This is a genomic window from Haemophilus parainfluenzae, assembly GCF_900450995.1.
Lineage (GTDB): Bacteria > Pseudomonadota > Gammaproteobacteria > Enterobacterales > Pasteurellaceae > Haemophilus_D > Haemophilus_D parainfluenzae_O.
On record NZ_UGHY01000002.1, the window covers coordinates 2,157,743 to 2,211,386 of the forward strand.

The window sequence follows — 53,644 nt, forward strand, 5'->3', positions numbered from 1 at the left end:
TATTCTTCTCAAACACGTTGTGCGCAATACCGCAGCACCGGTTTTAGTATTTGCAACCGTAATGGTGGCAGATGCTATTGTGTTTGAAGCCTCGCTTTCTTTCTTAGGCGCAGGTGTACAACCACCGCATCCTTCATGGGGTAACATCCTTTCTGAAGGTCGTAACATCGTATTAAACGGTGCATGGTGGGCGACAACCTTTGCGGGTGTCATGATTCTTTTAACTGTATTAGCCTTAAATATTTTGGCAGAAGGACTTACCGATGCATTGGTTAACCCACGCTTGAAAGGCGGTAAAAAACCAGAAGGCAAATCAGATGAACGTCTCTCTACCGACGTACAAGAAGCACTTGCTGAAGGTCTTGCATTAAAACGTTACTTACTCAAATTACATGAAAAAGAAATCACCCGTACGAATCGTATGCAATTAAATCCAAATGCAAAACCGATTTTACAAGTGAAAAACTTATCAATCCGTTTCCCGAATCGTTATGGTGAAATTCCATTGGTTGATAACATCAGCTTCACCGTAAATGAAGGAGAAACCATGGGGTTAGTAGGTGAGTCTGGTTGTGGTAAATCTATTACTGCGTTCTCTATCATGGGCTTGTTACCAAAAACAGCAAAAATCACTGGGGAAGTACTTTTCACCGACCGCAGTGGCAAACAACATAGCTTGCTTAACTCTAACAATCTAAGTGAATTACGTGGTTCTGAAATTGCGATGATTTACCAAGACTCTTTAAGTGCATTAAACCCATCAATGCGTATTAAAGATCAAATGGCACAGCTTATTAAACGTGGCAGCCACCATACCGCAGAAAAATTGTTGGAATGGGTACACCTTGATCCTGAAAAAGTATTGAACCGTTATCCACATGAACTTTCTGGTGGTCAACGTCAACGTGTGGTGATTGCAATGGCATTAACTCGTGAACCGAAATTATTAATTGCCGATGAACCAACAACCGCATTAGACGTAACCGTTCAAGCTGAAGTGGTGAAATTATTGAATGAATTACGTGAAAAACTGGGTTTCGCGATGGTGTTCGTAAGCCACGATTTAGCATTGGTTGCACAGTTAGCTCACCACATTACGGTAATGTATGCGGGTCAAGTGGTTGAAATGGCGCCAACATCCTTATTGCTTGCTAATCCAACACACGAATATACACGTGGCTTATTGGGCTCTGTCCTTTCAACTGAAGTCCGTGCAACACGTTTATATCAAATTCCGGGCAGCGTACCATCACCTTACGATTTTGCTGTGGGAGACCGTTTTGCAAGTCGTTCATTACGACCAGATGCAAATCCGGATCAAAAATTGATATTAACCTCTGTGGAAGGCGAGCCGTCTCACTTATGGGCTTCTCATTTAGCTGAGCCTACAACGGAAGCGAAAGGAGCATAACATGAGCAGTAGTATTAAAGTCATTAAAGAACAAAACATCATCGATTTAGAAAATATCGTGGTGCAATTTCCTTCTCGCGATGGTTCATTGTTTGGACGTAAAAAATTCACTGCTGTGAATAATGTGAGTCTTGGCATTAAAGCGGGGGAAACCATCGGTTTAGTTGGGGAGTCTGGCTGCGGAAAATCTACCTTAGCCAACGTAATCATTGGACTTCTTAAACCGACATCAGGTTTAGTGAAATTCAATGGTTTACAAATGCAATATGGCAGCTCAGAAGCGAGAAAACAATTCGGTCGCCAAGTATCGGTCATTTTCCAAGACCCGGCAACCGCACTGAATCCTCGTATGAAAGTGTTAGATATTTTGCGTGATCCAATGGATATTCACAATGTTTTACACCCCCATGAACGGGAAAAACGTGTGTATGACTTGCTTTCTCGCGTCGGTTTGCCTCGTTCAGCTGCACAAGTTGAGCCAACCCGTTTATCTGGCGGGCAAAAACAACGTGTGGCGATTGCACGTGCCTTAGCGCTGAATCCAAAACTGATTGTTGCGGATGAACCGACTTCTGCGCTAGACGTATCCGTTCGTGCTCAGGTGCTAAACTTATTGGCGGACTTGAAAAAAGAACTCAATCTTGCCATGGTGTTTATCTCCCACGATATCCAAACCGTACGCCAAGTATCTGACCGTATTGTCGTGATGTACGGTGGTCAAATTTTGGAAACCGGTAGCACTGAAGATATTTTCAATCACCCAACCGTGGACTACACCCGAAAACTACTTGGTGTTGCCCCATCGTTGTTATAAAACGAGTGAATAAAACATCTTAATTTATAACCGCACTTTTAAAGTGCGGTTATTTTTTTATGATTTTTCTTGCATAGACTTGAAAACTTAGATAAAAGATTACTTATCTTTACAGATGAATCGTAATTGTGGAGTAATTATGCAAACTAAATTTAATTTATATCCTAAAGAACAATTACCTGAAAACTTTAAGTTTCCTCAGTCTTATATTGATTTATCCAGTAATATGGAAAAGATAAATGAATTGGAATATTTTCCTTGGTGGTTTGAGAATCATAGAGACAGTATTATTCAACATTCAGCTATTTTAGAAGAAATAACTGGTGTTCCGAATTTAATTTCTTTTGCTAGAAATGGTGATTTAGCAGCTTGCTTTGACCTAACTGACTATTCAGGAAATCCTTGGGTATACGTATATGATTTAGGAACTAATGATCCACCTTATGAAAAAGACTCTTTTGATGAATGGTTGTCAGAAGAAATAAAAGCTGTTAAAGATGGTTAAAATGGACTATTTAAATTTAAGTATCGTAGAATAGGCATATAAATATAAGGAAATTTAACATGCAACAAAAAATTCAACAAGCATTAGCCGATTCGCCACTTTCAAATGCAATTTTTTCTGCATTAGAAGAACAAGAATGGAAAGGTTTTTTACCGGCTGAAAAAGTGCGGTCAATTTGTGATGAATTTAAGCTTACGCCTGTTCAATTAGGTTTGGCGCTTTTGCCCGTAGCGGCTTGTTATAGTCACACACCCATTTCAGAATTTCATGTCGGAGCGATTGCGATTGGTGAAAGTGGTGATTTTTACTTTGGTGCGAATCAAGAGTTTCAGGGTGGCAGCATGGCTCAAACCATCCATGCTGAACAAAGTGCGATTAGCCATGCATGGTTACGCAATGAACCTCGCATCACGGATATCGTGGTGAATTACACGCCTTGTGGTCACTGCCGTCAATTTATGAATGAGCTTTATCAAGCGGAAGATTTAAAGATCCATTTGCCACACAGCCAAAATAATCCACTTCCTCAATATTTACCCGATAGCTTTGGCCCGAAAGATTTAGGCGTTGATTTGCTTCTATTAAACAAAGAAGAACAAGGTTTCACTTTGACGACGGAAGATGAAGTGGCAAATAAAGCGATTTTAGGGGCAAACCGAGCACATTCACCTTATTCTAAAAGCCCGCATGGTGTAGGCATTTTATTTAAAAATGGTGAAATGATTTGTGGTCGATATGCAGAAAATGCAGCATTTAATCCAAGCTTACCGGCTATGCAAACCGCCATTAATTTTGCTTATTTAAATCAATTGGATGTATCAAAAATTGAGCGAGTGGTATTTGCAGAGAAACCGTTGCGTTTAAGTCACCGCAAGATGGCAGAGCAGTTATTGAAGAGCCTCTGCAAGGTGAAAATGGAATATATTAGCCTGTAAAGTGCGGTCAAAAATTAATGAGTTTTTAATTAAAAGAAAAGGCGAACAGAGATAATCTCTCATGTTCGCCTTTATTTTTACTGATTTAATGCTAATTCAGCACGTAATTTTTTCGTGACATCAACCATCACTTTTAATGCCGCAATTGTTTCTGGCCAACCGCGAGTTTTTAATCCACAGTCTGGGTTCACCCATAAACGTTCTTTCGGCACAACTTGTAATGCTTTGCGAAGAAGATGTTCAATTTCTTCTGCTGCAGGTACGCGTGGACTATGAATATCATATACACCTGGGCCAATATCATTCGGGTATTTGAAATCACCAAATGCGGTGAGTAATTCCATGTCAGAACGCGAGGTTTCGATAGTAATGACATCGGCATCTAAAGCTGCAATAGCCGGTAGAATATCGTTAAATTCGGAATAACACATGTGCGTATGAATTTGGGTATCATCTTGGCAACCCATTGAGCTTAAACGGAAGGCTTCGCCCGCCCATTTCAAATACGCATCCCAATCTGCACGTTTTAACGGTAAACCTTCGCGAATAGCCGGCTCATCAATTTGAATCACTTTGATGCCTGCCTTTTCTAAATCTAATACTTCATCAGAAAGTGCTACCGCAATTTGTTTACAAACTGTTTCACGGGAAATATCGTTACGCACGAAAGACCATTGTAAGATCGTGACTGGGCCAGTCAGCATGCCTTTCATCACCTTATTGGTCAGGCTTTGGGCATATTGCGACCAACGCACTGTCATTGGTTCTGGGCGAGTAACATCACCGTAAATCACTGGTGGTTTCACGCAACGTGAACCATAACTTTGTACCCAACCAAATTTGGTGAAAGCAAAACCATCGAGTAGTTCGCCGAAATATTCCACCATGTCGTTACGTTCTGCTTCGCCATGCACCAATACATCTAAGTCTAGTTTTTCTTGCTCTCGTACAACAAATTCAATTTCTTTTTTCATTGCTGCTTCGTAATCAACTAAGCTGAGTTCGCCTTTTTTGAAGGCGGCACGTGCATGACGAATTGCTGTCGTTTGTGGGAAAGAACCAATATTTGTGGTGGGCAGAAGTGGTAAATTTAACCACGCATTTTGTAATTTAATGCGTTCCGCAAATGGCGATTTACGTTGGTCAGCATTTTTCGGTAAGTTTGCTAAACGTTCTGCCACACAAGTGCGGTGGATTTCACGCGAGTTTTTTCGTGCATCTGCAGCTGCTTGAGAAGCAGCTAATTCAGCTTGAACGGCTTCACGACCTTGCTCAAGTGCGGTCTTAATAACACGTAATTCTTGAATTTTTTGTAATGTGAAAGCCAACCATTGATATAGTTCAGGTTTATTTGCTTGAAGTTGCGTTTCAACTTCTAAATCATAAGGCGAGTGGAGAAGTGAGCAGCTTGGCGCAATCCACAAACGATCGCCTAATTTCGCTTTTAATGGCTCAACCACATCTAACACTTGATTCAAGTTTGCACGCCAAATATTACGACCATCAATGATACCCACAGATAAGATTTTGTCATAATCCGCAAAGGCAGCGAGTTGTTCTGGTGCGCGTACTAAGTCGATGTGCAAACCTGCTACAGGTAAGGCTTTTAACAAATCAGCGTGTTCTGCCACAGAACCGAAATAAGTCGCAAGCAATAATTTTGCTTTCACTTGTTCAGCAAAAGTAGCGTAAACCGCTTTATAAGCCGCAATCCATTCTATCGGTAAATCTAAGGTGAGAGCGGGTTCATCAATTTGAATGTATTCCACACCTTCTGCAGCTAACGTATTTAAGATTTCAACATAAACCGGCACGAGTTGTGCTAATAAATCAAAGCGATTAAATGTCGCACCTTTTTCTTTACCTAACCAAAGAAAGGTGAGTGGACCAACGATTGTTGGTTTAACTTGATATCCAAGCGCTTTAGCTTCACGAATTTGTGTTACATAATGTGTTGGATTTGCTTTAAATTGTGTTTCTTTATGGAATTCTGGCACGAGATAGTGATAGTTGGTATCGAACCATTTTGTCATTTCAATCGCAAATTGGGTTTTATTACCACGCGCTAATTGGAAATATTGATCGAGTGTTAAGTTTTGGCTATCGAAACCAAAGCGAGCAGGAATCGCACCTGTTGCCACTTGTAAATCTAAAATGTGATCGTAAAGTGTGAAATCAGCCACCGCGACAAAATCAGCATTTGCCTTGGCTTGGTGTTGCCAGTTTAGTTCACGTAATCTTTTTGCAATATCTAATAAATCCGCTTCCGCAATTTCGCCACGCCAGTAACGCTCTTGAGCAAATTTAAGTTCACGCTTTGCACCAACACGCGGAAATCCTGCTAAATGAAATGTTGTCATATTTAATCCTTCTATTGTTTTGTTTAGTTTAGACGTCTAAACGTCTGTTCATTAATAGAATGCAATAGAATAAAAGATTATACAAGTTCATAATTTTCAGGTTTTAAATGAATTAAATTAATAAACAAAAAAAGACCGCACTTTAAGCTTTCTAAAAGTGCGGTCTTTTTTGTATGAGGTTTTATAGTGTTATAAGGCAGTGACGAAAGTAATCAAGCCTAGAATCACACTTGGTGTATTAGCTAATGAAATAGGCAAATACGTTTTTCTTTTAACAAACCATAAGCCACCCATAAACTACAGTTGATCATCGTGGCAAAAGGTTGTAACCAACCACCTTTTTGACCCGATAAATTTAGACCAATTTGTTGTAAGTAAGACACATACATACAAACAGAAATAAATGTTGCGGCATAGCCTAAAATGGTAATAAAACGTTGGTTTGTCATTTGCTCTCCTAAGTTTAACAGAATAATCCGAAACCAGATTATTAACTAAAAATTGATAATATGTATAAATTACACATAATAATCAAATAAAACTCAGTAAACGGCAAGATAAAGCAAAGATTGTTTCATTTTAGTTAAGGATAAAATGCATTTTATTAAGAAGGGAATAAAGAGATTAGAGAAAAAAAGACAAAAAAATAACCGCACTTTATCCAGTGCGGTTATATAGATTCTGAACAGTTTAGTTGAGATTATTCAACACCAACCATTACAGAGGTCGCTTTGATAATCGCATATGCTTCTTTACCAACTGCTAAACCTAATTCTTTTACTGCATCGATAGAGATGGTAGAAGAAATGATGTTACCGTTACCGATATCAATGTGTACGATTGCGTTCACAGAACCAGTTTCGATTGATTTTACAGTACCTTTAAGTTGGTTTCTTGCACTAATTTTCATTTAGCATTTCCTTATGTTTAAGTTAAAAAGAGTGGGTATTATATAGATAAATATATAAGTTAAAAATACTACTTAATTGGTAATAAACCTTTCAAGATTTGCTCGGCATTTTCTTTGCTTAACGTATAACCGTAATTAATCTATTTGACTAGAATTTAAGTAAAAAATAACCGCACTTTTTCATGCGGTTACGTTATTCTATAAGCATTTAGCTGGTTTTGGCAGACCTGCCAGTTTCGTTGCTTGCTTAGCAGGTCCGTCAGGGAAGAGTCGTTGCAAATAGCGGCTATTACCTTTATCGGCACCTAATTTTTCTGACATTGCTTTTACCAGCATTCGAATCGCAGGAGAGGTGTTATATTCTTGGTAAAAATCACGCACAAAATAAATCACTTCCCAGTGAGCATCGGTCAGTTCTACACCTTCTAGCTGAGCGATGCGTTTTGCTACATCCTCATTCCAATCAGCAATATTAAGTAAATAGCCAAAGGCGTCTGTTTCGATTTGTTTTTCTTGCACGGTAATCATATTAATTCACTTCTTTAAAGCTGATCATTTCGTTATCGGAGTAGTCAGACGTATCTTCATCATCAAATTTCATTGGCTCGATGCGTTCTTCATCAAATGCGGTATCCCCTTCAATGCCATCAAGTGATTGACCATGTTTAATACCTTTGAAATCGAAGAGTTTTGGGTCACATAAGTGTGACAACGTAATATTTTGCATGGCGCTAAACATGGTTTCTAAGCGACCTGGATATTGACGGTCCCAAGTATTTAACATTTCTTTCACCACTTGACGTTGTAAATTTGGTTGAGAACCACACAAATTACAAGGGATAATTGGGAATTCTTTCGCTACGGCATATTTTTCAATATCTTTTTCTTTACAATAAGCCAATGGACGAATCACGATTTGCTTGCCGTCATCAGAAATTAATTTCGGAGGCATCGATTTTAGTTTCCCACCGTAGAACATATTCAGGAACAGGGTAGCCAGCATATCATCACGATGGTGTCCAAGTGCAATTTTTGTTGCGCCAAGTTCAGTTGCCGTACGGTATAAAATACCACGGCGTAGACGAGAACAGAGAGAGCAAGTTGTTTTGCCTTCTGGGATTTTCTCTTTCACGATGCCATAAGTATTTTCTTCAACGATTTTATAATCCACACCAATACTTTGCAGATATTCAGGTAAAACATGCTCCGGAAAACCGGGCTGTTTTTGGTCTAAATTGACTGCAACGATATCAAATTTAATCGGAGCGCTTTGTTGTAAATTCAACAAAATATCAAGAAGTGTATAGCTGTCTTTACCCCCAGAAAGACAAACCATTACTTTATCGCCATCTTCAATCATACCGAAATCAGCAATTGCATTGCCAACATTGCGGCGAAGACGTTTTTGCAGTTTATTGAAATTATAAGTCTGTTTTTTATCTTGGTTTTGTTCTGTCATATTGATTTACTTTAGCTAATAAAAAAGCCCTGAATAACTTCAGAGCTTATAAATTCTGTGGTGCCTAGGGTCAGTTTCTTTCTATATTGATTTCGAAAGAGATTTTTAACTTTTGGCGTAATTTTGGCGTAGTTGCTCTAAAACGGATTGAATAAAATATCCTTATTTAGAGCATTATATCATAGAAGTGGATTGTGCCAATGGTGGGAAATTTGAAAGGTTATTTGATGCGCTTGGCGTTAATTCTACACCAGCGAATAACTTCGCCAGCTATCCATCTCGGGTGTGATTTCTCTTTTAATCTCACACCTTTTGGGAAGCTCGGTTGCTTAACGATAACGTTCGCAGTGTGCTGATATGGGCAGCCAACGAGAGCTGCTACATAATCAAGAGAGATTAAGTTCTGACTTTTCTCTGTGAAAGCTGATGCCGCCATAATCTTAATTGCCTCTGACATTTCTTTTTGTGTTTTATCAGGTAATTCCATTATTAAGCTCCAATAAAAACCGCTATTTGGTTGATTTGAATCTAGCTGCCTGTATCTCATTTACAGCTTTGTAAATTCTGTATCTTTGAGAAACTGGAATTTTTAATTCGGCAGGATACATTTCGAAAAATGCGTATCCATTGCCAGTCCAAAAACTTGCCATATTTCTTTTGTGAACCACGGTGAAGTGGTTTAGAAACCAATCCTGTGGATTGTTCTCTAGACTATCTATCAACTCTTTCCATGGGGAGACAGGTTTTCGTTTTAGTAATCTACAAATAAATAATGGTGTAGCGTTCATTTTTTTACTCCAATAAAAAACCGCCATAAGAGCGGTTATAACGAATTATTTTAGTTGTAGGCTATTACAAGTTCTTCGCAAGCGTAAGTGCTTGGATTTTTACCGCCACGAACCGTCTTTACTGCCGAAGTAGGAATTCCTACTTTGCTCTCAATCTCTATTTCAGAGATTAATTCTTTAGTTTGTTGGTTTGATAAAAATAAGACTGGCTTATGCTTTTGCTCACCGCCACTTGCTCTATGCAAATCTGTTAGTGAATAAAGATTGTCTAATTGACGAATTGAACTATTTAGAATTGTTAAGTTTGACATTTTTTGTACCTTTCGTTTTAGTTTAGTTAGTCGTTCGCTTAGTGGGCGGACGGGCTTCAACTACCAACGAAAGATGGCGGAGCTTATTCCCTTTCGGTGTTTTATTTAGCTCTCTCGACCCGACCATAAACGATCGATACCTAAATTTCAGGTACAAAAAAACCGCTTTTGGACGGGCGGATAACCGTCTTTCGTTTGTAGTACGGTTATCATAATCCGAAATTAAGCGGTATGTCAATGTAAATCAATTATTTTCAATATCTTATCCAATCACCCAACAAAACGCTTTCCACGCAACGCCAAAGAATAAACCTATCCAAGCTCCAGCCATCGCAATGACGAAAGCGCCAGCCAATAAATAGAATAGCCATTCTATAAATGCTTTCATTTTCCCTCCTAAAACAAAAGGCGTTCCAAGTGAGCGCCTATTGGATTTATTTGTTTAAATAATTAATCATCCTTTCCCCGATCCACTTAATAACCGGTACAGCCATACTATTGCCGATAGCTTTATAGCGCGGGCTATCCGGGCAATCTTCGGCTGGTTTATTTCGATACGCTATTTGCGTATAACCTGGCGGAAACCCCATTAACTTTTCGCACTCGCTCGGAGTAAGCCATCGTAAGCCGTTTTTTTCGCCGACAATGACCTCGCTATCGTTAAATCTCCGTCCGCTTTTAGCTGTAAGAGTAGGGGCAATCGCCTCACTTCGCGTTTCGCAAGATACGCAATCGCATTTTTGCTCAAGTAATATCTGGGCGATACTTCGCGGTCTAGCACTTGCCACAACAAACACCCGACGGCGTCGTTGGGCAACTCCGAAGTATTGAGCATCGAGGATTCGCCACGCGATAGTGCGGGCTGAATGCACATAACCAGAGTTTGCCCATCTTGCCCCTGCCGGTTGTAATGGCTCACGTTCTTGAGCCAATCCAGCCAGAAAGTGTCCGAATGCGTTGTCCTTGGTGGATAGCAAACCCGGAACGTTTTCCCATAACAAGACGCACGGTTGTTTTCTGTCAATAAATCTAACATAATCAATAGCTTCCAAAATATGTATGAGGGTTAGAGTAAGATTTCCGCGCTCATCATCAAGTGAGTTGCGCAAGCCAGCGACCGAAAATGCTTGGCAAGGAGTTCCGCCAACAAGCACATCCGGCGCAGGGATTTCTCTGTTTATGATTTTTAACGGTAGCATGGTCATGTCCCCATGATTTGGCACATCAGGATAATGATGAGCAAGTACCGAGCACGGAAACGGCTCAATCTCCGAAAACCAGACTGGCGACATCATACCCGACCACGCAACACTGACAGCCTCAATACCCGAACAAACCGATCCGTATGTCAGCATTTTTTATCCCCGTACAGTTTTAAATCAACCACAGGCAACACATCAACAAGCGGACGTGCCGTGTTGTAGTCTTGCGGTGCATTAAATTGACTTTTGGCCCACTCAACAAAATTATTTACGTAGTTATTAACTACCGCAGGATAGTTTGCCGATTCCGCTGTCCGGATAATGTCATTTCGCAACTCAGAACCAAACATAAGCCAACTGTATTTAGCGTCATCTAACGCCAGAGTAACAGACGACGGGTCACCACTATTCATACGCACATAAAAATAACACCCAAAAATATCGGAAAATCTTGAGTAGGGGATATTGATATTAATTTCATTCATCTTTAACACCTAAGATTCGACTTTTCGCCACTTCAATTAGCAATTTGTATTCATTTTTTGTTTTATCATCATGAACCTTGGCTGATTTTGCTAAAAACTCATCAACCGTACCAGTAAAACAGCCACGCGTTACAATTAGTCCGTCTTTGCCGTTAAACACGGTTAGTGTGCCGTTTTCCGAACCGACATTAGTTGCCCCAAAAATCATTTTACGCTCGGAAATTACCGCATAAGATCTAACCCGAGCGTTACCGGACACCCAAGCGTCACCGTACACCCGAGCGTCACCGGACACCCAAGCGTCACCGTACACCCGAGCGTCACCGTACACCCGAGCGTTACCGGACACCCAAGCGTCACCGTACACCCGAGCGTCACCGGACACCCAAGCGTCACCGTACACCCGAGCGTCACCGTACACCCAAGCGTTACCGGACACCCAAGCGTCACCGTACACCCGAGCGTCACCGGACACCCAAGCGTCACCGTACACCCGAGCGTCACCGTACACCGAGCGTCACCGTACACCCAAGCGTCACCGTACACCCAAGCGTTACCGGACACCCAAGCGTTACCGGACACCCGAGCGTCACCGTACACCCAAGCGTTACCGGACACCCAAGCGTTACCTGATAATGACTGATCTAAATTTTTTTCTGACTCAACAAACCCACCAAGTTGTCCCGCCACTACTACGCCAAACGAAACTAGAGCTCTAATTCGGTATAGCTTTTTACCACTCCAATGCACAACAAATTCATCGGTTAGCTCGTATTTCTTTTGTTGTTCTTTCATTTTTAACCTCATTAATTTGGATAATAAAAAAGCCACTATTTGTTAGTGGCTAGTGATGTAATTCAGAATGGAATATTGTCGTCAAAGCTATCATCTTGTTCAGCCATGGCGCTCAATGGATCGATTTTTTCTTTACCTTTGGTTGGCTGTTGCATCTCATTTCTTGCTTTACTGTCTAGCATTTCAAACGATTGTGTTGCTACTTTAAGTGCGGTGCGGTTATTGCCGTTTTGGTCTTGCCAGCTTTCCTGTGCCAGTTTTCCTGTTACACAGATTTTTGAGCCTTTTTGCAGATATTGTCTTGCTACATCAGCAGAGTTGCCGTGCACCACAATGGGTATCCAATGGGTACGTTTAACTGTATTACCTTGTTTATCTCGGTAATCATCACCGATAGCAAGATTAAATGTGGCAATTTGCCCGCCATTTTGGAATTGGCGGATTTCTGGATCGCCACCTAAATGACCGATTAATATGACAGTGTTGGTATTACGAGCCATAGTTTTTCCTTACATTAAATTAAGTAAATAATCGTTATACATTAGATTGTATTCATCAACGAGATCGGGGTGTTTTTCCTTTAACCAAACGATAGACTTATCGTAAATTTTACCGCACTCCTCTTTGGTTTTTCCTTTCAGTCTATCCTTAAGTTGCTCTATAATCGATTTGCTAGTTACATTAGCTTGAGTAGAGCTCATAGCCTGCGGGGTCGATTTGTTGGAGTTGTTTGGCCGCTCGGACTTTGGGGACGATGACTGCTCACGCTTTCCCACGCTTGCCGCATCATCATCTTCTTGCGCCATAAATAACATTGCAGTTAAAGCGTAACGACGTGCATAGGTAATGGCTGCACCAACTTGCTGAGCATCGTTAGCTTGCTTAACTCCAGCCTTAACCAATGGATAACAACTCCGTAAAAACTGCCCGCTTTTATGAAATAGCGTTGTCACTAGTGTTGGCTCGTCATTTAGGACAGTAACAAGTTGCGTGATAACTAAATTATGTTCCGCGAGAATTGGGCGACAGGTATCAAGCACTTTGCTTAGTTCTGCGTATTTATAACCATAACCTTGTTTATCTTTGCTTAGATTGCCAAGCTGGCTAATCGCTTGAATAAGTTCAGGCATAAGCTCACTTAAATTTGCACTTTGCAGTTCCATTTCTCTTTCCTTATCTAATTGTCAGAACTTGACTATCAACCAATTTTGCACCAGGAATTTCTTCCCCTGCTTTTAATCGTGCTTTAATTTCGGTTTTATTTGCTGTGATTTTTACATTAACAAGGGTTTCATCGCAGTTGTTGGCGAGAAATAAATCTTCGTCTAATTGCACCGCACTTTGCTTACTTTCACAGTAAGAAATGGTAAACAAGGGACAGTTAATTTTTACTGTGCCTGTTGCTTCCATATTGTGTTTGAGATAGTTTTTAATCTGCTCAATACCGTTTTGGCGCTGCTTTTTCATTGCTTGCAAGCGTTTAATTTCAGCATCAATTACTTCAATGTCGCCTTCTGTATTTTTAATGACATAGACGACATTTTCCGCTTTTTTGTCAAAATCTTGCTGCACCGCATCTAATGCTTTGGCAATATCCGCATTGTCTGCAAATTCAGGATTTTCGAGTAATTCTTTAATGTTTTCGAGTTGTTCGGTGATTTCGTAAAGTTTCATGATAATTCCTTAAAATGGTAGTGGATTGTGCTGGATATATTCAATTTCAGCTTGTAATTCTTCTGGCGTAATTCGTTCTTGCCATAACCAATTTCGAATAGCATTTAGCAATTCCGCCTTGCTTTCTAGGCGTTCACGCGGTGTTTCTTCCATTTTTAACCTCTCCCATAACAATTGGATTGCCAATATTCACAATCAGCATCTTCAGGTTCACGCCAATCTTCTTCTGGTTCATAATCTTCTTCGGTTTTTTGCTCAAATTGACTGTAATAGTCGTCTGGGCTGTCACACATTTCTGGAGGCAGGTGTCTTTTCATATATTTCCCCATTGATTTCAATCGGAAGTGATGTCTTTCGCAGAAATCAATACGGTGTTGGCAATACTCGATATTCTTTTGCACTGCGGTATGGCGTTTAGCATCAGCCCAATTCTTGGCTGCCTCAAGGTAATAACCTTTCTTTTCTGCTTTTACTGCCGATTCTGCGTAGGTTTTGTAAGTCAGTTTCATTATTTACTCCAAGTGCGGTTAATTTCGGCTTGTTTTTGCTCGACATAACGATACATATCAGCATTTACCTGTGGCGTTAAATTCGCTTGATAGATGCCGTTTTCTTCACGCCATTGCGCTTTAGCTTTCGCTCGTGCCTCTTGTTGGATTTGTTGGCTTAGTGTGTTGTCGTGCCAGTCGGTAGGTTCATCGGCAAAACAGTATGCAATACCGCCAATTAAAAAAGCGAGGGCAAAGGCGATAACTGTTTTACAAAGAAATGGGATGGTTTCAGCGAATACATCAGTAAATTTTTCCATTTTTGTTTCCTTTTTAGTCAATTTGGTGAGTTTAGGGTGTGAAAATCCGCCACACAGTAAAGTGCGGTCGGATTTTCCGTTGTTTTTAGAAGTCGATTTTGACTGCTTTTGGATTAAAGCCTCGCAAGTGTTTTAATACACGCCAGTTTGTCATTGGGTCTATGTTAAAATCGCTTGTGATGCGGTTTAAGATTTGATTGGTAGAACGTAACACGCTTAAATATTCGTAAGCCTGTCCGTAGATTTGCCCACTCATGTTCGAGCCTAGAACGTTAAAGGCTCTCTCAATATGTTGGAATGTGCCGATGCCACGTTTGAAAGCGAACCACAACCAAGCAAGCTGTTGTAATTCATATTCGGTAAATTCAAAGGTGAATTTCTCAGGTTCTGGCAAGGCTAATTGCTGTGGTTGAAGTTGATATTTTCCTGTCTTTCTGATTGTCGGTAAAACTTCTGAAGTTACCCAACGTTTTACTTTTTTAGCTTGCTCTAATTTTGAACTCAAGACTAATGAATACATTCCACTTTCATTCACGAAGAGAACTTGAGCGCGTTTGTTTACAGTATTCACGATCTCACGTTTCGTTAGGTCGTCAAAATCTACGTGATCTTTGATCGCTTTATGTGGATTTTTATATTGTAACAATTCTGCAAGCTGAGCTGCTCTAAAAAAGATTTCGTTGTTTTCTACGATGGTTTGAATAGGTGTGTTTTCAAAATTGAAAATTGTAAGATTTGACATATTGTAATCCTTGAGTATTTGTTTAAAACAAGCCACTTTCGACAGTGGCGTCGGGAGGTTCGAAAACCCGCTCAAGGAAAGGGCTGGACTTATTTCCCGAAGGTATTGTATTAGTCGCCCTCCCGACATAGTCAGGATTACGGATATAAAAAAATCGCCTTTTGGCGATCAATTGAACTATCCGCCTTGAGTTTTAGGTTTCGACACCTTGAGCCGAATAGTAGTATAAGAATTTGGGCTTGTAAAGCGAAATTATTTTTTAATTGCTTCTGACAAAACGTGAAATAACGTCGGATAAAACTGCTCAACACGCTGACGAATTTCACGCATTTGTTCAAGATTTAAATTCGGCAATCTTTCGATAATCTGCTGTTGCAAGCTCACTCGTTCAGATTCTTGCGTTTCGCGCACATCACCAATCAATTTATTCAACGCGGCTTCTTCGGTAAGGTTATGGCTTTTGGCGTATTGTTTAATCCATTCTTGATGTTCTTTACTGACTTTCATTTTCTGCTCCTTTAGGTATAAAAAAAGCTGTCAAATGACAGCTTGAAAGCGAGAACATCTTAATCCGAAGTATAAGCGGTGTCAAATAAAAAGCGCTGAGAATTTGAGGGAGTAGGTTATTCATCATCAATTAATTCTTTTGTTTTCTTTGGAATGTCATTCACCTCTCCTTTAATACCATCAACAGCTTTATCCAGGCGTTTTCCTACGCCATCGATAATCGTTTCAAGTGGTGTGCTTTTTAAATCTTTGTCAAAGACTTTGGTTGGATTTATCCCCAAATTATCCACGGCAATTTGCAGAAGTTGCTGATGTAATTTAGGGTCTTGTTCTTGTACTTGTTTCTTATAACCTTCAAATGCCATTGCTGAGGAATATTTGTAGTTATAATCCTCCCTTAATCTAAAGAGATAAGCCCGTTCTTTAGCCTTTAACCAGGCGATGACAAGTAACGGGATTGTCACAATAGACTTAGCAAGAAATTGTAAAATATTAAGACTGTCTGTTGCACTCAGGCTTGTTGAATAATTGATAAATGAAATAACAGATGTTGCAACAAGTGAGCCAAGCAAAATTTTATCTACAGCTTTCATTTTACTATCGATATTTTCAGATTGAGTTTTAAACGAACCTGCCATGCTTGCTCGGTTGGCGTCTTCAATAATCATTTCAATCTCCTCTTTTTGTTTATTGAATAATTTAATCATACCTTCAATATCTTCATGATATTTTTCGATTTTGGGTTTATTGGTTTCCGCCGTGGTTGCTAATGTCGTGATTTTAGTAAGATTATTTTGTGCGGTGCTTGCATAGGTCGAAATATTGTTACTTAATGTGTCTGACTGTTCGTGCCACTGGGAAATTTCAGTTATTTGTTCTTGTGCATCGTTATAAGATTTTTTTAGTGTAATCAGAGAGTTTTTTAAATTTTCAAACTCCTTTTTATTCTCTACTAACTGTTCTTCAAGTTAGATATGTTCTTCTAAATTCAATTTTGCTTTGGATATATCAGCAGCAATAGCATTGAGTTCTTCTTCTGTTCTTAATTCACCTTTAACTTCAATTAAATATAATTCCTTGATTGTCATTCTTAGTTTGATTAGAGATAAAATAAATGAATTTACATCATATTCATCCCATTTATTACTCGTTCTTTTTTTATTAAGGATGCGAATTATTTTTTTAATTAATTGAAGAGAAATATATTTTGCATAGGAAATTTCAAGGGTTTTTCCCGATTTTTCTATTTTCTCTATTAGGGGGTAAAGTTGCTCTATTTCTTTGATAATTTCGGGTGATTTTATTTCTCCCATCCACTCATAGTCTTTGTTGATTTTTGTATTAATTAAGTTTTTCAACTCAGTCAGTCTTGCTTTAACGGTTTTCATAGCATTCCCTTTATATATTAAAAAATACTTTGATTGTAAGGTAATTTTTCGGGATAAAAAAGCCCTCGTTTTACGGAGGGCAAACCTAAGGAACCAATTTTATAGGTTGCATAAGTTTTAAGCACTCATGCTCGGCTAACCTCATTTGTTTTATGTTTGCCATTTCAAAGCACACTTCTCTCTATCATTCGCAACGGTTTCACGTGCCGTTGTGTCTCTGTACTTCAAATGTGCTTTGAGATATTTCCCCACTGCGACTAGACTTTCTGTAACTGTCAGTTTTTCACTGGTCTCATCTTTCAGTGGGTATTCCGTTTACTCTCATTATGTAGGGTAGGGCTTTTAATCTACACGACCGCATAATGCCGTTATGAGTAAACTTCTTGTAATCTGATTTTTAAAGAGCGGCGAGATCTTTGTTTATGTGTATCTCGTTTTGATGGGTGTATGATATAAGATATCTTATACATTGTAAAGTGATTTCTTATAGGATTTTATATAAAAATATAAATATTCTTATATTTGATTGATTTTTAAAGAAATAAATTTTCAAGAAATGCATTTGATCGCTTATTTTTTAACCAGTCATAAAGTAAAGTTTGTATTTTGAAGTGTATTTTTGTGATTTTTGCGATGCAGATCGCAAGTTTTGGTGGCGATAATTGGTTTAAATTACGGTTGGTTTATTATGACCCTGCCGATAAGGAGGGCGAATTATGAAAAAAGAGTTTAAAAAATGGCTAATCTCGCTGAATTGTGAAGGGATTAATAGCTTGGGGATTAATGAGATAGTGTCGCGCGTAGATGAAGAGTTGAGGATTGTACGCGCTAATGAGCAGGAGAGGATTGTGCTAGAGGAGTTGATTGCGGAGTTTAAATGTTAATAAAAAACCGCCACTAGGGCGGTCATAAGATAAGATTATCACTGTAAATAACAATTTCAGTCGCTTTCATCTTTTTATTAGCTGAGTAATTCAGCGCGTATTCACTTTGGCGGTATTGCTGGTAAATTTCTCTAATGTTTGGGTGATTATCATAAGAGACAACCCAATGCATTTTTACCTTGTCCAACTTTTCTTGAATAGCAACGTGGTCCTTATGTTGGTAATAGTTACGATAAAGCCCTTGCCCTTTTTCATAGTATGGTGGATCTAGATAAATTAGTGAGTTAGCAGGAATGTTATCATCAAGCGTAGAAAGCCATTCCTCAGTATCAAAGTTTGTAACGTGAATTTTGTTGGCCATACTACCAATTCTTTCTATTCGCGGAATTAAATCCGCTTTATTAAAACGGCAATCTAGTTTGTAATTGCCAGTTTGATTTAGTCCACCAATAACACCTGCTTTCAAAATACCCGAGCGGTTGGTGCGATTAAGAAAGAATGCTGCAAAACCATACTCTAAAGGAGAGATATTTTCTTTCTCTTTGAGTATGTTTTTTTGTTTGTGCCACTCTTCAATGGTTACTTTGGTATCATTGGCCAAGCGGATAAAATCTTCGGTTTGCTCGGTAATAGACTTCCAGAAATAGTAGATGGCTAAGTCTAAATCATTGATGTGAATATCGGTACAATAGCCACTAAAGAGTAAATCCAAGGCAACACCCGCCCCACCAGCGTAGGGTTCTACATAGTGTCCATGAAGATTATTTTTTTCAATAATCTGTTTAATTACTGGGGCAAATTTAGCTTTGCCTCCTGGGTAGCGTAGGGGGGTATGTAACATTTTTTCTTACTAATGATTTTAGTATTGAGATATTCTATACTAAAATTAAAGGCGTGGCCAGCGAGATGTATTGATGCCATAATAATCAGCGAGCTTATAGAAAAGAATATTTACATCTTTAATAAACGCTTTCATCTCCCTCTCCTCCCAATGGCGAAGAAGCCAATCTTTCATCACTATTGTAAAAAAGCAGCGATAATTCTGGTCATTAAACAATGCTTTAGCTTGCTCCCTGTTATAGGCAGAAGCTAAAGCTGATGATTTGGGGTAAATATTATCTCTAGCCCATTCAAAAGAGTATCCTTCTTGCTGAATATATTCATTACACCAAAACTCGTTATAAATTTCTTTAGAAAGCAACTCACTCAAATGTTGGAATATGAGCTTTTCTGGACTGACTTGTCCAGGTAAACTAATAATATTATGTTTTAATTCGTGAGTTCTGCTATCGCCATCTAAAATACAAATAGCTTTTAGTGTATTTGCTGTGAGAACTTCGTCTTTAAATAAGGTTTTTAGATTTTCACAACCAGAATTCATCTGAACTAAATGGAAATAATGTCGAATAGATGCGAATTGTTGATCTTTTTCGCTTAATATATCAAAGATAAGATTGATCATCACCCTTGCTTCATTATCTTCTGAAAATATAGGAAGTTTCTTATCTTTATATAAATTCTGTCTCGTTTCACTATTTAAATGCATTTCGATTTTAAAAATATCAGGGTTTGGCATTATAGAAACTGAATGATTGGCAGATTTCATTAAATAAGTAATGTTATCTTTAGCTTTTAATGCTTTATCAATCAAATATAGACTATGTGTTGTAAATATAATCTGTATATTAAAATTTCTTGAAAATTCTCTTAATAGATTTAACAATTTAAATTGTAATGATGGGTGTAGTCCAGCATCCATTTCATCTATAAGTAGTACACTTGGTTTCTTTTCCGTAACAGATGAATAATATTTGGCAGAGTATAAAGCGTTTAATATAACAAATAAATTATCTTCACCTGCGGAGATTGTGTTCGAATCAATTCCTTCTAGATCTGTTTCAAATTCCCCGCGTCTTTTTAACCCTGTAATCTCGTGTGTTGAAATATTTTTTATTGGAATACCCGTTAATTCCTTATATTTTTGGATTATCTCATTTTGATAATCCTCTGGAAGTATTTTTCGAATATTAGCATAAACATCAATTAACTCACCGATAGGAATTAAGCGAGTAAGTCCTAGATAGATTACCGGTGCTTCAGGTAATGATTCTCCAGGTGTAGCATATTTAGGCTTAAGTGAGTATCGAGATGTACTTCTTGCATTATGTCGTCTAAAGCCTAAAGCATAACCATTATTATATTGAACCCTATAGAGTTCACCTTGTTGCCCTGGAGCAGGATCGTTGTATCTATTATCGCCTTTTGTTAGGTTATTTATTTTAGGATTTATTGATTGATTTATTCTGGTAATAATGGATAAACATTCTCTTAGCTCTTCAGAGTCTGAGGTTACGCCTTGAAATGAATTGCTAATAATATGCAATATAGAACTTTTACAAGTTCCATTTGTACCAGAAATAAGATTTATTCCTGGTTTAAATTCCAATCTTATATTTTTTAGCTTTCTATAATGCGTGATATTAAGTTCATTAATCATAGATGTCCTTATATTTTTACAATAACTCCTATGCTCCACCGCTACAACAACACCGAGTACCAAAACACCTTACCAATTACAGATACTTCGTTGAGATCGGCTATCTCGTCGTCGTACTCGTCAGTGTTATAGCTACGGATTTTTATTTGATTGTTTGGCATGTTGTAGAGCAGTTTGATCCGCAATAGCCCGCCGTGATTAATGGCGTAAATGCTGCCATCGCGAATAGTCTTATTGCCGGTATCGATACCGACGGTCGCGCCGTTTGGAATAACTGGCTCCATTGAATTGCCGTCTGCTACCACGCATACCGCATTTTCATACTGTACGCCTTGCCGTCTTAATGTGGCGCGTGAAAAGCGTAGTTTGAAGTTGTTGTAATCCATAATGTCATCAGCAAAACCATTTCCAGCGGCTAAGCGGATTTCTTGGAAAAGCGGAACTTCTACCTCGTCATCGTTTAATGGCGTATTACGATCCCACAAATCAAATGAACCTGTTTCGGCTACGTTTGATTCTATTTGAGTTTGTGCCATTTCTCCTGTGCCATTCAAGAGCCATTCCGGCGAAATTTTTAAAGCCTTGGCTATTTGCAACCCATTTCTAGGGCTTTTTGTAACTCCGTTCAAAATATTACTGATCGTTACTTGTGATGTCCCAGCTAATGCGGCTAATTCAACTTGGTTTTTACCCATTTTGTCCATTGCAAACTGCAATCTTTCAGCAAGTGTATTCATAAAACTCTCCTTAATCTCCCAATCCTATAAATAAACTTATATAAAATCAAATAAGAAATCCTTTACAATGTATAATGTATCTTATATTATGTATAAGAATTTTAATTAAAGGTGGACTATGAAGAACGAGGCAATCGAAAAAGCAATTTCAATTTGCGGTTCTCAGGTAAAGCTAAGTCAAGAATGCGGAGTTTCTCAGGTTTCCGTCAGCTTTTGGCTTAATGGTGGCGGTATTAACGCTAAGTATATCCCGCGAATCGTTAAGGCTACAAAAGGCAAGGTTACTGAAAAGCAGATTTTACATTCCTTAGCAAATTTAACTGACAACTAATTTACTCATATTGGCGCAAAAGAAAACCATAAAAAAGGACGGGAAATTATGACAATGAAAAAAACCATTATAGAGATGATCGAGAAAGTGCCAGGTGGCAAAAGTGCGGTGGCGGGATTTCTCGGATTTTCAGAGGCGGAATTAAACAATCGCCTATATCAAACAAAAGGCCAACGATTCAAAAACGAAGAACTGATCGCACTTCAGCTTGAGTATGGATGCACTGATTTTATCGATGAATTATGCCGTTTAGCAGGTGGTCGTTTTGTACCAGATGTAGCAGAGGATGAATTAGACAAGGTTGAGCTTGCCAATTTACAACTGCACGAGCTTTCCGCTCGAGGCTTGTTATTTGCTGTATTAGAAACAGCGTTAGAAGACGGTGAAATCACTTCGAAAGAAGAAGACAAAATCCTTCAAGCATTGAGTAAACATTTGGCTGCAACACAACATTCGATTGAATGTGCGATTGTGTTACACAAGAAATAAAAAAGCCACGGCGGACACCGAGGCAATTTCAGTATAGGAATTATTTCTATGGAAAATATTAATCCAAACGAAAAAACAAGTCAAACACAATCAGCACAGATTTTAAAAGCACTCAAAAACGGCGAGAGATTAACGCATTTAGACGCAGAAAAGCGCTTTAACTGCTTACGTCTTGGCGCTCGTATCTACGACCTTAAAAAACGTGGTCACAACATCATCAGCAAAATGATTACCGTGCCAAGCGGAAAACGTGTTGCTCAGTATTGGTTGGAGGCGGCATGAATAACGCTTTCATATTCCCAAATTTCGTTGTGGATGAACACTTGCGCGCTTTGAGCGAAGAGGAATTAAAAGCGCTTGTAGTTTGTTACAGATTTAACACCCATCCAACAAATGAAAATTTATCAAATTTTGGATTAAGTTCAGATGTCTTGGATGACGCTTTAGAAAAGGTTGGAATTATAACGGAAGCTAAAGCAAAGTCATTAATCAAAGAAATGGCGAACGAATATGCCGACGCCATAGAAACCCTTTGGAATTGGGGTGACGGGAAAGGCGGCGGCTTGTTGGACATGATCGCTGAAGAATTAGGGTTGGTTACAGATCGAGTAAATTCACAGAAAAAAGAGGTTGGATATAAGAAAAAGACTATTTCTCATAGCTTAAGAAAGCGCGTATTCGAACGGGATAAATACCGTTGCGTATCTTGCGGAACTCACCTTGACTTAACTTGTGATCACATTTACCCGGAATCAAAAGGCGGAGAAACAACGCTGGAAAATCTTCAAACAATGTGCCGTTCCTGCAATTCAAGAAAGGGAACTAAGGTGGTAGAAAATGCGCTTTAGCACTTACATAAACAATCAAAAAAGCCTTGAATGGGGCTTAAATGCTAATCAAGCAGCTTTGTTTGATTTGCTTAATCAAGCTTCGTCTTGGGCGGAAGAAGTTGTTGTAGATGGTGTAGTTTATTACTGGGTATCTCGTAACAAAGTCATTGAAGAACTACCGTTATTTTATAAGACCGGAGACACTGTTTACCGTCATTTTTCGGAGCTTAACGAGAAAGGATTAATTGTTTACTTAAAACAGGGTAAGCATGGTGATAAAGATCTAATTAGACTGACTGAAAAAGGGAAATCTTGGAATGAGTTTAAGCCTGAACAAATCCGAGACAACTCGGAAATAAATCCGAATAAACAACCCGAACTCGGAAATAAATCCGAGATAACTCGGAAACAGATCCGAGATAACTCGGAAATAAATCCGACAAATAATAATACTAATTATAAAAATACTACTGATCATAATAATAAAAAAACTACGCAAAAAAAATCGCTTGCCTTGCTTGCTGAATTTGGAATCGTCGGTCAGCTTGCCGAAGATTTTATTGCGCACCGCAAAGCCAAAAAGGGCGTAATTAATCAAACACAGCTAAACCGTCTGCAAAAACAAGCGGACAAAGCGGGAATTTCGATTTGTGAAGCGGTGGAGATTTGCATCGAACGCAACTGGCAGGGATTTAACGCATCGTGGGATTGGCGTGATGAGAAACTGCGAACATCCCAAGCGCAAAAAATGAGTTTTGAAGAAAAAAACGCGTTGCCATGGAATCGTCCTGAAGACTGGGAGAATGTACTGTGAACCAATTAACTAATCAATCATTGCATCAAGGCGTATCACCACAAGCGGAGAAATTTATTGATACGTTGTTCGACCAGCTTTGCGCAAGTTGTCCTCAATTGCTTAATCTTACCCCAGAGCGATTGCAGGTAGTAAAACGCCAGTGGATTTTAGGCTTTGCTGAAAATGGAATTACAAAAATAACACAAGTCAAACGAGGTATGGCGGAAATGCGTGCTAAGCCAAATGGTTATTTACCAAGTGTAGGCGAATTTATTCAAGCATGCAAAGTTCAAGACTATCACGCACTGGGTTTACCGAACGAAGCAGAATTATACCAACGTTATAAAACTTTCTTAGGCTATGCCCGATTCAATCGGGATGAATTTCAATATCGTTCAAAAGTGGAATTTTGGTTGCTTAAAAATCTGTACGAAAAGTGCAAGAAAAAATCGGAAGAGGACACGTTGAAAACTATTCCAAAATTACTCACAGAAGCTGCAGAAAAAGTGCGGTCGAATTTTCCTTTTGAGGAAATTCCGAAGATGATTCCAGTAAAACCAAGTTTTTACGATAAAGCGAAGGCTGATAAGGCGCGCGATAGCTTGATGGCAATGATGAAAGGGGCATTGCAATGACAGAACAACAATTTGATAAAGATACATGGCAAACGCCTAAATATGTATTTAATTGGCTGAATAAACGATTTGATTTTGAAGTTGACGGTTGCGCAAATGAGCACAATTCTCTTTGTTTAAGTTGGATTGGAGAGAATAGTCCGCTTGGTAGTGATTTTCTAGACACTAAAACACCTTATCCTTACAAGCATCTGCATTTCTATGTCAATCCGCCTTATTCAGATGTTACACCATTTTTAAAAGCAGCAAACGAACTTAGAAATATAGGGCATACAGTTGTTATGTTGCTCAATAACGATAAATCAACGCAGTGGTATCAAAACCATATTCACAACGTTGCAAATGAAGTGATTGATATTACAGGTGGTCGAATTGCATTTATCAACCCTGTAACAGGAAAAGAAATCAAAGGGAATAGCAAAGGGCAAATGGTCGTAGTCTTTGATCCAACAATGGAAGATTTTGTGATGCGTTCAGTAAGTCTTGATTTTGTCAAGAAAGTAGGTGGTTACGATGGGAAGTAATTACAAATGCCCTAAATGTGGCGCACCTCTTGAGGATTTATGGGATGGCGAACCGGTAAGTGCTTTTGTTGGCGAATGGTCAGAAGATAGATTCCGCTGCAATGGTCATGCAATCCACCCACTGCCATTTCCGATAGCAAACGAAAATTGCGCTATGAATCGCACCAAGTCATGCGGTTATTTTGGGTTAGAAGATTTAGGTGTGGAGTACAAAGAATGAGTTTTGAAGAGCATAACAATCGAAAGAAAGCGAATAAGTTCGCTGAGTACATCACGGGGGAATCTCTTCGCCGATATTTGGCTGGGAAAGTTGAGAAGTACTTAGGTAAAAATCCAAGTGTTTTTGATGGTGCAGCAGGCAGTGGACAGCTTGAGCAATTTATTCAACCAAGTAAGTTTATTGCAGTAGAAATTCAAGCGGAATCATGCGCGGCATTAGCCAATAATTATCCAGATGCTGAAATTCATAATACGAGTTTTTTCTTGTATCAAAGTGAGCCAAAAAGTGATTGTGTTGTAATGAACCCGCCATTCTCACTTAAATTTAAAGAACTTGCCGAAGAAGAAAAGGCCGCTATTCAAGCAGATTTTCCGTGGAAAAAATCAGGTGTACTTGATGATGTTTTTATGCTGAAAGGATTAGCCAATGCGCATCGTTTTGGGTTTTTCATTATGTTTCCCGGTATTGCCTATCGAAACACCGAAAAAACACTCCGTGAAGTTATTGGGAATCAATTAGTCGAGTTGAATTTGATTCAAAACGCCTTTGAAGATACGCCAATTTCAGTGCTTTTCTTGGTGGTTGATAAAACCAAGTCGAATAACAAAACATATCGTGAATTGTATGACTGTGCCACGAATAAAATAATTAACGCTGATGAATGGTTAATTAATTCTGATAAATGGGACACGGTTTCACCGCCAGAGCCGCCAAAAGAAAAAGTAGATCCAATGAAATTAGAGTTGATGTCGCAAGCTCAATTAAAAGATCAGGTGAGAACTCAAGTTAAATTTAGCCGTTTGGTATTTGATTTGGAGCGTTGGCCTAGAAAAGATTTTGAGAAATTTTGCGATGAGCTTTGCGATGTTATCCAACACGAGAAAAAAGAACCAGGGCTACCTCCGTTGGGGATGATGTTATGAGCCAATACAAACCTTTCTTTTTACGCGATCAACGCATTAAAAATAATTGCTTGGATGTAATCAAAGAGCTGCCAACAGACGATAAAAAACCGTTGGTAGTCAAAATCCAACCAATAACGCGAAACCTTGAGCAAAACGCCAAGTTTCACGCTATGTGCCAAGATGTGGCAAATCAGGCGGAATTTATGGGGCGTAAGCTCACAATGGAGCAGTGGAAAGTATTGTTTATTTCTGGTCACGCAATCGCCACAAATCAAAAAGCAGATGTTGTGCCAGGTCTTGAGGGCGAATTTGTGAATATCCGTGAAAGTTCGGCTCAAATGAGCGTGAGCAGAATGGCAAGCCTTATCGAATATGTGACCAGTTGGGGCGTGCAAAATGGTGTGAGATTTAATGATAGATGGAGATTCTAAAATGGACTGGATTATTTACTTTGCTTTGATGTTGATAGTGATGAGCTTACCTTTATTAGCACTTCTTTTGGGGCTAATTTTCCCATTCATTGCTAGATTTTTTAACTGGATATTGGTCGTAAGCACATTGGCATATTTTATCTTGATTGCAGTCGGCATTGGTTACGGCGTGATGAGCTTGGTGGATTAAATGAAATTAAACGATGACGATATTCTAGAGTTAAAAATTGTACTTTGGATTGTGGCGGTTTGGGTAATTTTTCAGATGGTGTTTGGATAATGAGTAATTTGAGAAAAGAAGCGAAAGGGAGAGAGTGTCAAGTGCGGTTGCCTGGTATTTGTAATCATAATCCTGAAACGACCGTATTAGCACATTATCGTATGGCTGGATTAAATGGGGTTGGGATGAAGCCTGATGATATTTTTGGTGCTTGGGCATGCTCATCTTGCCATGATGAATGCGACCGTAGAACTAGAAAAATGGATGCTGAATATGTCCGCCTGGCACACGCTGAAGGTGTGTTACGAACACAGCAAATTTTGCGCAAGGAGGGCAAGTTATGAGTGATTGGCTTGAAATCTGTCTGCCGTACCCACCGAGCGTGAATCATTATTGGAAGCACACAAGGCAAGGTAAGCATTACATATCAAAAGCAGGACGGGAGTTTAAACGTGTTGCTACTGAGGTTTGCTCACAGTTCGATCCATTTGAAAGTGCGGTTGAAATTAAGATGGAAATTTACTTTCCCGATAATCGTCCACGCGACCTTGATAATTTGCCTAAAGGAATTTTTGATAGCTTAGTTGGCGCTGGCTTAATTAAAGATGATAACCGGAAAATTATTCGTAAATATTCGATCGAAGAGAAAGGCGTAGTAAGCAAAGGTAAGTCAATCATTAAAATTAGAGGTATTCATGCGTAAATTTAGCGAGTTATCAGAACTAACGATTGAGCAAGAAGAATTTGTTGACCGTTATATGTATCAATGGGGCTCATGGGTGCGCAGTGGTAGGCTTGATAAACCGCAATTAAATATTATTGCAAAACTAATGCAATCAGTCATTCCTGCAGAGCCAAATGAACCAATTTGCGATGACTCAACAGGAATGATGATTAGCGAAGTTATTGAGAGATTTTTCCTTAAAAACGACCGCACTTTACACTATATCGTATTTTCCTATTATGTTAATAAAAGCACTATTAATCATATAGCGGTTAAACTCCGTGAAAACTGCGGAGAGATAAAAATGCAGCCGTGCGCAGGCAAACCAGATATCCGCACTCCAAGCCTTAAAACGATGATACGGAATGTTGAAAAAGAGCTAAAATTAGCGAAGGCAATAATTCACGAACTTCTTATAACTGGGTTCGTTATTTTGCGAACTGGACGACAAAATGCAAGAAGTATCAAAATTACTTATTGACAAACCTTGTCATCTTGTCCTATCATTTAGATGTACGGTGGTCGCAATGTAAGTAGTGAACACCTAAATTGATTTTTACAGCCCTGATCGGAAACGGTCGGGCTTTTTGTTATCAAACTATAAGGGCGTAGTCTAATGGTAAGACCGCGGTCTCCAAAACCGTTAATTAAGGTTCGAATCCTTACGCCTTTGCCATATCACAAGCTCACGTTAATGCGTGGGCTTTTTTATTGCCCTGAAAATGGGGTGGAGTATGAAAATGTTTAAAGACCCGGGAAATCAAACTTATGTATGGTCAGGGTTTTCTGGTGTACTGGCTTGGTTAGGTGATCAGAATAACCTTATGTTGCTTAGTTTAGCTATTGGTATTTTGACCGCACTTGTTAATGTCTATTCAAAATGTGCCGAAGGGCGAGTGATGAAGAGGGAAGAGGAGCGTAAGGAAGAAATCCATAAGTTGCGCATGGAGCGGTTAAAACGGGGGCTACCTGATGAAATTGACGAGGACTAGAACCACGCTTGGTGCAGCAGGATTTGTCTGTGCAGTATCGAGCATTATTACATTGATGTATGCGCAGTTTGGTGAGGAGCTTATCCTTAGCCCTAAAGGTGCAGAGATTATTGGCAATGCAGAGGGTTGCAGACGAGACCCGTACAAATGCCCATCCGATGTTTTAACTGTTGGTATTGGCTCAACGGCATATAGCGGTCAACCTGTCGATCCAAAACATCGATACACGGATTTAGAGATTGCGGAGCGTTGGAAAAACGATATTCAAGTTGCTGAGAAATGTGTGTTGAATTATGGCAATGGTCGAGCATTACCGCAGTCTGTATTTGATTCTGCAGTTTCGATTACCTTTAATGCAGGTTGTGGCGCTGTTCGTAATTCCACTTTATTCAAACAACTTCGAGCGGGGAACTATCACCAAGCCTGTTACGAATATCCCAAATGGGTATATGCAGGCGGGAAGATATTACCAGGATTAGTCTCTCGTAGAGAAAAAGAGAAAGCATTATGTTTAGCCGATTTGAAACAGCCTTAAAGCTAACCGCACTTTGCTTGATTTTGGGCTTGTGTGGTTGGGCTTGGTATCAATCCCAGAAGATAAGTAGCTTAAAGGCCGAGAACCAAGCACAAGCCCAAACCATTCAGCAACAAGAAGATGCGAACAAGGCATTGAACATTGCACTGCAACAAGAGCGTGATGCGGTAATAGCACAACAGCAACGTAATGATGAAATAGAAAGGATAGCAACAGAAAATGCTGAATCAGTTAAAACAATCATTAAGACACAACCTTGTGCTCACACTCGTTTGCCTCAGTCTGCTCTTGACCGCCTGTACAAATAAGGTCACGACCAAAGCAGAATATATTTACCCACCTCAAGCCTATACTGCACCTTGTGTAAGAACAGCATTTACTGGTGAGACATACGGCGATGTAGTCATACAGCTTGTTAAGGTAACAGCAGAGCGAGATAAGTGCGCAAGCCAAGTAGATAATCTCAATAAGTGGATTAATCAAGCAAAAGGCAGCAAATAAGTTTTATTCAAGTTATTTTAAGGATTTCCTATGTCAGACGTGAAAGGAAAATCCACGTCTGGTCGTGGATTAACGCCTAAACAAGAAAAATTTTGTCAGCTTTATATTGAGCTGGGGAATGCGAGTGAGGCGTATCGGCAAGCGTATAATGCAAAGAATATGACAACTGGAGCAATAAATACGAATGCCAAGAAATTATTAAAAGACACTCCGATCGCACTCCGTATTGAAGAACTACAACAAGCACACCGACAACGCCATAATCTGACTGTAGATAACATCATTGCTGACTTGCAAGAGCTACGTGATATTTGCATGGGGCGTAAATCTGTTGTGCTTACTGATGTTGTCAAAAATGCTCAGGAAGGCTCGGTAAATGCGGTAGATAGCCCAGTGTTTGTTTTTGAACCAACCAGTGCAAACAAAGCCCTTGAGTTGCTTGGTAAGCATTTAGGGATGTTTGCGAATAAAGTTGATGTAACAACCGATGGCAAGCCATTGCCTACCGTGATTAATGTGACATTTAGCGATGAGCCAGCTTAATATTCAATTTCCGACAAAATTCAAACCGCTCTTTGAGTCTATTTGGCGGTTTATTATTTTCTACGGCGGTCGAGGTTCAGGTAAAAGTTTTAGCATTGCGAGAGCATTAATATTGCGAGCTTACCAATCGCCGATTCGAGTTTTGTGTTGCCGTGAGATCCAAAAATCAATTTCCGATTCTGTTATTCAGATGTTGGCAGACCAAATTGAAATGTTAGGACTGCAAGATTTCTTCGATGTTCAGAAAACGCAAATTATCGGGAAAAATGGCTCACGTTTCACTTTTGCAGGGTTAAAAACCAACATCACTTCAATCAAATCAATGACGGGTATTGATGTAGTTTGGGTGGAAGAAGGCGAGAATGTTTCAAAAGAAAGTTGGGATGTATTGATTCCGACTATTCGTGAAGACGGCTCGCAGATTATTGTGAGTTTTAACCCTAAAAATATTCTTGATGACACCTATCAACGTTTTGTGATTCATCCGCCAGAGCGGTGTAAATCTGTTTTAGTAAACTGGCAAGATAATCCATATTTCCCGAAAGAATTAATGGAAGATATGGAGCAGATGCGTGAGCGTGATTACGAGCTTTATCGTCATGTTTATGAAGGCGAGCCTGTAGCTGATTCCGATTTAGCCATCATTAAGCCTGTATGGATTGAATATGCGGTGGATGCGCATCTCAAGCTCGGCTTTACCGCTAAAGGGATGAAGAAGGTTGGCTTTGACGTTGCTGATGAGGGTGTAGATAGTAACGCTAATGCATTTGTTCATGGTTCTGTGGTGCTTGACATTGAGGTTTGGAAGACTGGCGATGTGATTGATTCCGCCAACCGAACAAATCAAAGTGCGGTCAAATTTAAAGCTGATTTGATTATATTCGATAGTATTGGCGTGGGGGCGGGTGTAAAAGCTCACTTTAAACGCTTACCGAAATCATTACAAGTGGAAGGATTTAATGCTGGTGGTGCAGTTGCTTATCCCGAGCGTGAATATATCAAAGGCAAAAAAAATCAAGATATGTTTTCGAACATTAAAGCCCAATCCTGGTGGGCTTTACGTGATAGATTCTATAAAACCTATCGAGCAATAAAGCATGGGGATGTTTATCCTGACGATGAACTGATAAGCCTATCGAGCAAAATCAAAGAGCTTGAGTATCTGAAAGCAGAATTATCACGCCCTCGTGTTGATTATGACAATAACGGGCGGGTAAAAGTAGAAAGCAAAAAGGATATGAAAAAACGCGGCATACCTTCTCCAAATATGGCGGATGCGTTAGTTATGTGTTACGCCCCAACAAAACCTAAATCACTACTGGATTTATAAGATGAATTTTTTAGATGGTATCAAATCACTAGCACTGAAGTTAGGCAGCAAACAAGAGCAAACGTATTATGCTCGTGGGCTGAGTTTAACGGATGACTTAATGCAGATTGAAGCATTATGGCGTGATAACTGGATTGCAAACAAGGTCTGTATTAAACGCTCGGAAGATATGGTGCGTAATTGGCGCGATATTTTTTCCAATGACTTAAAATCTGAACAGCTAGACGAGTTCACTAAGCTCGAGCGCAGATTAAAACTACGTGAGACATTAACTAAAGCGTTGCAATGGTCTAGTCTGTATGGCTCGGTGGGTTTATTGGTTGTAACTGATACTATTAATATCACCTCGCCGTTACAGCCTACAGAGCGATTAAAACAATTAATCATCCTACCTAAATGGAAAATCTCCCCGACAGGGCAACGAGATGATGATGTGTTTTCACCAAACTTTGGTCGATATAGTGAGTATACCATCACTGGCGGCATACAATCTGTTTTAGTGCATCATTCTCGCTTATTAATTATCAATGCCAATGATGCGCCTTTATCTGATAACGATATTTGGGGTGTATCAGACCTTGAAAAGATTATTGATGTGCTTAAACGCTTTGATAGCGCCTCTGCGAATGTGGGCGACCTTATTTTTGAGAGTAAAATCGATATTTTCAAAATTGCAGGGTTGTCTGACAAGATATCTGCAGGCTTAGAAAATGATGTAGCTCACGTTATTTCAGCGGTGCAGTCGATTAAATCGGCGACCAATAGCCTGTTGCTTGATGCGGAAAACGAATATGACCGCAAAGAACTCACATTCAGCGGGTTAAAAGACCTACTAACAGAGTTTCGCAATGCGGTGGCAGGCGCGGCAGATATGCCAGTCACCATTTTGTTTGGGCAATCTGTTTCGGGATTGGCAAGTGGTGATGAGGATATTCAAAACTACCACGAAACAATCCATCGATTACAAGAAACAAGATTGAGACCTGTGTTTGAAGTGCTTGATACATTGCTATGCAATGAATTATTTGGCGGACAGCCTGAAGACTGGTGGTTTGAATTTTTACCATTGACCGTGGTTAAACAAGAACAACAAGTCAATATGCTTAACACCTTTGCTACAGCGACAAATACGTTAATTCAAAATGGCGTAGTAAATGAATATCAAGTGGCAAACGAACTCCGAGAAAGTGGCTTGTTTGCCAATATCTCTGCCGATGACATTGAGGATATGAAAAATGCTGATGAATTTGCCAGAAATTTTGAAGAACCAGAAGGCGAAAACACGCAAGTTCAAGCCAGTGAAGATGAGCAAGAGAACGGAGCTTTGGTATAGACAGCAGCTTAAGCAGTTCGTCAAAACGATGACCGATGATGTAGAAAGAGCCATGCAACAACCGCAAGGCTCTTTTTTTATGGATGATGCAAAAGGGTTCCAAGCAATTAGTGCGAAAGCGCTGATGAAAGTATTAGAAAAGTACGAAAAATCTGACCGCACTTCACAGGCCGAAAATATCGCCAATGGCTTTGTTAGTCGTGGTGATGCACAAAATCATACCGAAGTATCAACCAATCTAAAAAATCAAACTGGCATCGATTTATCTGCCTATTTACGCAATAGTCCGAATATTGTAGAAAGGGTAAATGAATTAACGGTAAGTAACATCCAATTAATCAAATCCATTCGCACGCAATATCTTGATAAGGTGCAAAATGCCGTCATGCAAGCAATGGTTCAGGGGCATTGAATAAAGACTTAGCCGAACAGCTCAAAAAACTAGGGAAAGATGCAGAAAGTCGTGCAATGCTTATTGCTCGAGACCAATCCTCAAAATTAAATGCAGCATTAACTCGAGCACGCCATGAAGAGGTTGGCGTAAAAAAATACATGTGGTCAACATCGGGTGATGAGCGTGTGCGTGCAAGCCATGCTGAAAAGGATGGGCAGATATTCGAATATGCTAATCCGCCTGCCGATACTGGTCACCCTGGTCATGATGTTAATTGTCGATGCGTTCAGATTCCGGTGCTTGATGATATTGTTAAACCTGAATCTAGCGAAGATGAAAAAGAACCTCTTGTTCAGAAATCTGGAAAAATGGAACTATCTGACTTGATTGATTCGTCAAGTGGTAGAGGTGGTAATAAATTATATTCCGATATAGGCAGTGTTAGTTCAGAGTTGGTAGCTAAGGCAAAAGAGAGTATTGGGCTTGATATTTCAGATTGGCAACATAGTGTGGACGAATCAGGTATTCGTCATACATTTAAGCAGCACGGAAATGAAACAACAGAAAGTAAGCGAGGACAGCGAGCTGTAACAAAAAAAGATATTCTCTTATTACCGCTTATTATTTCAAGTTTTGACAGTATTGAATATGCGGGATTAAGTGATATGGGGAATGAAACGTTTTTAATCAAGAAAGAGATTGAAGATGAAATATTTACCGTTCAAGAAGTGCGTAAAAAACACAAAAAACTGACAATGAAAACGATGTGGATTAGGCGGAAATCAAAAAAATAACCGCAGAATAGTTTGGTGCGTAATTCCTAGTTTATTAACTCGCATCCGCATACGTCCAAAACGTTCCCAAGCTCAATCTACGGTTTACTTATTTTACCACTATTAGTTCAAATGTTAAACACCCTAAGCATCATCTTATGATGAGATTGTGGATATGCTTTGACCAAGAGATGACAAAGAATGAAACGTTATTCAAATAACCCGATCAGAAATGGTCTGGTTTTTTATTGGGGTAAATAAATGAAATTCACAGACAAAACTACTCAAGCGGCCACACAAAGAACCATCACTAAAGATGGTTTTTTAGTTGTGCCAGCAACCATTTCAAAAGTTGGGGTATTTGATTATCTCGCTACAGAACTTGGGCTAAAAGAAGACGGTATTAAAAAAGTCGCTCGCACAGAGAAATCTTTATTTAGCGATGAAACGATTAAGAGTTTTGAAAATGCCACATTAACCGTTGGTCATCCTAAAGATGGAGTGAATGCGAAGAACTGGAAACAGCTCTCTGTCGGTGTCGTGCGTAATGTTAAGCGAGTCGGCGATGAACTCACGGCAGAGGCTTGGATTTATGATGAATCTGCGATTAAAACTGTGCAGGAGAATGGTGTTGAGCAATTATCTTGTGGTTATGACTGCGATATTAAGCCTTCCACAGTACAAGATGCAGATTTTGAGATGTCGCCGATGATCGGCAACCACGTAGCGATTGTGGCAAAGGGTCGCTGCGGTGGAAGTGTAAAACTTGCCGATGAGGATAAAACCATTATGGGGAAAACCGCAAAAATTCTCGATGCGTTTTTAGGTGCGTTCGGCATCAAGTTGTCGGATGAACAGAAAAAACAAATTGAGGAAGAAGAAAAGTCTGGTGGTGAAGAAGGGAAAGAGCAAAAAGCCGAAACCTCGACCGAACCAAAAGGAAAACAACCTGAACCTGAAAATAAAAAGGAAGATGACGTGGAAAAAGAAGAACTTGAAAAACGCCTTAAAGCTAAAGATGAAGAAATCCAACAGCTAAAAGAGGCGCAAGCAAAACGTGATGCAGAAGTAAAACAAGCCGCTGTATTGGCTGATGCAAAAACTGCATTTAAAGAAGTCAATTTTGCGGATAATGCTACTGTGCGTGAAATCCAAGAAAGTGCAGTCGTAGCGCAGGGTATTTTTACTAAAGATGAGGCGACCAAATTATCCGATGAGGAAATTTCTGGCGCATATCAAACAGCAAAAGCGGTTGCGGCGAAATTAGCGGATGAACGTAAATCACTTGGCAGTATTTTGCTTGGTGACGCTGCGATGAATAAAGCTGCGCCGTCTATCGATTTTAATAAAACTTACAACAGTTAGGAGTAATTAGATGAGTTACGCTTACGAACAAGCGCCTGCGCGTGCAGGTGAATTAGGCAAGGGCAATCTTGCAAGTGCAAAAACCACAGCAGAAAAGGTCACCGGCAAAGTAAAAGCAGGTGAATTTGTGGCATTAAATCCTGCAGGTGGTGTGAAATCCTTATCCGCTAAAACAGATGTATTGGCTGGCGTGGTATTAGCAAGTCGCATTCGCGATGAATGGCCTGAAGGCGAATTAGTCGATGTAATGCACATTGGTGCAGGCGATGCCATTTGGGTGAATGTTGCACCAGAGAAAACAGTTACTCGAGGCAACAAAGTATTTGTATTAACAACGGGTGGCGATGGTAAAACTGGCGCAATCCAAGGCGAAACCGATGCAAATGCGATTGAAACAGGCTACACCGTGATTGACGTTAAGGGTCAATTAGCGATGATTACAAAATTATAAGGGGTGATGAATGTCATTATTAACTTATGTACAAAACGGATTAACGGCTGTAAGCAAAGAAATTTCAGAAACCAAATATCCTGAAATTGTGTTCCCGCAATTTGTCTATGTTGACCAACAAACAGCTGTAGGTATCACTGAAAAACTTCATTATGGTGCAGATGAGCACGGTTCGCTTGATGATGGTTTAATTACCACTGGCACAAGTACATTAGACCAAGTGGAAGTCGGCTTTACGCCAACTCGCTCTTATATTGTGCCATGGGCTAAATCGGTAACATGGTCAACACCAGAACTTGAGCAAGGCAAATTATTAGGGTTAGCGTTAGATACCGCCAAAATTATGGCGTTAAATAAAAACGCACAACAAACCTTGCAAAAAGTGGCGTTCTTGGGTCATGCCAAAGATACTCGCTTAACTGGTTTGCTAAACAACAAGTCTGTTGAGGTATACAACATCAAAGGCACGGCAGCAAATACGAAAGTCCAAGCGATGGATTTTGACAAATCAGTGGCATTCTTCAAAGAAATGTTCCTCGCAGGTATGGAAAAAACCAAACGCATTGAAGCACCAAACACCTTTGCGATTGATTCGCTTGATTTAGCACATTTAGCGTTAACGCAACGCAATAATACTGACACAACCGCATTAGAGTTCTTAACTAAGAGCCTGTCTGCGGCTGCAGGTCGTGAAGTGGCAATTAAAGCCTTGCCATCAAACTTTGGTTCTCGTGTAACAAGTGGCAAAACTCGTGCAATGGTTTATGTAAACAGCAAAGAGCACGTTATCTTTGATGTGCCAATGTCGCCAACTGTGTTAGCTGCTCAACAAAAAGGCTTATTAGCTTATGAATCTGGCTTACGCATGGCATTTGGTGGCGTAACCTTTATGGAGCCAGATTCCGCACTTTACGTAGATTACTAGGGGAAATATATGCCAACAATAGAAGATTTTCATGAACGTTATCCCGAGTTTAAAGAGGTCGATGGTTTTCGCATTGACCTTTTTTTATTGGATGCACAACAAGAAATCAGCCAAGCACGATGGGGGCGACTTTTCGAGCGTGGCGTGTTGGCATTAGCGGCGCATTTACTGCGCCTTTCTCTTTGGGCGGAAAAGGGAAAAGGCGAGGCTAATCGTAGTACTGCAAGTGAAACGGCAGGGGAGTTATCTGTTAGCTATGCCGTGCCAACACTGACAGGCACCGATGCAGATTATCAATTAACAGCGTATGGCCAAGAGTATTTGCGATTACGTAAATTGGTTGGCATTGGGGTAATGGTGGCGTAAATGGCGGTGCAAATTACGGGGAATTTAGCGCAAGCGAAAGCGTTAATTGAGCGATTGAGGGCTGATAAAGACAAAGCGGTTTACGTTGGATTTCCTGCTGAGTTTGATGAGCCAGTCGAGGGGGCTGAGAATTTTAATCTCGCCTCTTTGGCGGCTGTATTGGAGCTTGGCAATGAACATATTAAACCGCGTCCTTTTTTACGCCAAACGCTCTCAGAAAACCAAGAGAAATATACCGCACTTTTTGTTCAGTATTTTCAGGAAGGGATGGACATTGCGCAAATTTATAAAGAGCTAGCGATTAAGGCTCAAGGTGATGTCCAGCTTAATATAGCAAGAGGTAAATGGATTGAAAATGCAGATTCAACCAAAATAGCATGGAAACTTAAGGATGTTAAAGATCCTAAACGCAGGAAAAAACTTAGAGCAACATTAGATCCCAAAAGTATTGAGAAAAACCCACTCATATGGGATGGGCACTTGCGTGGTTCTGTAAAAGGTATCGTTAAATGAGTTTAATCAATCAATATCCTCGCTTTCTGAATAGCAAATTTAGCCAAATTGTCACCGTGAAACATCTGCAAGGTGAGCATTCATCTGATGGGTTTGGGGCGAGTTATACCGATGAAAGCATGACTGCCATTGTTATGCCGACCTCTCCTAATGATGTGTTGTTATTGCCAGAAGGTGAGCGTTTTATCCCCTCAATAAAAATCTACACCATTAAGCCGTTAAAAATAGGTGATTTGGTTATTTATGAAGGGGAAACCTACAAAATAAAAACCGTAGCAAATTGGGGAAAATATGGATACCACAACAATATCGGCGTTAGACACAGCCAAACTGCGAAAGTGGATTCAACAGGCTTTACAGTTACCTAATGGTGCCGTTATTGGTGGCTGGCTCCCTGAAAATCCTTTACCTGCTTTTATTACCGTGGATTTGATGACAAGTAATGAAATCGGGCAGGCCACGAGAGAATTTGACGGTAAGCGTGAGCGTATCATTCAGTCAATGCAAAGCACTGTTAGCGTCTCTTGTTTTGGTCGGAATTCCCTTGCGCAGTGTTACAAGCTAAAAGCCATTTTCCAAAGTTCGGCGTTTCTTTCTTTTCTAAAATCAAATCACTGGGGCGTGATTCGTTTTTCAGATGTCCGCAATTTAACGGCTACCGTTGGGGCAGATTATGAAGAACGAGGGCAGTTTGATGTTGTATTTAGCCATCATCACATTGTTGATACACCTCTAGATCCGATAGAAAACGTTGAACAACGCACAAACCATTTAATTCAACAAATAGGAGGATAGCCTTATGGCATTATCTATCTCGCAGATTGTCAATGTGCAGTTAAATACTGTGCCAAAATCTGCCGCGCGTAAATCATTCGGTATAGTAGCATTGTTCACGCCAGAGGCAGGACAAGCATTTGCTGATGCGAGTACGCGTTATGTTTATGTCGAAAATCAACGTGATGTAGAACAGTTGTTCGGCACAAATTCAGAAACAGCAAAAGCAGCACAGCCATTTTTTGCTCAAAGCCCTCGTGCAAAACAATTAATTATTGCGCGCTGGCAAAAAGAACCCGCAACCATTGATGCAACCAAAAACACATTAAGCGGTGCAACCTTATCGGATGATTTAGAGCGTTTTAAAACGGTTGTAAATGGTCGATTCACTCTGACTATTGGCACTGAAACCAAGAAAGTAAATGGGCTATCTTTTGCTGATGCATCAGATTTCAATGCGATTGCAGTTAAAATCCAAGAGAAATTGACAGCACTTCCTTCATCTTTATCTATCTCTTACGATAGCGTAGGACAACGTTTTATCATCACATCTAACAACGCTGGAGAAGATACAGCGACCGAAATCCATTACGCCTTTAATAGTGGTGGTAACGGTGAGTATATTGGCTCATTGCTTAAATTAGAAAATGGCCAAGCAAGCCGAAAAGTAGGCAAGGCATCAATTTCTTTGAAAAAAGAAACCGTTGCAGAGGCATTATTTAACGTAGCCGAAGTGAATAATGCGTGGTATGGCTTTACGTTTGCTGCACAGCTTACTGATGGTGAAGTGGAATCTGCTGCAAAATACGCGCAAGCTAATACCAAAATGTTTGGTGCGAATGTTATTCGCGTTGAACAGCTTGAATGGTCTGCTGATAACATCTATAAGAAATTATATGATGCAGGTTTAGATCACACATTAGCGATGTTCGATAAAAACGATATGTACCCAGCATCTTCCGCATTGGCTCGTTTATTATCAACGAACTTTGCGGCAAATAATTCAACCTTAACGCTTAAATTCAAGCAACAACCAACTATTACAGCAGATGAAATTACGGCAACGGAGTTCTCTAAGGCTAAACGCTTAGGCATCAACGTGTACACCTATTTTGATGATGTAGCGATGATTGCTGAAGGTACAGTGATGGGCGGTAAATTTGCGGATGAAATCGTTATCTTAGACTGGTTTACCGATGCTGTGCAAAAAGAGGTATTTGCTCGCTTGTATAAATCACCGACAAAAATCCCATTAACAGACAAAGGCCAAGCGGTATTAATTGCTGCCGTGGAGAAAGTTTGTTTAGAGGGTGTAAACAATGGTGCTTTCGCACCAGGTCAATGGACGGGCGATAGCTTTGGTAACTTGACGACAGGTGATTATCTTGAGAAAGGTTACTATGTATGGGCGGCACCAATGGATACGCTATCTGATAGCGACCGTGAGCAACGCCGTGCAACGCCAATTCAAACCGCAGTGAAATTAGCAGGCGCAATTCATTCAAGCGATGTGATTGTGAACTATAACCGATAATTCAAAAGCCAAGGAGAAATTCTTGGCTTTATTCTACTAGAGGAAAAACTATGGCAGTTTTCGATCCAAAACAAGTTGTCGTGTTATTAGACGGCAAAGAAATAAGTGACTGGGCAGACGGATCAGATGTGATTAATGCGACCAACCAAGTTGATGCGGGGCAAATGGTTATTGGTGCAAATGGCACAGGCGTATTTATCGCAAACCCTGACCAATCAGGCAAATTAACCCTAAAAATTAAACAACATTCTGAGGATAACGCCTATTTATCTAAGTTGTTTAATCAACAAAAAACCAGTATTAAAACCTATTTACCGATAACTCTCGCTATCCGCGATTTAATCAATGATGATGTTGTCACGGCAAGTAAAGGGTATTTCACCACGCCTGCGCCTTACGTGCGTGGGAATGGACACAATGCGACAACCTGGACGATTGTGTTTGAGAAAATGACGATGAATCTTGAAAAAGGTGTTCAATAATGGAAAGTAAACAAATCAATATTGAAAATGTCACTTATACGATGACGCCAGCTAATGCGATGACAGCATGGACTGCACTCAAAAATGCAATGAAATTATTGCAATCAGTCGATTTATCATCATTAGGTAACAATAAAAAACTCGGTGCAAGCGTATTGACGACTGTATTGGCGAATTTAGGCGACCCAAGCATTAAAGAGCTTGAGGATATTGTGCTTAAACATACCTCATGTGAGCAAGATGGCAAACTATACCGACTGTCTGAACGTTTTGATAGTCATTTTAACCAACACCGTGGGCATTTAATCCCAGTATTAAAAGAAGGGTTGATGTATCAATTTGCTGATTTTTTTATCGGTGGGGGCGGATTGCTGAGCAATATTCAAGCCAATCTAAAAGCGAAGAAATAAGCCAGTCAGACAGCAAAGTTGACTGGTTTATTTTTACGCCCATTGTAAAAAACTTTTGTTCACTACACGAATTAAGGTCGGTTTATTCGTTAACCGACCTTTTATCTTTCCATGAAGTCATTGTTGAATTAAATCAAATGGAGCAACGCAATGCTACTCGATGAACTACTGATTAAAATCGGCATTGATGCGGATAGCCAAGCAATGCAACAGTTTGAGCGATTCCTCAATGCAATTGGAGACGGCACTGAAGACGCAGCAGAAAGTTTAGGTGCCTTTGGTCAAGCGTTGGAAGATGCCGCTAACGAGGCCGCTAAACAAGTCAGAGACATGCCTGAGTTCAGCGAGTTTTTTGCATCGCTTGAAAAACTACAAGCTGAAACAGAAAATCTTTCTGAAGATGAAGCCTTAGATGCGTGGGTGCAGAAACTTATCGAAGGGGATAAGCTCTTATCTGAGTTTGGTGAGAGCTTTCTTGAAAACACTGAACAGCTCTCGAAAGAGTTACAAGAAGCGGGGTTAAGTGCCGAGCAGGTTGAGAAAGTTATTGGCAAACTCAAATCTGCGATTGAGCAAAAAACCGATGCTACCGAAAAAGATACAAAAGCCGTAGAAGATAACGCCAAAAGCACAGAAAATTTATCTGACAATATCATTGACTTGTGGGCGACCCAATATGGTGCAGTCGGCTTATTGAATAAATTCGAATTACTTGGCATTACCATCAATAAAACCACTCTTAAAGTTGCGGCATTTGGTGCAGCTTTCTACGCTGCCACAATCGGAGTGAAGAATTTTGTTGATGCTAATCTTGATGCACTCGATGAAATTAAACAACTCTCAGCTGTCACGGGCGAATCAGCCGACCAAATTTACAACTTAGGTAAGGTTGCAGAGGTCAATGGCTCATCCGCACAGGCTGCCCAATCGTCTATTGAAGGATTGTCTCGTGTTATAGGTGAGGCAGCAACAGGTATCGGTCGAGGGGCTAAATCATTTGAGCAATATGGACTAAGCGCCAAAAAAGCGAATGGGGATGTTAAAACCTCAAGCGAAATGCTAGGTGAAATCTCGGACAAGATGAAAGCAATGGGCGAGCAAGAGCAAATTGCGATGCTTGCGAAACTCGGCATTGATGGTTCGATGATTCAAACCTTGCGTCTTGGTAATGATGAGCTGAAAGAACAAATCGCCCTTGCAAGCGCACTTACACTTGGGGTGGGTAACGCAGAAAATGCAGAAACTGCCGCCGCTTTTAAAGATGCGTTGACGCAGGTTTCTCAAGTATTTAAGGCTATTGGTGAATATGTATCACTCCGTGTCGCGCCATCCATTCAGCGATTAGCCGAGCGGTTTACAAAATGGTTTACCGAGAATAATGAGTTTATCAAGACCGCACTCAACGGCTTTGGCAAAATACTGTCATTTTTATTTGAGTTAGCCGCGGCCATTGATAATGTTGTTGAACATACTGTTGGTTGGAAAACTGTAATCTATGCATTAGGTGCAGCGTTATTGTGGTTAAGTCGACGGATGTTATTAGCTTTTGCGACCAACCCTGTCACATTGATTATAGCGGGCGTTGCAGCCTTGTTTTTACTTGTTGATGACTTTATCACTTATCTTGAAGGCGGAGAAACGGCATTAGGTGAATTTTGGAAGCCATTTAAGAGCGCACTTTTATGGGTAAAATCCACGTGGAAAGATTTTGTTGATAACTTTAGTGTCGATCCAATTGGTGCAACATTATCCCTCATCACAGATATGCTTGAGTTACCGTTTAAGCTTGGGCTCGCGCTTGTTGGTGGTTTGTGGAATTTATTTACTGGCGAACAGTTAGATTTGGATGTTATCGAGACCAAGTTCGCCCAAGTCACCGACTGGATTAAAAAGCCATTCCAAAGTGCATTTGATTGGGTTAAGGGCTATTACGACCAATATATCGCACCGATTGTTGATACAATAAAAGGGTGGTTTAGTGATAGTGGCGAAAAGGTGGGAACAGCAAGTCAAAATGCGAAAGCCTATGACACGATGATGTTTGACCCATCTTACACAGCGGCTCCTCAAGTTGCTGCGGCAGGAGTCAATAATAAAACTTCAAATGCGGATAACAGTGTCAAAAACAGCAATAACAAAATCACCATTACGCAAAATATCCAAGGCACGGACAATCCAAAAGCAGTGGCAGACCAATCGGCTCGCGCGATCAATAATCAACTTTCACCTGTTGTGGGGTAGCCTCTATGTTAAATTTTGCACAAGTATCCAATCGTAGTATTGGCACAATAACATTCGATGTGGTTACAACAGAAGACCATCAGTCGGATTTATCTATTACAGAAAACCCGATTGAATCAGGGCTGCCATTGCTGACCATGCAGTTATTCAGCCTAAACAAGTTACCATTAATGGTGTAATGGTTGATCACGACCATTCGACTTTTGGTTTAGACCTTCCGTTTATCGGCAATATTCGTGGCGGGATAGACTTTCTTAACAACTTTCCTCTGCCAGTTAAGGTTATCACTCAAACATCGCAAACTATCGCAAGAGCGGGGAGAGCGATTAGCCAAGTTGCAGGTGCGTATAGTCAAGCGAAGAGCATTCTTAATCAAGCGCGAACCATTGCCCCTTTTTTGCCTGACTTTGGGCTAGGCGGATTGCTAGATAGCAGTGCAGGGGATAGCAGAGTGCAAAAATGCTATGCCGACCTTGTTGCTTGCCAGAAATCAGGGGAAACCATTGATATACAGACAGGGATTAACTTGTACAAAAACATGCTAATCCAATCTGTAGCGGTCAATCAGTCACAAGATGGCAGTGCAACATTTACCATAACGGCTCGTGAGATATTTATTGTTGAGACGCAAACAGCTCAATCTAAATCTAAGACAGGGGTATCGGGTAAAAGTAAAAGCGGTCGAGCAGCGACTCAATCAGCAACAAAATCACAGCAAGGTTCTACTCAACCAAAGAACGATACACCTAAAAGAACCTCTTCGCTTTTCAATCTTTTTAAATGGTGGTGAGACGTATGCGTAAAATTCCATTAACACAACATCCTTATCAGGAGCAAACTTTTGAATTTAACGGCATAAAAATCCGCTTAACCTTGCGATTTAATAGTATTGGACAGTTTTGGGCAATGGATGTATTTGAGCCAGTAAATCAAAAACAGATTTGTCGAGGTCATGCGCTCGCGTGCGGAGTGCCATTATTGGCTCGCAGTACGCAGCCTTATTTCTTCTATTTGGACGATGAAAGTGGTGCTGAATTAGACCCAATGAGTATGGAAGATTTGGGCACTCGATGCTTTTTGTATATAGGCGAAAAGGCATCGTAAATTAATAGATAAAAATAACCCGATAGCTAGGCACTATCGGGTTTTTTATTCCAACTTTCCCAATAAAGAAGGAACAAATTTTGAGTAAGTATAGCAAAACTAAGTTAAAAATACACTTAAAAGAGGGGTTAGAAATGGAAACAAATGCAAGTCCGATTATGCGAGGTGCAATCGCATTCTCTATTGTTATCGTTGCGCTTGGCTTGTTTGCTTTATGTATTACACCGTTGGCAAATGTCCTTATTGAACTTGCTAAATAGCGCAAGGAGAGACAATGAAACAATTTGGCAGACGTTGGAAACTCGACATTAGTAACGACCAAGAAACGTTAAGCATTGAGCAATTACGTGTTGCGTTTGAAATTGATAAAACCATCAATGAAAAGCCTAATCCGCTAAAATCCAAGTGTGGAACTTAAATCGAGACCATATCAACCAATTATTAAGCCAAGACTATAAGAAAGTTGCCTTATCAGTTGGTTATGGCGAGTTACGCCAAATCTATGCGGGAGATATTACCAAGACAAGAATCCAACGAGAGGGATTGGATTTTGTCCTTACGCTTGAGTGTTCGGACGGGCATCAAGCCTACACTCAATCGAGAGCTAAAACAACATTAAAAGCAGGAGCAACAGACAAACAGATTGTTGAGGAATTGCAAAAGACCATGCCTAAAGTACAGTCTGGTGCCATTGACATTCCTAATCAGCGCAAACTCCCTCGTGGTAGGGTATTAAACGGCAATAGCCGAGATATTCTCACTAAAATTGCGCGCAATAATAAGGCTGATTGGTCTATCCAAGATGGCTCGCTTATTTTTCTGCCGAAAGATAAAGTGCTAAGTGATGATGCTGTACTGATTTCTCAAGATACAGGAATGATTAATGCACCAGAACAAACCGATGAGGGACTAGAGCTCACTTGTTTACTCAACCCTGCATTACAAATTGGCGGACTTGTGAAAGTTGAATCTATCATTGAGTACTTCAATGGGGAGTACAAGATTGTAAAACTTGCGCATTCTGGCGATGGTATCGGTGGGATTGGCACAGCAAGATGACGGTTGTCGGGGGCAAATTCCAAAAGGTAGAAAAGCCTAAAAAAACGGACAAAAAAGACAGGAAAAAATGACCGCACTTTTGTTAAGTGCAGTCATTTATATTAAATGACACCGACACGCAATTCGGCACCGCAAGCATGCGCATAGCGTTGTAGTGTTAGAAATGAAGCCCGACTGGCATTCTTTTCTAATTTGCTGATTGCCGGTTGAGTTACACCCATTTTTTCGGCAACTTGAGAAATAGTGAGACCTGCACGAATACGCATTTCTTGGAGTAGTGATTGCAGTTCCTCAATACGTTTTTCTTGCAAATAAAGTGCTTTAGTTTCTTCGTCTTGAAGTAAGGTCTCTTTTACTTGTTTGTAACTTATCGGTTTAACTTTCATCGGTCATTTCTCCTAAACGTTTTAAAGCTAATTCAATTTCTGACGGTGGGGTTTTCTGTGTTTTCTTAACAAAAGTGCGCAGGATGTAAATTTTCTTCCCTATGGCAAAAGCAAAAAAGGTGCGCGAAATATCTTTATTGCCAGCGCGCAGTTCAAATAAACCATTACCCATTGCGCGCGTATGCGGGAAACGAAGCTCACTGCCTAATGTTTCTAACTTATCCAGAGCATTTAACGCTTTAGCTCGCATTATTGGAGATAAGGCTTCAATTTCAGCGAATGCTTCAGGGTGAAATAATAACTCGAACATAAAACTCTCATAACTTTTAAGTTATGCAAATCATAACATATTTAAAATATAAATCAAAGGTTATATTTAATGAACTACGCACAAACCTTAGCAACGCCAGAAACCGCAACCGACCATCAAATCCAACAAAACCAACTAAATTTACATACTGCACTTCCTGCAAAAGTGGTGAGTTTTGACCCAGCAAAACAAACTGTATCACTTGCCATACAAATAAAAATGCAGTTAGTCGATGGGAGTGGGGCAGATATACCGCCACTTCTTGATGTGCCTGTGAGTTTTCCTCGTGGCGGGGGCTTTGCAGTGACATTCCCGCTTAAAGCAGGTGATGAGGGGATAGCGATATTTTCCGAGCGTTGCATTGACGGATGGTGGCAAAACGGTAACGCATCAACGCCTTTAGATTTTAGGCTACATGATTTATCCGATGCGATGTTTATTCCTGGCATATGCTCTGTGCCGAAAGCTATTGGCGGATTTTTTACCGAAGGGTTATCAATGCAAACCCTTGATGGCGGCACATACATCAGAATCAAAAACGGCTCGATTTTGATTAAAGGAAATATCGAACATCAGGGCCATACCTCGCAAACAGGCTCGCATAGCTCCACAGGCGTTATCTCGAGCGATACAGATGTAAAAGCAAGTGGTATTTCAGTGAAAAACCATAAACATACAGGCGACAGTGGCGGTAAAACAGGAGTGCCAGAATGAGAGTAAGACGACTTAATAAAGAGCACGATTGGACATTTGGGCAAGGCTTTTCAAACTACGCAACAGAATCAGATGCCATTGCTCAAAATGTACAAACTCGCCTTTGGTCATTTGCTAATGACTGGTTTTTAGACCTAGAACACGGTTTGCCTTGGCTTGAACAAATGGGGCGAGGGGTAAATATGGCAGACTGGGAAATCAAAATAAAACGCTATGTGTTGGAAACTGAAGGTGTAAGCAGAATAACTGATTACCAAGCTAATTTTGATGCAGATACACGCAAGCTGACCATATCGATTGATTACCAAGATATTTACGGACAGCAACAAACCGCACGTTATGACGCTTAAAGTGTGGTTAAATTAAGTAAAGTTTTGTGATGAAGATCGCAAAAATAGAAAATTTCTGATTAAAAATCTACATAAACAATTTTGGTTCCGTAGAATAGATACTCCTATTTTTAATGAAGGATGCATACTATGGAACCAAGCAATATTTTTGCCACAATTATTGTAATTTTAATGTTACTTAGCCCTTTTTATCTTGTTTATCTGATTATAAAGAAAATAAAAAAAGGCAAGGATCAAAAGATACAATCGGAATATAACGACCTATCATCAAAAATTAAACACCTACAAGATGAGATTAATGAAAAGTCAAAAGAGTTATCTTTAATTAAGGATGAGCTTAAGAGTTATGAACCAGAAGGGGCTTTATTAAGAGTTGGATTATACCAGCCTATATTTAGCTTTGATACCTCTGAAGAATATAAAGCAAAAATTCTTGAATTAAGAGAAAAGCAAAAAGCACTATTTAAAAGTAATTTGGCTTGTACTTGCTCTACAACATGGACTGTTGGGACAGGTAAAGATGCTAAAAAGCAAGGTGCTAAAATGACAAAAAATAATATTGATTTAGCTTTAAGAGCTTTCAATAATGAATGTGATGCGCTGATTAGTAAAGTTAGCAGTAGTAATTTTGAAAAAATACGAAATGGAATCCAACATTCTTATGAGCATATTAATAAGCTAAATCAACACAATTTAATATCTATTAATCCAGCTTATTTAGCTCTTAAGCTAAAAGAATTAATGGCTACCTATGAATATGCCTTGAAGAAAGAGGAAGAAAAGGCAGAACAAGCCAGAATTAAAGAGGAAATGAGAGAAGAGGCTAGAGCACAAAGAGAATTAGAGAAAGCTAAAGCTGAGGCGGAAAGAGCTCAACGAGATGCCGAGAAAGAGTTGGAAAATGCTCGGAAACTGCTTGAGAAAGATCAGGCTAACACTGAGCTTCAGGCAAGAATCGCCGAGTTGGAGCTGAAATATCAAGAAGCCTTGGAAAATAGCCAGAGGGCTATTTCTCAAGCTCAACTAACGAAATCCGGGCATGTTTATGTAATTAGTAATATTGGTTCATTTGGTGAGAATGTGTTTAAAATTGGTATGACACGCCGATTAGAGCCATTAGACCGTATAAGAGAATTGGGCGATGCTAGCGTGCCATTCTCTTTTGATGTTCACGCATTGATCTATAGTGAAGATGCGCCAGCATTAGAAAATGAATTGCACAAGGTGTTTGCGGATCATCAAGTAAACCGTGTCAATCCACGTAAAGAGTTCTTTAAGGTACCATTAGAGATAATTGCCGACGAGGTCAAAAAACGCAATGCTAAAATTGAGTTTACAATGCTGGCCGAAGCGTCGGAATATTATCAATCCTTGGCAATGGAGAAAGAGCACAAATATACTGATATTATTGAATCTGATGATGAAGATTTATCAGAAGAATAGTTACAAATCCCTTGACACCCAAGGGGATTTTTCATTATTATTTTTATCAAGCAGATAGTTATCTGCTCAAGGTGTCGAAGCCTTATTAGCAGTAAGCGGTTAGTCCGCTCCCGATAGCATAGCGGTTTTTTTTATGCGTAAAATTTAGCAACCTTGTTTGTTTATTGCCATTAAACATTCATTACGCATAACCATATCTTATCTATGCCGAGTGGGCGACTAATACAATACCCGAAAGGGAAATATGTCCAGCTGACTTACTGCAGCCTTCGAACCACTTGGCGCCCAACTTGCGGCATCTTAAAAATATCGAAGAAACAGTAGGAGACAGTTATGTCTAATCAAATCTCAACTCAAACAATTTCATTCAACAATCAGTCATTAATTACCGTTGAACAAAATGGCGTGCATTATGTTGCTATGAAGCCTATTTGTGAAAATATCGGCATTCAATGGGAATCGCAATACAATCGAATTAGACGTGATGATGTACTAAATTCAGTTATATTCATCATGAATATGACTGGAAGTGATAGTAAGAATTATCAAATGATCTGCTTACCAATCGAATATTTAAACGGTTGGTTATTTGGTATTGATATTAATCGTTGTAACCCAGAAATCCGTGACACATTAATCAAATACAAAAAAGAGTGTTATCAAGCGTTACATGATTATTGGTTTAATGGTAAAGCAGAACGCAAAACTACGGTAGATGATCGCACAGGCCTACGCAATGCTGTAAATATGTTAGTTAGCAAGAAAGGCTTAATTTATTCTGAGGCTTATCATTTAGTCCATCAACGCTTTAATGTGGAATCAATCGAAGATTTAACATTAGAGCAATTACCGCAAGCAGTAGAGTATGTTCACAAAATAATTTTAGAAGGGGAATTAATCACTGAGGCTGAATTGCCTAGCCGTGAAAAGAAATTCAGCTTTGAATTTACCGAGTACGAACTCCAACAGCTTATTTGGTTATGGTTTGCTTTCAAACGTGGCGTCGGCACATTCCAACATATTGAGAGAGCCTTTAACGTTCTAGGCTCGAACATGAGTGGGCAAATCTACGGACAGGCTTACGAATATTTAAGCGTGTTACGCTCAACAAACAAAATCTTAAACCGCATTACACAAGAGTTTGAGATTGACCCAATGACAAATTGGCGTGTATTAAAACACTTGCGAGGCTTTAATCCAAAAGCAGTCAAAATCGACTTCTAAAAACAACGGAAAATCCGACCTCACTTACCGCTTACGGGAAACTGTAAGCGGCTTTAGGCGTGCTTAAAATCACAACCCGATCATTTCCGATCGGGTTTTTTATTGGAGAAAATATGGCAAAACTGATTGAAACAGGCATTCAAATTGATCGATTAAACGAAATCGTAGCACGATTTGAAGATGGATTTAGACAAATCTATGGGCAGAATATCGACCTATCGCCCAACTCACCCGATGGGCAAATGGTGGGCTTACTTGCTCAGATGAAGATGGATATTGAGGAGCTTGCCGAGAACGTATATCGACAGTTAGATCCTGATGTTGCGACAGGTGCTTGGCTCGATCAACGAGTCGCTTATGCAGGATTGATAAGACGAGCGGCAAGCTATAGCTATTTGCGCTCAGTAATTTTGACAGGGGAGCCTTTAACTCACCTTTATGCAGGGATTGTAGTGTCTGACCCACATAAAGTTCGATGGGTATTAACGGCAGATGTGCAGCTAGATAGTAATGGCTCCACCCGTGCGGACTTCCGCAGCGAAGAATTGGGTGCGTTTAACCTCATAAAAAACACGAATTTAACCATTGAGACCGTTACGCTTGGTCTTACCTCGGCAACCACATTCGAAAATGCCGAAATTGGCGAGGAAGAAGAAACCGACTTGCAATTACGAGAACGTTTTTTCATCAGCCGAACTAAAAATGCGCAAAATTCTGCCGATGCTATCCAGTCAAAAATTGCCGCATTGCCTGATGTTAGACAAGTTAAAGTGCTAGAAAACAATACTAAACAACGTGATAAATATGGGGTTGAGCCTAATTCGTTGAATGTTATTGTCGATGGCGGTGAAGATGAGCAAATCGCTCACGTTATTTATGAAAATAAAGGAGCAGGGGTCGGGTTGCAAGGTGCTACAGAAACAACTTTAACGGTAAATGGCGAACGTAGAGCATTGCGGTTCGACCGCGCAACGCCTGTTGATGTGCAAGTGTCTATGCGTTGTGTTCGATACGAAGATTTTACTGAAGTAGATAAGGATGAAATCAAGCGATTATTATCCATTCAACGCTTTGGCATCGGGCAAAATCTTTCACTTTCCCGACTTTATTCGCCAATTAATAAAGTGGGTGGTTTCTGGGTGAAAGAACTAAAAATTGGGCGCAAAGGCAGTCTCTCACCACGGAAAATATTACCGCACAACCACGTGAATTAATCCGAATTTTAGCAACGGATATAACCATTGAGGTGGAATAATGGGCTATTCTGATTTGTTGATTTGGCAATACCGAAACAAGCCCAAAGCCGTCTCAACGATTAAGCTATTTGAAAACATTATCGGGCAAGGCTTTATCGATTTATATCGATTGCAAGATGTGCTGAATATTGAAACGGCCACAGGCATCAGCTTGATTTGGTCGGTAAACACGTCGGGCAATTTCGGGTTATTAATGGCTATCAATTGCGTAAGTTTTTCGGTTTCCGCAATTCGCCTAATGCACTGGATTTAGCAAAAAAAGGCTAGGCGGTGCGCAATGGTATCGGAAACGAGACCCACTGTCTGATTCTGTCAGATTATCTGATGATGATTATCGATTCTTAATTAAATGCAGAATCCTCAAAAACTACCAAATAGGCACGCTACCAAACTTAATTGAGGCGTGCCTATTTATTTTTGGCGAAGGTTGTCACATCGTGGATAACTACGATATGACCGTCTCTATCTCTGTTCCAAGCACTATCACATCTGATTTTAAGAAATTCGCAATCAACCACTTAGATATACTGCCACGCCAAGCAGGTGTGCAATATCTTTTCAACCTAATATAGAGGTCACATATGGCATTAGTAAATAAGCCAGATGAAAGCATTTTTGCGTCATCTGCAAAACAAGGTGAGGTCGATAATTTCCCTGACTTATTGCGTGGTTGGGGGATTACGTTTGACCAAACTCAAGGCATCCCTCCTATGGAGTGGTTTAACTTCTTATTTAAACGACTTGACGAAAAACACGCTTATTTGATGCAACGAGGGCTACCCGAATGGTCTGCTACGCAAGACTATACTAAAGGCTCTTGCGTGCAGTTTGATGGCGTAAGCTACCGAGCATTAAAAAATAGTAAAAATAACAGCCCGAATGAATCAAATTCCCAATATTGGGTACGTTGGGGATTTGCATTGAGTGAAATTGCTCAGGCGACATTAACTCAATATGGGATAACCAAACTCTACACTGGCTACGATAGCCAAAGTGAAGATTTAGCATTAACGCCTAAAACCGCTTATCAGCTAAAACAGCTTATTGACTCCAACACACGTGCGCTTGGCAATGTTATCCCAAACAGCAAAAAATCCTCTGCAGTAAATAGCAATAGCGCAGACACCGTGGCAACCAGTGCTGCGGTTAAGACCGCGAATGATAACGCAAATGGACGCGTGTCAAAATCGGGCGATACGATGACAGGCAACTTAACTGTACCCAATATCATAGTCAACGACCCAACAAACAATAACAACTCTGTGCAAATAGGTGATGACACAAAGTTAATTGATGTTGACATGGTGCATACCGTTGGATTGCAAGCAACAGACAATGCAAATGATGCCTACATTGCCTATGGAGCAACCAAAAAACGATTTGGTTTTGATGGCGTAAATTTTTCAGCTGAGAGTGGTCTTGGCGCAAAATGGCATGGGAGCAACAAGCAAGGAGAAGGTGCTTATGTTGATCAATATAACTCATTAGCTCCCTATTATGTCGATGTAGGGAACGCTATGGGGCTAATATCTATTATCCCTTTATAAAGGGTAAAGTCGCAAATGGCCATATTTATGGCGAGTCTTTTTCATTTGGTTATGTTACGCCGGGTGTAATTAACCAATTTGGATCAGGCGTCATTAATCTTACCGATGATGTTCAAGGTAATAAACAATGGCACTTTCAACATGACGGTATTTTCCGGTCTGCAGGTGATGTGATTTCCGCAAGCGGGATATCACTCGATGCATTATATAATAATTTAAATACATACAGTAATAAGTTAAACGAACTCATTAATGGGTTTACTGCGACGTGGTATGGCAGCCATTATCAAGGTGCGGAAGTTTATAAAATTAAACAAGGGCGTTTAATGATTATTCGAATGAATATAGGTGTGATAAATCAATCAGGCAATTACTATCTCCCGAATCCTTTGATGGTGGGGCCACTGCAATCGCAATTGATTCTGGTGGTGGTCAAAATAATGTCGGTGCAATTTTTGCAGGCGGTAATGTTGTTTATATAGGTATAAACAAAGGTACAAATGTTAGCGTTATTGTGATAGGAGTAAAAAATTAATGAAACAATTTAATTTAACTCAATTAGTTTTCGATGATTTAAATCATGATACCCATCTAATAGATGGATGGCATCCTGTAGAAGAACAACGAGATATTGACAAAATATGTGAAACAATAACAGGTGGCGGCAAAGTTTGGTTGGGAAAACGGTAAAATTCAATGTTCCGGCAAGGCCCGAGTCAATTTCACGTTTTTAATATGGAGACAAAAGAATTTGAGCTTTCAGCCGAAAAACAAAGCGCACTTTTTGCACAACAAAAAGAAGGTTTACTCAATAAGTTAGCGGACAAAGCGACCAACTGAAAAATAGCTTGCTGGTGGGCTACCCACAAACGGAAATCGAAAGTTTTTACCGTCAGGAAAAAGAGGCTCTCGCATGGCAAGCCGACCACAACACACCCACACCAATGCTTTCGCAAATTGCTCGTGTACGTGGTGTGCCGCTCGATGTGCTTATTAGCAAAGTGATTGAAAAATCCACCCAGTTTGCCGTGGCGATTGGCTTGATTATTGGGCAACGTCAGGCATTTGAGGACCGCTTGTTCGCTTTAAAACACCAGAGGAATTAAACCTCACTTGAACAGGAGATTGAACAATGGCAATTCCAAGCAAATTAAAATGTTATGGCTATCACGTGGTCATTGCCATAGACCAACTGTTTAACGCCTTAACAGGTGGCGCAGCGGATGAAACCCTCTCCAGCCGCACTTATCGCGGTGCTATTTTAGCGGATAAACCGAAAAAACGCTGGCGTGTGCTGTATCGCGTCATCAATAGCCTTTTCTTTGACTGCAATCACTGCAAAACGGCCTATGAAAGCGAGATTTCGGGCAAACAACATGATGAACGCTTCAAGGCGGTGCAACATGCAGGAAATTAGTTTTAACGAGGAAATTAGTTTTAAGTGGATTCGCGGTGATGATGAAGAGGAAACC

78 protein-coding genes, 1 tRNA gene and 5 pseudogenes (2 of these 84 cut by a window edge) are annotated in these 53,644 nt (G+C 40.0%); 55 read left to right on the forward strand and 29 right to left on the reverse strand.

What is annotated here, in order from left to right:
- From DX522_RS10895 to cdd, 4 genes are all read left to right on the forward strand, one after another.
- On the forward strand, positions 1-1,411 hold the 3' portion of the coding sequence (locus DX522_RS10895; protein ID WP_115180810.1) for a dipeptide/oligopeptide/nickel ABC transporter permease/ATP-binding protein. It extends 566 nt beyond the left edge of the window; the window shows 1,411 of its 1,977 coding nt (coding positions 567-1,977); the start codon falls outside the window, past its left edge; its stop codon occupies positions 1,409-1,411.
- 1 nt (position 1,412) lies between these two features.
- Positions 1,413-2,225, forward strand: coding sequence for an ABC transporter ATP-binding protein (locus DX522_RS10900; protein ID WP_115180811.1), 813 nt, complete (start codon positions 1,413-1,415; stop codon positions 2,223-2,225).
- Positions 2,226-2,364: 139 nt separating this feature from the next.
- Positions 2,365-2,730 carry an SMI1/KNR4 family protein gene (locus DX522_RS10905; protein WP_115180812.1) on the forward strand — a complete coding sequence of 122 codons (366 nt, stop codon included), beginning with the start codon at positions 2,365-2,367 and terminating at the stop codon, positions 2,728-2,730.
- Between the two features lie 59 nt (positions 2,731-2,789).
- Positions 2,790-3,665 carry a cytidine deaminase gene (gene cdd / locus DX522_RS10910; RefSeq protein ID WP_115180813.1) on the forward strand — a complete coding sequence of 292 codons (876 nt, stop codon included), beginning with the start codon at positions 2,790-2,792 and terminating at the stop codon, positions 3,663-3,665.
- A gap of 77 nt (positions 3,666-3,742) precedes the next feature.
- Here the strand turns inward: cdd and metE are convergent, their stop codons facing one another.
- From metE to DX522_RS11815, 24 genes and pseudogenes are all read right to left on the reverse strand, one after another.
- Positions 3,743-6,025 (reverse strand): 5-methyltetrahydropteroyltriglutamate--homocysteine S-methyltransferase, encoded by a 2,283-nt coding sequence (metE, locus tag DX522_RS10915; protein ID WP_115180814.1) that lies wholly within the window; start codon positions 6,023-6,025, stop codon positions 3,743-3,745.
- Between the two features lie 242 nt (positions 6,026-6,267).
- The gene (locus DX522_RS10920) at positions 6,268-6,474 is read right to left on the reverse strand and encodes a hypothetical protein (RefSeq protein WP_262054221.1); all 207 of its coding nucleotides are present in this window, start codon (positions 6,472-6,474) and stop codon (positions 6,268-6,270) included.
- Between the two features lie 251 nt (positions 6,475-6,725).
- Positions 6,726-6,935, reverse strand: coding sequence for a molybdopterin-binding protein (locus tag DX522_RS10925; RefSeq protein ID WP_005696093.1), 210 nt, complete (start codon positions 6,933-6,935; stop codon positions 6,726-6,728).
- 198 nt (positions 6,936-7,133) lie between these two features.
- Entirely contained in the window at positions 7,134-7,463 is a 330-nt protein-coding gene (locus tag DX522_RS10930; protein ID WP_115180815.1) for a TusE/DsrC/DsvC family sulfur relay protein, read from the reverse strand.
- Between the two features lies 1 nt (position 7,464).
- Positions 7,465-8,394 (reverse strand): tRNA 2-thiocytidine(32) synthetase TtcA, encoded by a 930-nt coding sequence (gene ttcA / locus DX522_RS10935; protein ID WP_070592095.1) that lies wholly within the window; start codon positions 8,392-8,394, stop codon positions 7,465-7,467.
- Between the two features lie 220 nt (positions 8,395-8,614).
- Positions 8,615-8,881 (reverse strand): hypothetical protein, encoded by a 267-nt coding sequence (locus DX522_RS10940; RefSeq protein WP_262054222.1) that lies wholly within the window; start codon positions 8,879-8,881, stop codon positions 8,615-8,617.
- 22 nt (positions 8,882-8,903) lie between these two features.
- On the reverse strand, positions 8,904-9,182 hold the full coding sequence (locus DX522_RS10945; protein WP_115180816.1) for a hypothetical protein: 279 nt from the start codon (positions 9,180-9,182) through the stop codon (positions 8,904-8,906).
- Positions 9,183-9,232: 50 nt separating this feature from the next.
- Positions 9,233-9,493: a KilA-N domain-containing protein gene (locus DX522_RS10950; protein ID WP_262054223.1), complete on the reverse strand. Its 261-nt coding sequence runs from the start codon at positions 9,491-9,493 to the stop codon at positions 9,233-9,235.
- Positions 9,494-9,755: 262 nt separating this feature from the next.
- Positions 9,756-9,881 (reverse strand): hypothetical protein, encoded by a 126-nt coding sequence (locus DX522_RS11790; protein WP_262054224.1) that lies wholly within the window; start codon positions 9,879-9,881, stop codon positions 9,756-9,758.
- A gap of 46 nt (positions 9,882-9,927) precedes the next feature.
- Positions 9,928-10,848, reverse strand: coding sequence for a DNA cytosine methyltransferase (locus DX522_RS10955; RefSeq protein ID WP_115180817.1), 921 nt, complete (start codon positions 10,846-10,848; stop codon positions 9,928-9,930).
- Positions 10,842-11,180, reverse strand: coding sequence for a hypothetical protein (locus DX522_RS10960; RefSeq protein ID WP_115180818.1), 339 nt, complete (start codon positions 11,178-11,180; stop codon positions 10,842-10,844). The genes DX522_RS10955 and DX522_RS10960 overlap by 7 nt, the downstream gene beginning before the upstream one ends.
- The gene (locus DX522_RS11795) at positions 11,173-11,388 is read right to left on the reverse strand and encodes a hypothetical protein (protein ID WP_262054308.1); all 216 of its coding nucleotides are present in this window, start codon (positions 11,386-11,388) and stop codon (positions 11,173-11,175) included. Before DX522_RS11795 ends, DX522_RS10960 begins: the two co-directional genes overlap by 8 nt.
- Positions 11,389-11,448: 60 nt before the next feature.
- Positions 11,449-11,691 (reverse strand): annotated as a pseudogene (locus tag DX522_RS12090) (hypothetical protein); the annotation flags it as partial.
- 47 nt (positions 11,692-11,738) lie between these two features.
- A pseudogene (locus tag DX522_RS12095) lies at positions 11,739-11,987 on the reverse strand (hypothetical protein); the annotation flags it as partial.
- A 50-nt stretch (positions 11,988-12,037) separates the two neighbouring features.
- Entirely contained in the window at positions 12,038-12,475 is a 438-nt protein-coding gene (locus tag DX522_RS10970) for a single-stranded DNA-binding protein (RefSeq protein WP_115180819.1), read from the reverse strand.
- A 9-nt stretch (positions 12,476-12,484) separates the two neighbouring features.
- Positions 12,485-13,138, reverse strand: a complete 654-nt coding sequence (locus DX522_RS10975; RefSeq protein WP_115180820.1) for an ERF family protein — start codon at positions 13,136-13,138, stop codon at positions 12,485-12,487.
- Positions 13,139-13,148: 10 nt separating this feature from the next.
- Positions 13,149-13,649, reverse strand: coding sequence for a siphovirus Gp157 family protein (locus tag DX522_RS10980; RefSeq protein ID WP_115180821.1), 501 nt, complete (start codon positions 13,647-13,649; stop codon positions 13,149-13,151).
- Between the two features lie 9 nt (positions 13,650-13,658).
- The gene (locus DX522_RS11805) at positions 13,659-13,802 is read right to left on the reverse strand and encodes a hypothetical protein (protein WP_154685869.1); all 144 of its coding nucleotides are present in this window, start codon (positions 13,800-13,802) and stop codon (positions 13,659-13,661) included.
- A gap of 2 nt (positions 13,803-13,804) precedes the next feature.
- Positions 13,805-14,158 carry an ANR family transcriptional regulator gene (locus DX522_RS10985; protein ID WP_115180822.1) on the reverse strand — a complete coding sequence of 118 codons (354 nt, stop codon included), beginning with the start codon at positions 14,156-14,158 and terminating at the stop codon, positions 13,805-13,807.
- On the reverse strand, positions 14,158-14,457 hold the full coding sequence (locus tag DX522_RS10990) for a hypothetical protein (protein ID WP_115180823.1): 300 nt from the start codon (positions 14,455-14,457) through the stop codon (positions 14,158-14,160). Before DX522_RS10990 ends, DX522_RS10985 begins: the two co-directional genes overlap by 1 nt.
- 85 nt (positions 14,458-14,542) lie before the next feature.
- A complete protein-coding gene (locus tag DX522_RS10995; RefSeq protein ID WP_115180824.1) occupies positions 14,543-15,199 on the reverse strand; it encodes a P22AR C-terminal domain-containing protein in 657 nt (218 codons plus the stop codon).
- Positions 15,200-15,451: 252 nt separating this feature from the next.
- A complete protein-coding gene (locus tag DX522_RS11000; protein WP_061723155.1) occupies positions 15,452-15,706 on the reverse strand; it encodes a hypothetical protein in 255 nt (84 codons plus the stop codon).
- Between the two features lie 116 nt (positions 15,707-15,822).
- Positions 15,823-16,374, reverse strand: a complete 552-nt coding sequence (locus tag DX522_RS11810; protein WP_262054225.1) for a hypothetical protein — start codon at positions 16,372-16,374, stop codon at positions 15,823-15,825.
- Between the two features lie 300 nt (positions 16,375-16,674).
- Positions 16,675-17,094, reverse strand: coding sequence for a hypothetical protein (locus DX522_RS11815; RefSeq protein ID WP_262054226.1), 420 nt, complete (start codon positions 17,092-17,094; stop codon positions 16,675-16,677).
- A 716-nt stretch (positions 17,095-17,810) separates the two neighbouring features.
- On the opposite strand from DX522_RS11815, the gene DX522_RS11820 reads away from it, so the two are divergent.
- Positions 17,811-17,978 (forward strand): hypothetical protein, encoded by a 168-nt coding sequence (locus DX522_RS11820; RefSeq protein ID WP_165819731.1) that lies wholly within the window; start codon positions 17,811-17,813, stop codon positions 17,976-17,978.
- Positions 17,979-18,000: 22 nt separating this feature from the next.
- On the opposite strand, the gene DX522_RS11010 is transcribed toward DX522_RS11820, so the two are convergent.
- From DX522_RS11010 to DX522_RS11020, 3 genes are read right to left on the reverse strand one after another with little or no spacing between them, the layout of a single operon-like run.
- Entirely contained in the window at positions 18,001-18,819 is an 819-nt protein-coding gene (locus DX522_RS11010; RefSeq protein WP_115180825.1) for a DNA adenine methylase, read from the reverse strand.
- 45 nt (positions 18,820-18,864) lie between these two features.
- Positions 18,865-20,475, reverse strand: a complete 1,611-nt coding sequence (locus DX522_RS11015; protein WP_115180826.1) for an AAA family ATPase — start codon at positions 20,473-20,475, stop codon at positions 18,865-18,867.
- A 41-nt stretch (positions 20,476-20,516) separates the two neighbouring features.
- On the reverse strand, positions 20,517-21,212 hold the full coding sequence (locus DX522_RS11020) for an XRE family transcriptional regulator (RefSeq protein WP_115180827.1): 696 nt from the start codon (positions 21,210-21,212) through the stop codon (positions 20,517-20,519).
- A gap of 118 nt (positions 21,213-21,330) precedes the next feature.
- Here DX522_RS11020 and DX522_RS11025 point away from each other — a divergent pair, with 118 nt between their 5' ends.
- The 39 genes and pseudogenes from DX522_RS11025 (at position 21,331) to DX522_RS11215 (ending at position 45,013) form a co-directional block, all read left to right on the forward strand.
- On the forward strand, positions 21,331-21,543 hold the full coding sequence (locus tag DX522_RS11025) for a YdaS family helix-turn-helix protein (protein ID WP_012771334.1): 213 nt from the start codon (positions 21,331-21,333) through the stop codon (positions 21,541-21,543).
- A gap of 48 nt (positions 21,544-21,591) precedes the next feature.
- Complete coding sequence (locus DX522_RS11030; RefSeq protein ID WP_115180828.1) at positions 21,592-22,032, forward strand: YmfL family putative regulatory protein; 441 nt, start codon at positions 21,592-21,594, stop codon at positions 22,030-22,032.
- Between the two features lie 48 nt (positions 22,033-22,080).
- On the forward strand, positions 22,081-22,314 hold the full coding sequence (locus DX522_RS11035) for a helix-turn-helix domain-containing protein (protein ID WP_115180829.1): 234 nt from the start codon (positions 22,081-22,083) through the stop codon (positions 22,312-22,314).
- The gene (locus DX522_RS11825) at positions 22,311-22,880 is read left to right on the forward strand and encodes an HNH endonuclease (protein WP_262054227.1); all 570 of its coding nucleotides are present in this window, start codon (positions 22,311-22,313) and stop codon (positions 22,878-22,880) included. Before DX522_RS11035 ends, DX522_RS11825 begins: the two co-directional genes overlap by 4 nt.
- Positions 22,870-23,676 carry a hypothetical protein gene (locus DX522_RS11830; RefSeq protein WP_262054228.1) on the forward strand — a complete coding sequence of 269 codons (807 nt, stop codon included), beginning with the start codon at positions 22,870-22,872 and terminating at the stop codon, positions 23,674-23,676. The genes DX522_RS11825 and DX522_RS11830 overlap by 11 nt, the downstream gene beginning before the upstream one ends.
- Positions 23,673-24,293, forward strand: coding sequence for a replication protein P (locus DX522_RS11055; RefSeq protein WP_115180830.1), 621 nt, complete (start codon positions 23,673-23,675; stop codon positions 24,291-24,293). Before DX522_RS11830 ends, DX522_RS11055 begins: the two co-directional genes overlap by 4 nt.
- Positions 24,290-24,817 (forward strand): phage N-6-adenine-methyltransferase, encoded by a 528-nt coding sequence (locus DX522_RS11060; RefSeq protein ID WP_115180831.1) that lies wholly within the window; start codon positions 24,290-24,292, stop codon positions 24,815-24,817. The genes DX522_RS11055 and DX522_RS11060 overlap by 4 nt, the downstream gene beginning before the upstream one ends.
- Positions 24,807-25,037, forward strand: a complete 231-nt coding sequence (locus DX522_RS11065) for a hypothetical protein (RefSeq protein ID WP_115180832.1) — start codon at positions 24,807-24,809, stop codon at positions 25,035-25,037. Before DX522_RS11060 ends, DX522_RS11065 begins: the two co-directional genes overlap by 11 nt.
- The gene (locus DX522_RS11070) at positions 25,034-25,960 is read left to right on the forward strand and encodes an N-6 DNA methylase (protein ID WP_115180833.1); all 927 of its coding nucleotides are present in this window, start codon (positions 25,034-25,036) and stop codon (positions 25,958-25,960) included. Before DX522_RS11065 ends, DX522_RS11070 begins: the two co-directional genes overlap by 4 nt.
- The gene (locus tag DX522_RS11075; RefSeq protein WP_115180834.1) at positions 25,957-26,373 is read left to right on the forward strand and encodes a recombination protein NinB; all 417 of its coding nucleotides are present in this window, start codon (positions 25,957-25,959) and stop codon (positions 26,371-26,373) included. Before DX522_RS11070 ends, DX522_RS11075 begins: the two co-directional genes overlap by 4 nt.
- Position 26,374: 1 nt before the next feature.
- On the forward strand, positions 26,375-26,563 hold the full coding sequence (locus DX522_RS11080) for a hypothetical protein (RefSeq protein WP_115180835.1): 189 nt from the start codon (positions 26,375-26,377) through the stop codon (positions 26,561-26,563).
- Positions 26,564-26,652: 89 nt separating this feature from the next.
- Complete coding sequence (locus DX522_RS11085; RefSeq protein ID WP_046950508.1) at positions 26,653-26,937, forward strand: DUF1364 domain-containing protein; 285 nt, start codon at positions 26,653-26,655, stop codon at positions 26,935-26,937.
- Positions 26,934-27,296: a RusA family crossover junction endodeoxyribonuclease gene (locus DX522_RS11090; RefSeq protein ID WP_115180836.1), complete on the forward strand. Its 363-nt coding sequence runs from the start codon at positions 26,934-26,936 to the stop codon at positions 27,294-27,296. The genes DX522_RS11085 and DX522_RS11090 overlap by 4 nt, the downstream gene beginning before the upstream one ends.
- Positions 27,289-27,798, forward strand: a complete 510-nt coding sequence (locus DX522_RS11095) for an antiterminator Q family protein (protein WP_115180837.1) — start codon at positions 27,289-27,291, stop codon at positions 27,796-27,798. Before DX522_RS11090 ends, DX522_RS11095 begins: the two co-directional genes overlap by 8 nt.
- A 121-nt stretch (positions 27,799-27,919) precedes the next feature.
- Positions 27,920-27,993: transfer RNA gene (locus DX522_RS11100), tRNA-Trp, on the forward strand.
- A 58-nt stretch (positions 27,994-28,051) separates the two neighbouring features.
- Positions 28,052-28,309 (forward strand): hypothetical protein, encoded by a 258-nt coding sequence (locus DX522_RS11105; RefSeq protein WP_115180838.1) that lies wholly within the window; start codon positions 28,052-28,054, stop codon positions 28,307-28,309.
- Positions 28,290-28,844, forward strand: coding sequence for a lysozyme (locus DX522_RS11110; protein WP_115180839.1), 555 nt, complete (start codon positions 28,290-28,292; stop codon positions 28,842-28,844). The genes DX522_RS11105 and DX522_RS11110 overlap by 20 nt, the downstream gene beginning before the upstream one ends.
- Positions 28,817-29,152, forward strand: a complete 336-nt coding sequence (locus tag DX522_RS11115; RefSeq protein WP_115180840.1) for a DUF2570 family protein — start codon at positions 28,817-28,819, stop codon at positions 29,150-29,152. Before DX522_RS11110 ends, DX522_RS11115 begins: the two co-directional genes overlap by 28 nt.
- Positions 29,064-29,345 (forward strand): hypothetical protein, encoded by a 282-nt coding sequence (locus tag DX522_RS11120; protein ID WP_115180841.1) that lies wholly within the window; start codon positions 29,064-29,066, stop codon positions 29,343-29,345. The genes DX522_RS11115 and DX522_RS11120 overlap by 89 nt, the downstream gene beginning before the upstream one ends.
- 30 nt (positions 29,346-29,375) lie before the next feature.
- Positions 29,376-29,888: a terminase small subunit gene (locus DX522_RS11125; protein ID WP_115180842.1), complete on the forward strand. Its 513-nt coding sequence runs from the start codon at positions 29,376-29,378 to the stop codon at positions 29,886-29,888.
- Positions 29,875-31,218: a PBSX family phage terminase large subunit gene (locus DX522_RS11130; RefSeq protein WP_115180843.1), complete on the forward strand. Its 1,344-nt coding sequence runs from the start codon at positions 29,875-29,877 to the stop codon at positions 31,216-31,218. The genes DX522_RS11125 and DX522_RS11130 overlap by 14 nt, the downstream gene beginning before the upstream one ends.
- Position 31,219: 1 nt before the next feature.
- Positions 31,220-32,551 (forward strand): DUF1073 domain-containing protein, encoded by a 1,332-nt coding sequence (locus DX522_RS11135; protein WP_115180844.1) that lies wholly within the window; start codon positions 31,220-31,222, stop codon positions 32,549-32,551.
- Positions 32,454-33,739: pseudogene (locus tag DX522_RS12100) on the forward strand (phage minor head protein). Before DX522_RS11135 ends, DX522_RS12100 begins: the two are co-directional and overlap by 98 nt.
- A gap of 240 nt (positions 33,740-33,979) precedes the next feature.
- A complete protein-coding gene (locus DX522_RS11145) occupies positions 33,980-35,083 on the forward strand; it encodes a DUF2213 domain-containing protein (protein ID WP_115180845.1) in 1,104 nt (367 codons plus the stop codon).
- A 10-nt stretch (positions 35,084-35,093) separates the two neighbouring features.
- Positions 35,094-35,534: a hypothetical protein gene (locus tag DX522_RS11150; RefSeq protein ID WP_115180846.1), complete on the forward strand. Its 441-nt coding sequence runs from the start codon at positions 35,094-35,096 to the stop codon at positions 35,532-35,534.
- Between the two features lie 10 nt (positions 35,535-35,544).
- Entirely contained in the window at positions 35,545-36,459 is a 915-nt protein-coding gene (locus tag DX522_RS11155; RefSeq protein WP_115180847.1) for a major capsid family protein, read from the forward strand.
- Between the two features lie 9 nt (positions 36,460-36,468).
- Entirely contained in the window at positions 36,469-36,825 is a 357-nt protein-coding gene (locus DX522_RS11160; RefSeq protein ID WP_115180848.1) for a DUF4054 domain-containing protein, read from the forward strand.
- Positions 36,826-37,338, forward strand: a complete 513-nt coding sequence (locus DX522_RS11165) for a hypothetical protein (RefSeq protein ID WP_115180849.1) — start codon at positions 36,826-36,828, stop codon at positions 37,336-37,338.
- Positions 37,335-37,706: a hypothetical protein gene (locus DX522_RS11170; RefSeq protein WP_115180850.1), complete on the forward strand. Its 372-nt coding sequence runs from the start codon at positions 37,335-37,337 to the stop codon at positions 37,704-37,706. Before DX522_RS11165 ends, DX522_RS11170 begins: the two co-directional genes overlap by 4 nt.
- Positions 37,630-38,133, forward strand: a complete 504-nt coding sequence (locus DX522_RS11175) for an LIC_12616 family protein (RefSeq protein ID WP_262054231.1) — start codon at positions 37,630-37,632, stop codon at positions 38,131-38,133. Before DX522_RS11170 ends, DX522_RS11175 begins: the two co-directional genes overlap by 77 nt.
- A 4-nt stretch (positions 38,134-38,137) precedes the next feature.
- A complete protein-coding gene (locus DX522_RS11180) occupies positions 38,138-39,646 on the forward strand; it encodes a DUF3383 domain-containing protein (RefSeq protein ID WP_115180852.1) in 1,509 nt (502 codons plus the stop codon).
- Between the two features lie 50 nt (positions 39,647-39,696).
- Positions 39,697-40,128, forward strand: coding sequence for a phage structural protein (locus DX522_RS11185; protein ID WP_115179383.1), 432 nt, complete (start codon positions 39,697-39,699; stop codon positions 40,126-40,128).
- The gene (locus tag DX522_RS11190) at positions 40,128-40,538 is read left to right on the forward strand and encodes a phage tail assembly chaperone (protein WP_042600671.1); all 411 of its coding nucleotides are present in this window, start codon (positions 40,128-40,130) and stop codon (positions 40,536-40,538) included. Before DX522_RS11185 ends, DX522_RS11190 begins: the two co-directional genes overlap by 1 nt.
- Before the next feature lie 150 nt (positions 40,539-40,688).
- Positions 40,689-42,779, forward strand: coding sequence for a tail length tape measure protein (locus tag DX522_RS11195; protein WP_115180853.1), 2,091 nt, complete (start codon positions 40,689-40,691; stop codon positions 42,777-42,779).
- A 5-nt stretch (positions 42,780-42,784) separates the two neighbouring features.
- On the forward strand, positions 42,785-42,958 hold the full coding sequence (locus DX522_RS12105) for a hypothetical protein (protein WP_262054232.1): 174 nt from the start codon (positions 42,785-42,787) through the stop codon (positions 42,956-42,958).
- Complete coding sequence (locus DX522_RS11200) at positions 42,958-43,569, forward strand: phage baseplate protein (RefSeq protein ID WP_262054233.1); 612 nt, start codon at positions 42,958-42,960, stop codon at positions 43,567-43,569. The genes DX522_RS12105 and DX522_RS11200 overlap by 1 nt, the downstream gene beginning before the upstream one ends.
- 5 nt (positions 43,570-43,574) lie before the next feature.
- Positions 43,575-43,883: a phage baseplate plug protein gene (locus DX522_RS11205; protein ID WP_115179385.1), complete on the forward strand. Its 309-nt coding sequence runs from the start codon at positions 43,575-43,577 to the stop codon at positions 43,881-43,883.
- A gap of 134 nt (positions 43,884-44,017) precedes the next feature.
- Complete coding sequence (locus tag DX522_RS11210) at positions 44,018-44,143, forward strand: hypothetical protein (protein WP_257004065.1); 126 nt, start codon at positions 44,018-44,020, stop codon at positions 44,141-44,143.
- A 14-nt stretch (positions 44,144-44,157) separates the two neighbouring features.
- Positions 44,158-45,013: pseudogene (locus DX522_RS11215) on the forward strand (phage protein).
- 30 nt (positions 45,014-45,043) lie between these two features.
- Here the strand turns inward: DX522_RS11215 and DX522_RS11220 are convergent.
- Positions 45,044-45,328, reverse strand: coding sequence for a helix-turn-helix domain-containing protein (locus DX522_RS11220; RefSeq protein ID WP_053465044.1), 285 nt, complete (start codon positions 45,326-45,328; stop codon positions 45,044-45,046).
- The gene (locus tag DX522_RS11225; protein ID WP_053465043.1) at positions 45,318-45,638 is read right to left on the reverse strand and encodes a type II toxin-antitoxin system RelE/ParE family toxin; all 321 of its coding nucleotides are present in this window, start codon (positions 45,636-45,638) and stop codon (positions 45,318-45,320) included. The genes DX522_RS11220 and DX522_RS11225 overlap by 11 nt, the downstream gene beginning before the upstream one ends.
- 69 nt (positions 45,639-45,707) lie before the next feature.
- Here DX522_RS11225 and DX522_RS11230 point away from each other — a divergent pair, with 69 nt between their 5' ends.
- The 11 genes and pseudogenes from DX522_RS11230 to DX522_RS11285 form a co-directional block, all read left to right on the forward strand.
- The gene (locus DX522_RS11230; RefSeq protein WP_115180854.1) at positions 45,708-46,352 is read left to right on the forward strand and encodes a Gp138 family membrane-puncturing spike protein; all 645 of its coding nucleotides are present in this window, start codon (positions 45,708-45,710) and stop codon (positions 46,350-46,352) included.
- Positions 46,349-46,702, forward strand: coding sequence for a hypothetical protein (locus tag DX522_RS11235; RefSeq protein ID WP_112082236.1), 354 nt, complete (start codon positions 46,349-46,351; stop codon positions 46,700-46,702). The genes DX522_RS11230 and DX522_RS11235 overlap by 4 nt, the downstream gene beginning before the upstream one ends.
- Positions 46,703-46,831: 129 nt before the next feature.
- Positions 46,832-48,145, forward strand: a complete 1,314-nt coding sequence (locus DX522_RS11240; protein WP_115179386.1) for a DUF4041 domain-containing protein — start codon at positions 46,832-46,834, stop codon at positions 48,143-48,145.
- A gap of 333 nt (positions 48,146-48,478) precedes the next feature.
- Entirely contained in the window at positions 48,479-49,369 is an 891-nt protein-coding gene (locus DX522_RS11245) for a phage antirepressor N-terminal domain-containing protein (protein ID WP_115179387.1), read from the forward strand.
- A gap of 113 nt (positions 49,370-49,482) precedes the next feature.
- Complete coding sequence (locus tag DX522_RS11250; protein ID WP_262054234.1) at positions 49,483-50,583, forward strand: baseplate J/gp47 family protein; 1,101 nt, start codon at positions 49,483-49,485, stop codon at positions 50,581-50,583.
- 40 nt (positions 50,584-50,623) lie between these two features.
- A pseudogene (locus tag DX522_RS11995) lies at positions 50,624-51,197 on the forward strand (DUF2612 domain-containing protein).
- Between the two features lie 9 nt (positions 51,198-51,206).
- Positions 51,207-52,172, forward strand: a complete 966-nt coding sequence (locus DX522_RS11850) for a tail fiber protein (protein ID WP_262054235.1) — start codon at positions 51,207-51,209, stop codon at positions 52,170-52,172.
- A 534-nt stretch (positions 52,173-52,706) separates the two neighbouring features.
- Positions 52,707-52,862, forward strand: coding sequence for a hypothetical protein (locus DX522_RS11855; protein WP_262054236.1), 156 nt, complete (start codon positions 52,707-52,709; stop codon positions 52,860-52,862).
- A 164-nt stretch (positions 52,863-53,026) separates the two neighbouring features.
- Entirely contained in the window at positions 53,027-53,278 is a 252-nt protein-coding gene (locus tag DX522_RS11275; RefSeq protein WP_262054237.1) for a hypothetical protein, read from the forward strand.
- Positions 53,279-53,304: 26 nt separating this feature from the next.
- Positions 53,305-53,589, forward strand: coding sequence for a DNA helicase UvrD (locus tag DX522_RS11280; protein ID WP_115179389.1), 285 nt, complete (start codon positions 53,305-53,307; stop codon positions 53,587-53,589).
- Positions 53,576-53,644, forward strand: the beginning of a protein-coding gene (locus DX522_RS11285; protein WP_262054238.1) for a hypothetical protein. It continues 255 nt past the right edge of the window; 69 of the gene's 324 nt are visible here — the first part of the coding sequence; its start codon is at positions 53,576-53,578; the stop codon falls past the right edge of the window. The genes DX522_RS11280 and DX522_RS11285 overlap by 14 nt, the downstream gene beginning before the upstream one ends.

Coding starts and splice junctions, on each gene's coding strand:
- DX522_RS10900 (WP_115180811.1), top strand. CDS start 1,413: ATGAGCAGTAGTATTAAAGTCATTAAAGAACAAAACATCATCGATTTA.
- DX522_RS10905 (WP_115180812.1), top strand. CDS start 2,365: ATGCAAACTAAATTTAATTTATATCCTAAAGAACAATTACCTGAAAAC.
- cdd (WP_115180813.1), top strand. CDS start 2,790: ATGCAACAAAAAATTCAACAAGCATTAGCCGATTCGCCACTTTCAAAT.
- metE (WP_115180814.1), bottom strand. CDS start 6,025: ATGACAACATTTCATTTAGCAGGATTTCCGCGTGTTGGTGCAAAGCGT.
- DX522_RS10920 (WP_262054221.1), bottom strand. CDS start 6,474: ATGACAAACCAACGTTTTATTACCATTTTAGGCTATGCCGCAACATTT.
- DX522_RS10925 (WP_005696093.1), bottom strand. CDS start 6,935: ATGAAAATTAGTGCAAGAAACCAACTTAAAGGTACTGTAAAATCAATC.
- DX522_RS10930 (WP_115180815.1), bottom strand. CDS start 7,463: ATGATTACCGTGCAAGAAAAACAAATCGAAACAGACGCCTTTGGCTAT.
- ttcA (WP_070592095.1), bottom strand. CDS start 8,394: ATGACAGAACAAAACCAAGATAAAAAACAGACTTATAATTTCAATAAA.
- DX522_RS10940 (WP_262054222.1), bottom strand. CDS start 8,881: ATGGAATTACCTGATAAAACACAAAAAGAAATGTCAGAGGCAATTAAG.
- DX522_RS10945 (WP_115180816.1), bottom strand. CDS start 9,182: ATGAACGCTACACCATTATTTATTTGTAGATTACTAAAACGAAAACCT.
- DX522_RS10950 (WP_262054223.1), bottom strand. CDS start 9,493: ATGTCAAACTTAACAATTCTAAATAGTTCAATTCGTCAATTAGACAAT.
- DX522_RS11790 (WP_262054224.1), bottom strand. CDS start 9,881: ATGAAAGCATTTATAGAATGGCTATTCTATTTATTGGCTGGCGCTTTC.
- DX522_RS10955 (WP_115180817.1), bottom strand. CDS start 10,848: ATGCTGACATACGGATCGGTTTGTTCGGGTATTGAGGCTGTCAGTGTT.
- DX522_RS10960 (WP_115180818.1), bottom strand. CDS start 11,180: ATGAATGAAATTAATATCAATATCCCCTACTCAAGATTTTCCGATATT.
- DX522_RS11795 (WP_262054308.1), bottom strand. CDS start 11,388: ATGATTTTTGGGGCAACTAATGTCGGTTCGGAAAACGGCACACTAACC.
- DX522_RS10970 (WP_115180819.1), bottom strand. CDS start 12,475: ATGGCTCGTAATACCAACACTGTCATATTAATCGGTCATTTAGGTGGC.
- DX522_RS10975 (WP_115180820.1), bottom strand. CDS start 13,138: ATGGAACTGCAAAGTGCAAATTTAAGTGAGCTTATGCCTGAACTTATT.
- DX522_RS10980 (WP_115180821.1), bottom strand. CDS start 13,649: ATGAAACTTTACGAAATCACCGAACAACTCGAAAACATTAAAGAATTA.
- DX522_RS11805 (WP_154685869.1), bottom strand. CDS start 13,802: ATGGAAGAAACACCGCGTGAACGCCTAGAAAGCAAGGCGGAATTGCTA.
- DX522_RS10985 (WP_115180822.1), bottom strand. CDS start 14,158: ATGAAACTGACTTACAAAACCTACGCAGAATCGGCAGTAAAAGCAGAA.
- DX522_RS10990 (WP_115180823.1), bottom strand. CDS start 14,457: ATGGAAAAATTTACTGATGTATTCGCTGAAACCATCCCATTTCTTTGT.
- DX522_RS10995 (WP_115180824.1), bottom strand. CDS start 15,199: ATGTCAAATCTTACAATTTTCAATTTTGAAAACACACCTATTCAAACC.
- DX522_RS11000 (WP_061723155.1), bottom strand. CDS start 15,706: ATGAAAGTCAGTAAAGAACATCAAGAATGGATTAAACAATACGCCAAA.
- DX522_RS11810 (WP_262054225.1), bottom strand. CDS start 16,374: ATGATTATTGAAGACGCCAACCGAGCAAGCATGGCAGGTTCGTTTAAA.
- DX522_RS11815 (WP_262054226.1), bottom strand. CDS start 17,094: ATGAAAACCGTTAAAGCAAGACTGACTGAGTTGAAAAACTTAATTAAT.
- DX522_RS11820 (WP_165819731.1), top strand. CDS start 17,811: ATGAAAAAAGAGTTTAAAAAATGGCTAATCTCGCTGAATTGTGAAGGG.
- DX522_RS11010 (WP_115180825.1), bottom strand. CDS start 18,819: ATGTTACATACCCCCCTACGCTACCCAGGAGGCAAAGCTAAATTTGCC.
- DX522_RS11015 (WP_115180826.1), bottom strand. CDS start 20,475: ATGATTAATGAACTTAATATCACGCATTATAGAAAGCTAAAAAATATA.
- DX522_RS11020 (WP_115180827.1), bottom strand. CDS start 21,212: ATGAATACACTTGCTGAAAGATTGCAGTTTGCAATGGACAAAATGGGT.
- DX522_RS11025 (WP_012771334.1), top strand. CDS start 21,331: ATGAAGAACGAGGCAATCGAAAAAGCAATTTCAATTTGCGGTTCTCAG.
- DX522_RS11030 (WP_115180828.1), top strand. CDS start 21,592: ATGACAATGAAAAAAACCATTATAGAGATGATCGAGAAAGTGCCAGGT.
- DX522_RS11035 (WP_115180829.1), top strand. CDS start 22,081: ATGGAAAATATTAATCCAAACGAAAAAACAAGTCAAACACAATCAGCA.
- DX522_RS11825 (WP_262054227.1), top strand. CDS start 22,311: ATGAATAACGCTTTCATATTCCCAAATTTCGTTGTGGATGAACACTTG.
- DX522_RS11830 (WP_262054228.1), top strand. CDS start 22,870: ATGCGCTTTAGCACTTACATAAACAATCAAAAAAGCCTTGAATGGGGC.
- DX522_RS11060 (WP_115180831.1), top strand. CDS start 24,290: ATGACAGAACAACAATTTGATAAAGATACATGGCAAACGCCTAAATAT.
- DX522_RS11065 (WP_115180832.1), top strand. CDS start 24,807: ATGGGAAGTAATTACAAATGCCCTAAATGTGGCGCACCTCTTGAGGAT.
- DX522_RS11070 (WP_115180833.1), top strand. CDS start 25,034: ATGAGTTTTGAAGAGCATAACAATCGAAAGAAAGCGAATAAGTTCGCT.
- DX522_RS11075 (WP_115180834.1), top strand. CDS start 25,957: ATGAGCCAATACAAACCTTTCTTTTTACGCGATCAACGCATTAAAAAT.
- DX522_RS11080 (WP_115180835.1), top strand. CDS start 26,375: ATGGACTGGATTATTTACTTTGCTTTGATGTTGATAGTGATGAGCTTA.
- DX522_RS11085 (WP_046950508.1), top strand. CDS start 26,653: ATGAGTAATTTGAGAAAAGAAGCGAAAGGGAGAGAGTGTCAAGTGCGG.
- DX522_RS11090 (WP_115180836.1), top strand. CDS start 26,934: ATGAGTGATTGGCTTGAAATCTGTCTGCCGTACCCACCGAGCGTGAAT.
- DX522_RS11095 (WP_115180837.1), top strand. CDS start 27,289: ATGCGTAAATTTAGCGAGTTATCAGAACTAACGATTGAGCAAGAAGAA.
- DX522_RS11105 (WP_115180838.1), top strand. CDS start 28,052: ATGAAAATGTTTAAAGACCCGGGAAATCAAACTTATGTATGGTCAGGG.
- DX522_RS11110 (WP_115180839.1), top strand. CDS start 28,290: ATGAAATTGACGAGGACTAGAACCACGCTTGGTGCAGCAGGATTTGTC.
- DX522_RS11115 (WP_115180840.1), top strand. CDS start 28,817: ATGTTTAGCCGATTTGAAACAGCCTTAAAGCTAACCGCACTTTGCTTG.
- DX522_RS11120 (WP_115180841.1), top strand. CDS start 29,064: ATGCTGAATCAGTTAAAACAATCATTAAGACACAACCTTGTGCTCACA.
- DX522_RS11125 (WP_115180842.1), top strand. CDS start 29,376: ATGTCAGACGTGAAAGGAAAATCCACGTCTGGTCGTGGATTAACGCCT.
- DX522_RS11130 (WP_115180843.1), top strand. CDS start 29,875: ATGAGCCAGCTTAATATTCAATTTCCGACAAAATTCAAACCGCTCTTT.
- DX522_RS11135 (WP_115180844.1), top strand. CDS start 31,220: ATGAATTTTTTAGATGGTATCAAATCACTAGCACTGAAGTTAGGCAGC.
- DX522_RS11145 (WP_115180845.1), top strand. CDS start 33,980: ATGAAATTCACAGACAAAACTACTCAAGCGGCCACACAAAGAACCATC.
- DX522_RS11150 (WP_115180846.1), top strand. CDS start 35,094: ATGAGTTACGCTTACGAACAAGCGCCTGCGCGTGCAGGTGAATTAGGC.
- DX522_RS11155 (WP_115180847.1), top strand. CDS start 35,545: ATGTCATTATTAACTTATGTACAAAACGGATTAACGGCTGTAAGCAAA.
- DX522_RS11160 (WP_115180848.1), top strand. CDS start 36,469: ATGCCAACAATAGAAGATTTTCATGAACGTTATCCCGAGTTTAAAGAG.
- DX522_RS11165 (WP_115180849.1), top strand. CDS start 36,826: ATGGCGGTGCAAATTACGGGGAATTTAGCGCAAGCGAAAGCGTTAATT.
- DX522_RS11170 (WP_115180850.1), top strand. CDS start 37,335: ATGAGTTTAATCAATCAATATCCTCGCTTTCTGAATAGCAAATTTAGC.
- DX522_RS11175 (WP_262054231.1), top strand. CDS start 37,630: ATGGATACCACAACAATATCGGCGTTAGACACAGCCAAACTGCGAAAG.
- DX522_RS11180 (WP_115180852.1), top strand. CDS start 38,138: ATGGCATTATCTATCTCGCAGATTGTCAATGTGCAGTTAAATACTGTG.
- DX522_RS11185 (WP_115179383.1), top strand. CDS start 39,697: ATGGCAGTTTTCGATCCAAAACAAGTTGTCGTGTTATTAGACGGCAAA.
- DX522_RS11190 (WP_042600671.1), top strand. CDS start 40,128: ATGGAAAGTAAACAAATCAATATTGAAAATGTCACTTATACGATGACG.
- DX522_RS11195 (WP_115180853.1), top strand. CDS start 40,689: ATGCTACTCGATGAACTACTGATTAAAATCGGCATTGATGCGGATAGC.
- DX522_RS12105 (WP_262054232.1), top strand. CDS start 42,785: ATGTTAAATTTTGCACAAGTATCCAATCGTAGTATTGGCACAATAACA.
- DX522_RS11200 (WP_262054233.1), top strand. CDS start 42,958: ATGGTTGATCACGACCATTCGACTTTTGGTTTAGACCTTCCGTTTATC.
- DX522_RS11205 (WP_115179385.1), top strand. CDS start 43,575: ATGCGTAAAATTCCATTAACACAACATCCTTATCAGGAGCAAACTTTT.
- DX522_RS11210 (WP_257004065.1), top strand. CDS start 44,018: ATGGAAACAAATGCAAGTCCGATTATGCGAGGTGCAATCGCATTCTCT.
- DX522_RS11220 (WP_053465044.1), bottom strand. CDS start 45,328: ATGAAAGTTAAACCGATAAGTTACAAACAAGTAAAAGAGACCTTACTT.
- DX522_RS11225 (WP_053465043.1), bottom strand. CDS start 45,638: ATGTTCGAGTTATTATTTCACCCTGAAGCATTCGCTGAAATTGAAGCC.
- DX522_RS11230 (WP_115180854.1), top strand. CDS start 45,708: ATGAACTACGCACAAACCTTAGCAACGCCAGAAACCGCAACCGACCAT.
- DX522_RS11235 (WP_112082236.1), top strand. CDS start 46,349: ATGAGAGTAAGACGACTTAATAAAGAGCACGATTGGACATTTGGGCAA.
- DX522_RS11240 (WP_115179386.1), top strand. CDS start 46,832: ATGGAACCAAGCAATATTTTTGCCACAATTATTGTAATTTTAATGTTA.
- DX522_RS11245 (WP_115179387.1), top strand. CDS start 48,479: ATGTCTAATCAAATCTCAACTCAAACAATTTCATTCAACAATCAGTCA.
- DX522_RS11250 (WP_262054234.1), top strand. CDS start 49,483: ATGGCAAAACTGATTGAAACAGGCATTCAAATTGATCGATTAAACGAA.
- DX522_RS11850 (WP_262054235.1), top strand. CDS start 51,207: ATGGCATTAGTAAATAAGCCAGATGAAAGCATTTTTGCGTCATCTGCA.
- DX522_RS11855 (WP_262054236.1), top strand. CDS start 52,707: ATGAAACAATTTAATTTAACTCAATTAGTTTTCGATGATTTAAATCAT.
- DX522_RS11280 (WP_115179389.1), top strand. CDS start 53,305: ATGGCAATTCCAAGCAAATTAAAATGTTATGGCTATCACGTGGTCATT.